At 37.1% G+C, this 57,671-nt stretch carries 64 protein-coding genes; 59 read left to right on the top strand and 5 right to left on the bottom strand.

Features of this window, described 5'->3' with window-relative positions; all coding sequences use genetic code 11:
- Nucleotides 1-44: 44 nt before the first annotated feature.
- The gene (locus tag CKK03_RS11385; RefSeq protein WP_099351709.1) at nucleotides 45-188 is read right to left on the bottom strand and encodes a YpzI family protein; all 144 of its coding nucleotides are present in this window, start codon (nucleotides 186-188) and stop codon (nucleotides 45-47) included.
- A gap of 171 nt (nucleotides 189-359) precedes the next feature.
- Here CKK03_RS11385 and CKK03_RS11390 point away from each other — a divergent pair, with 171 nt between their 5' ends.
- The 38 genes from CKK03_RS11390 to CKK03_RS11575 all read left to right on the top strand — a co-directional run bounded on the left by CKK03_RS11390 (nucleotide 360) and on the right by CKK03_RS11575 (nucleotide 34,600).
- The gene (locus CKK03_RS11390; protein WP_099362706.1) at nucleotides 360-959 is read left to right on the top strand and encodes a YphA family membrane protein; all 600 of its coding nucleotides are present in this window, start codon (nucleotides 360-362) and stop codon (nucleotides 957-959) included.
- A gap of 1 nt (nucleotide 960) precedes the next feature.
- On the top strand, nucleotides 961-1,857 hold the full coding sequence (locus CKK03_RS11395; protein WP_099362707.1) for a YIEGIA family protein: 897 nt from the start codon (nucleotides 961-963) through the stop codon (nucleotides 1,855-1,857).
- Nucleotides 1,854-2,045, top strand: a complete 192-nt coding sequence (locus CKK03_RS11400; protein WP_099362708.1) for a capping complex subunit for YIEGIA — start codon at nucleotides 1,854-1,856, stop codon at nucleotides 2,043-2,045. The genes CKK03_RS11395 and CKK03_RS11400 overlap by 4 nt, the downstream gene beginning before the upstream one ends.
- A 150-nt stretch (nucleotides 2,046-2,195) precedes the next feature.
- Nucleotides 2,196-3,506: a ribosome biogenesis GTPase Der gene (der, locus tag CKK03_RS11405; RefSeq protein ID WP_099362709.1), complete on the top strand. Its 1,311-nt coding sequence runs from the start codon at nucleotides 2,196-2,198 to the stop codon at nucleotides 3,504-3,506.
- Nucleotides 3,507-3,521: 15 nt separating this feature from the next.
- Nucleotides 3,522-4,562, top strand: a complete 1,041-nt coding sequence (locus CKK03_RS11410) for an NAD(P)H-dependent glycerol-3-phosphate dehydrogenase (protein WP_099362710.1) — start codon at nucleotides 3,522-3,524, stop codon at nucleotides 4,560-4,562.
- 398 nt (nucleotides 4,563-4,960) lie between these two features.
- Entirely contained in the window at nucleotides 4,961-5,161 is a 201-nt protein-coding gene (locus CKK03_RS11415; RefSeq protein WP_099351703.1) for a DUF2768 domain-containing protein, read from the top strand.
- A gap of 27 nt (nucleotides 5,162-5,188) precedes the next feature.
- Nucleotides 5,189-5,908, top strand: coding sequence for a YphF family lipoprotein (locus tag CKK03_RS11420; protein ID WP_099362711.1), 720 nt, complete (start codon nucleotides 5,189-5,191; stop codon nucleotides 5,906-5,908).
- Nucleotides 5,909-6,175: 267 nt separating this feature from the next.
- The gene (gene spoIVA / locus CKK03_RS11425; protein ID WP_099362712.1) at nucleotides 6,176-7,654 is read left to right on the top strand and encodes a stage IV sporulation protein A; all 1,479 of its coding nucleotides are present in this window, start codon (nucleotides 6,176-6,178) and stop codon (nucleotides 7,652-7,654) included.
- A 301-nt stretch (nucleotides 7,655-7,955) separates the two neighbouring features.
- Nucleotides 7,956-8,228: a non-specific DNA-binding protein Hbs gene (gene hbs / locus CKK03_RS11430; protein ID WP_077618610.1), complete on the top strand. Its 273-nt coding sequence runs from the start codon at nucleotides 7,956-7,958 to the stop codon at nucleotides 8,226-8,228.
- Nucleotides 8,229-8,356: 128 nt separating this feature from the next.
- On the top strand, nucleotides 8,357-8,923 hold the full coding sequence (gene folE, locus CKK03_RS11435; RefSeq protein ID WP_099362713.1) for a GTP cyclohydrolase I FolE: 567 nt from the start codon (nucleotides 8,357-8,359) through the stop codon (nucleotides 8,921-8,923).
- Nucleotides 8,924-9,035: 112 nt separating this feature from the next.
- On the top strand, nucleotides 9,036-9,266 hold the full coding sequence (gene mtrB / locus CKK03_RS11440) for a trp RNA-binding attenuation protein MtrB (protein WP_099362714.1): 231 nt from the start codon (nucleotides 9,036-9,038) through the stop codon (nucleotides 9,264-9,266).
- 146 nt (nucleotides 9,267-9,412) lie between these two features.
- Nucleotides 9,413-10,228, top strand: a complete 816-nt coding sequence (locus tag CKK03_RS11445) for a heptaprenyl diphosphate synthase component 1 (protein ID WP_099362715.1) — start codon at nucleotides 9,413-9,415, stop codon at nucleotides 10,226-10,228.
- A gap of 2 nt (nucleotides 10,229-10,230) precedes the next feature.
- On the top strand, nucleotides 10,231-10,935 hold the full coding sequence (locus CKK03_RS11450) for a demethylmenaquinone methyltransferase (protein ID WP_099362716.1): 705 nt from the start codon (nucleotides 10,231-10,233) through the stop codon (nucleotides 10,933-10,935).
- A 39-nt stretch (nucleotides 10,936-10,974) separates the two neighbouring features.
- Nucleotides 10,975-11,937 (top strand): heptaprenyl diphosphate synthase component II, encoded by a 963-nt coding sequence (hepT, locus tag CKK03_RS11455; RefSeq protein ID WP_099362717.1) that lies wholly within the window; start codon nucleotides 10,975-10,977, stop codon nucleotides 11,935-11,937.
- A gap of 171 nt (nucleotides 11,938-12,108) precedes the next feature.
- Nucleotides 12,109-12,555 (top strand): nucleoside-diphosphate kinase, encoded by a 447-nt coding sequence (ndk, locus tag CKK03_RS11460; RefSeq protein WP_099362718.1) that lies wholly within the window; start codon nucleotides 12,109-12,111, stop codon nucleotides 12,553-12,555.
- Nucleotides 12,556-12,647: 92 nt separating this feature from the next.
- Nucleotides 12,648-13,421: a CheR family methyltransferase gene (locus CKK03_RS11465; protein ID WP_099362719.1), complete on the top strand. Its 774-nt coding sequence runs from the start codon at nucleotides 12,648-12,650 to the stop codon at nucleotides 13,419-13,421.
- Nucleotides 13,422-13,653: 232 nt separating this feature from the next.
- The gene (gene aroC, locus CKK03_RS11470; RefSeq protein WP_099362720.1) at nucleotides 13,654-14,826 is read left to right on the top strand and encodes a chorismate synthase; all 1,173 of its coding nucleotides are present in this window, start codon (nucleotides 13,654-13,656) and stop codon (nucleotides 14,824-14,826) included.
- A complete protein-coding gene (aroB, locus tag CKK03_RS11475; RefSeq protein WP_099362721.1) occupies nucleotides 14,826-15,905 on the top strand; it encodes a 3-dehydroquinate synthase in 1,080 nt (359 codons plus the stop codon). The genes aroC and aroB overlap by 1 nt, the downstream gene beginning before the upstream one ends.
- Nucleotides 15,906-15,941: 36 nt before the next feature.
- Nucleotides 15,942-16,316 carry a chorismate mutase gene (gene aroH / locus CKK03_RS11480; RefSeq protein WP_099362722.1) on the top strand — a complete coding sequence of 125 codons (375 nt, stop codon included), beginning with the start codon at nucleotides 15,942-15,944 and terminating at the stop codon, nucleotides 16,314-16,316.
- Between the two features lie 285 nt (nucleotides 16,317-16,601).
- Nucleotides 16,602-18,119 (top strand): anthranilate synthase component I, encoded by a 1,518-nt coding sequence (gene trpE, locus CKK03_RS11485; protein WP_099362723.1) that lies wholly within the window; start codon nucleotides 16,602-16,604, stop codon nucleotides 18,117-18,119.
- Nucleotides 18,112-19,146 (top strand): anthranilate phosphoribosyltransferase, encoded by a 1,035-nt coding sequence (trpD, locus tag CKK03_RS11490; RefSeq protein ID WP_099362724.1) that lies wholly within the window; start codon nucleotides 18,112-18,114, stop codon nucleotides 19,144-19,146. The genes trpE and trpD overlap by 8 nt, the downstream gene beginning before the upstream one ends.
- Nucleotides 19,127-19,906 carry an indole-3-glycerol phosphate synthase TrpC gene (gene trpC / locus CKK03_RS11495; RefSeq protein WP_099362725.1) on the top strand — a complete coding sequence of 260 codons (780 nt, stop codon included), beginning with the start codon at nucleotides 19,127-19,129 and terminating at the stop codon, nucleotides 19,904-19,906. Before trpD ends, trpC begins: the two co-directional genes overlap by 20 nt.
- Nucleotides 19,887-20,543 carry a phosphoribosylanthranilate isomerase gene (locus CKK03_RS11500; protein ID WP_099362726.1) on the top strand — a complete coding sequence of 219 codons (657 nt, stop codon included), beginning with the start codon at nucleotides 19,887-19,889 and terminating at the stop codon, nucleotides 20,541-20,543. The genes trpC and CKK03_RS11500 overlap by 20 nt, the downstream gene beginning before the upstream one ends.
- Nucleotides 20,524-21,756, top strand: a complete 1,233-nt coding sequence (trpB, locus tag CKK03_RS11505; protein ID WP_099362727.1) for a tryptophan synthase subunit beta — start codon at nucleotides 20,524-20,526, stop codon at nucleotides 21,754-21,756. Before CKK03_RS11500 ends, trpB begins: the two co-directional genes overlap by 20 nt.
- The gene (gene trpA, locus CKK03_RS11510; protein ID WP_099362728.1) at nucleotides 21,719-22,528 is read left to right on the top strand and encodes a tryptophan synthase subunit alpha; all 810 of its coding nucleotides are present in this window, start codon (nucleotides 21,719-21,721) and stop codon (nucleotides 22,526-22,528) included. The genes trpB and trpA overlap by 38 nt, the downstream gene beginning before the upstream one ends.
- A 15-nt stretch (nucleotides 22,529-22,543) precedes the next feature.
- Nucleotides 22,544-23,641, top strand: a complete 1,098-nt coding sequence (gene hisC / locus CKK03_RS11515) for a histidinol-phosphate transaminase (RefSeq protein ID WP_099362729.1) — start codon at nucleotides 22,544-22,546, stop codon at nucleotides 23,639-23,641.
- Nucleotides 23,642-23,697: 56 nt separating this feature from the next.
- Nucleotides 23,698-24,810, top strand: a complete 1,113-nt coding sequence (locus CKK03_RS11520) for a prephenate dehydrogenase (protein ID WP_099362730.1) — start codon at nucleotides 23,698-23,700, stop codon at nucleotides 24,808-24,810.
- Between the two features lie 41 nt (nucleotides 24,811-24,851).
- Nucleotides 24,852-26,150 carry a 3-phosphoshikimate 1-carboxyvinyltransferase gene (aroA, locus tag CKK03_RS11525; protein WP_099362731.1) on the top strand — a complete coding sequence of 433 codons (1,299 nt, stop codon included), beginning with the start codon at nucleotides 24,852-24,854 and terminating at the stop codon, nucleotides 26,148-26,150.
- 127 nt (nucleotides 26,151-26,277) lie between these two features.
- Nucleotides 26,278-27,216 (top strand): hypothetical protein, encoded by a 939-nt coding sequence (locus CKK03_RS11530; RefSeq protein ID WP_099362732.1) that lies wholly within the window; start codon nucleotides 26,278-26,280, stop codon nucleotides 27,214-27,216.
- 21 nt (nucleotides 27,217-27,237) lie between these two features.
- A complete protein-coding gene (locus CKK03_RS11535; RefSeq protein ID WP_099362733.1) occupies nucleotides 27,238-28,491 on the top strand; it encodes a tetratricopeptide repeat protein in 1,254 nt (417 codons plus the stop codon).
- 105 nt (nucleotides 28,492-28,596) lie between these two features.
- Nucleotides 28,597-29,133, top strand: coding sequence for a ReoY family proteolytic degradation factor (locus CKK03_RS11540; protein WP_099351679.1), 537 nt, complete (start codon nucleotides 28,597-28,599; stop codon nucleotides 29,131-29,133).
- A gap of 123 nt (nucleotides 29,134-29,256) precedes the next feature.
- Nucleotides 29,257-29,715 (top strand): YpiF family protein, encoded by a 459-nt coding sequence (locus CKK03_RS11545; RefSeq protein WP_099362734.1) that lies wholly within the window; start codon nucleotides 29,257-29,259, stop codon nucleotides 29,713-29,715.
- A 190-nt stretch (nucleotides 29,716-29,905) separates the two neighbouring features.
- On the top strand, nucleotides 29,906-30,421 hold the full coding sequence (locus tag CKK03_RS11550; RefSeq protein ID WP_099362735.1) for a Rieske (2Fe-2S) protein: 516 nt from the start codon (nucleotides 29,906-29,908) through the stop codon (nucleotides 30,419-30,421).
- A gap of 3 nt (nucleotides 30,422-30,424) precedes the next feature.
- Nucleotides 30,425-31,099: a menaquinol-cytochrome c reductase cytochrome b subunit gene (gene qcrB, locus CKK03_RS11555; protein WP_099351676.1), complete on the top strand. Its 675-nt coding sequence runs from the start codon at nucleotides 30,425-30,427 to the stop codon at nucleotides 31,097-31,099.
- A gap of 160 nt (nucleotides 31,100-31,259) precedes the next feature.
- A complete protein-coding gene (locus CKK03_RS11560) occupies nucleotides 31,260-32,027 on the top strand; it encodes a menaquinol-cytochrome c reductase cytochrome b/c subunit (protein ID WP_099362736.1) in 768 nt (255 codons plus the stop codon).
- A 124-nt stretch (nucleotides 32,028-32,151) separates the two neighbouring features.
- Nucleotides 32,152-32,742: a lipoprotein heptaprenylglyceryl N-acetyltransferase LhaT gene (gene lhaT, locus CKK03_RS11565; RefSeq protein WP_099362737.1), complete on the top strand. Its 591-nt coding sequence runs from the start codon at nucleotides 32,152-32,154 to the stop codon at nucleotides 32,740-32,742.
- Between the two features lie 261 nt (nucleotides 32,743-33,003).
- Nucleotides 33,004-33,804, top strand: coding sequence for a sporulation protein YpjB (gene ypjB / locus CKK03_RS11570; RefSeq protein ID WP_099362738.1), 801 nt, complete (start codon nucleotides 33,004-33,006; stop codon nucleotides 33,802-33,804).
- A 118-nt stretch (nucleotides 33,805-33,922) separates the two neighbouring features.
- The gene (locus CKK03_RS11575) at nucleotides 33,923-34,600 is read left to right on the top strand and encodes a zinc metallopeptidase (RefSeq protein ID WP_099362739.1); all 678 of its coding nucleotides are present in this window, start codon (nucleotides 33,923-33,925) and stop codon (nucleotides 34,598-34,600) included.
- A gap of 45 nt (nucleotides 34,601-34,645) precedes the next feature.
- Here CKK03_RS11575 and CKK03_RS11580 read toward each other — a convergent pair whose 3' ends face one another.
- Nucleotides 34,646-35,512 (bottom strand): YitT family protein, encoded by an 867-nt coding sequence (locus CKK03_RS11580; protein ID WP_099362740.1) that lies wholly within the window; start codon nucleotides 35,510-35,512, stop codon nucleotides 34,646-34,648.
- Between the two features lie 149 nt (nucleotides 35,513-35,661).
- Here CKK03_RS11580 and CKK03_RS11585 point away from each other — a divergent pair, with 149 nt between their 5' ends.
- From CKK03_RS11585 to CKK03_RS11670, 18 genes are all read left to right on the top strand, one after another.
- Nucleotides 35,662-35,997 carry a nucleotide pyrophosphohydrolase gene (locus CKK03_RS11585; RefSeq protein WP_099362741.1) on the top strand — a complete coding sequence of 112 codons (336 nt, stop codon included), beginning with the start codon at nucleotides 35,662-35,664 and terminating at the stop codon, nucleotides 35,995-35,997.
- A gap of 13 nt (nucleotides 35,998-36,010) precedes the next feature.
- Entirely contained in the window at nucleotides 36,011-36,811 is an 801-nt protein-coding gene (gene dapB, locus CKK03_RS11590) for a 4-hydroxy-tetrahydrodipicolinate reductase (protein WP_099362742.1), read from the top strand.
- 14 nt (nucleotides 36,812-36,825) lie between these two features.
- Nucleotides 36,826-37,245 carry a methylglyoxal synthase gene (mgsA, locus tag CKK03_RS11595; protein ID WP_099362743.1) on the top strand — a complete coding sequence of 140 codons (420 nt, stop codon included), beginning with the start codon at nucleotides 36,826-36,828 and terminating at the stop codon, nucleotides 37,243-37,245.
- A 50-nt stretch (nucleotides 37,246-37,295) separates the two neighbouring features.
- Nucleotides 37,296-38,429 (top strand): N-acetyl-alpha-D-glucosaminyl L-malate synthase BshA, encoded by a 1,134-nt coding sequence (gene bshA / locus CKK03_RS11600; RefSeq protein ID WP_099362744.1) that lies wholly within the window; start codon nucleotides 37,296-37,298, stop codon nucleotides 38,427-38,429.
- Nucleotides 38,430-38,444: 15 nt separating this feature from the next.
- Nucleotides 38,445-39,629 carry a CCA tRNA nucleotidyltransferase gene (locus CKK03_RS11605; RefSeq protein WP_099362745.1) on the top strand — a complete coding sequence of 395 codons (1,185 nt, stop codon included), beginning with the start codon at nucleotides 38,445-38,447 and terminating at the stop codon, nucleotides 39,627-39,629.
- On the top strand, nucleotides 39,614-40,600 hold the full coding sequence (locus CKK03_RS11610; RefSeq protein WP_502306325.1) for a biotin--[acetyl-CoA-carboxylase] ligase: 987 nt from the start codon (nucleotides 39,614-39,616) through the stop codon (nucleotides 40,598-40,600). The genes CKK03_RS11605 and CKK03_RS11610 overlap by 16 nt, the downstream gene beginning before the upstream one ends.
- Before the next feature lie 311 nt (nucleotides 40,601-40,911).
- Nucleotides 40,912-41,745 (top strand): 3-methyl-2-oxobutanoate hydroxymethyltransferase, encoded by an 834-nt coding sequence (gene panB / locus CKK03_RS11615; protein WP_099362747.1) that lies wholly within the window; start codon nucleotides 40,912-40,914, stop codon nucleotides 41,743-41,745.
- Between the two features lie 2 nt (nucleotides 41,746-41,747).
- Nucleotides 41,748-42,605 (top strand): pantoate--beta-alanine ligase, encoded by an 858-nt coding sequence (panC, locus tag CKK03_RS11620; protein ID WP_099362748.1) that lies wholly within the window; start codon nucleotides 41,748-41,750, stop codon nucleotides 42,603-42,605.
- A gap of 16 nt (nucleotides 42,606-42,621) precedes the next feature.
- Entirely contained in the window at nucleotides 42,622-43,005 is a 384-nt protein-coding gene (panD, locus tag CKK03_RS11625; protein WP_099362749.1) for an aspartate 1-decarboxylase, read from the top strand.
- 62 nt (nucleotides 43,006-43,067) lie between these two features.
- Nucleotides 43,068-45,836: an ATP-dependent DNA helicase DinG gene (dinG, locus tag CKK03_RS11630; protein ID WP_099362750.1), complete on the top strand. Its 2,769-nt coding sequence runs from the start codon at nucleotides 43,068-43,070 to the stop codon at nucleotides 45,834-45,836.
- A gap of 25 nt (nucleotides 45,837-45,861) precedes the next feature.
- Nucleotides 45,862-46,716, top strand: coding sequence for a ComEC/Rec2 family competence protein (locus tag CKK03_RS11635; protein WP_099362751.1), 855 nt, complete (start codon nucleotides 45,862-45,864; stop codon nucleotides 46,714-46,716).
- 213 nt (nucleotides 46,717-46,929) lie between these two features.
- Complete coding sequence (locus CKK03_RS11640; protein ID WP_099362752.1) at nucleotides 46,930-47,100, top strand: YpmA family protein; 171 nt, start codon at nucleotides 46,930-46,932, stop codon at nucleotides 47,098-47,100.
- A gap of 14 nt (nucleotides 47,101-47,114) precedes the next feature.
- On the top strand, nucleotides 47,115-47,588 hold the full coding sequence (locus tag CKK03_RS11645; RefSeq protein ID WP_099362753.1) for a cell wall elongation regulator TseB-like domain-containing protein: 474 nt from the start codon (nucleotides 47,115-47,117) through the stop codon (nucleotides 47,586-47,588).
- Nucleotides 47,589-47,605: 17 nt separating this feature from the next.
- The gene (locus CKK03_RS11650) at nucleotides 47,606-48,787 is read left to right on the top strand and encodes a pyridoxal phosphate-dependent aminotransferase (protein ID WP_099362754.1); all 1,182 of its coding nucleotides are present in this window, start codon (nucleotides 47,606-47,608) and stop codon (nucleotides 48,785-48,787) included.
- A 169-nt stretch (nucleotides 48,788-48,956) separates the two neighbouring features.
- Nucleotides 48,957-50,249 carry an asparagine--tRNA ligase gene (gene asnS / locus CKK03_RS11655; RefSeq protein WP_099362755.1) on the top strand — a complete coding sequence of 431 codons (1,293 nt, stop codon included), beginning with the start codon at nucleotides 48,957-48,959 and terminating at the stop codon, nucleotides 50,247-50,249.
- A 129-nt stretch (nucleotides 50,250-50,378) separates the two neighbouring features.
- Nucleotides 50,379-51,089, top strand: a complete 711-nt coding sequence (locus CKK03_RS11660; RefSeq protein ID WP_099362756.1) for a DnaD domain-containing protein — start codon at nucleotides 50,379-50,381, stop codon at nucleotides 51,087-51,089.
- Between the two features lie 23 nt (nucleotides 51,090-51,112).
- Complete coding sequence (gene nth, locus CKK03_RS11665) at nucleotides 51,113-51,772, top strand: endonuclease III (protein WP_099362757.1); 660 nt, start codon at nucleotides 51,113-51,115, stop codon at nucleotides 51,770-51,772.
- Nucleotides 51,765-52,118: a YpoC family protein gene (locus CKK03_RS11670; protein WP_099362758.1), complete on the top strand. Its 354-nt coding sequence runs from the start codon at nucleotides 51,765-51,767 to the stop codon at nucleotides 52,116-52,118. Before nth ends, CKK03_RS11670 begins: the two co-directional genes overlap by 8 nt.
- Nucleotides 52,119-52,145: 27 nt before the next feature.
- Here CKK03_RS11670 and CKK03_RS11675 read toward each other — a convergent pair whose 3' ends face one another.
- On the bottom strand, nucleotides 52,146-54,686 hold the full coding sequence (locus CKK03_RS11675) for a PBP1A family penicillin-binding protein (protein ID WP_245864099.1): 2,541 nt from the start codon (nucleotides 54,684-54,686) through the stop codon (nucleotides 52,146-52,148).
- A gap of 74 nt (nucleotides 54,687-54,760) precedes the next feature.
- Nucleotides 54,761-55,366 (bottom strand): Holliday junction resolvase RecU, encoded by a 606-nt coding sequence (recU, locus tag CKK03_RS11680; RefSeq protein ID WP_099362759.1) that lies wholly within the window; start codon nucleotides 55,364-55,366, stop codon nucleotides 54,761-54,763.
- A gap of 189 nt (nucleotides 55,367-55,555) precedes the next feature.
- Between recU and CKK03_RS11685 the strand changes: the two genes are divergently transcribed.
- Nucleotides 55,556-56,587, top strand: coding sequence for a DUF2515 domain-containing protein (locus tag CKK03_RS11685; RefSeq protein WP_245864101.1), 1,032 nt, complete (start codon nucleotides 55,556-55,558; stop codon nucleotides 56,585-56,587).
- A 21-nt stretch (nucleotides 56,588-56,608) separates the two neighbouring features.
- Here CKK03_RS11685 and CKK03_RS24290 read toward each other — a convergent pair whose 3' ends face one another.
- Entirely contained in the window at nucleotides 56,609-56,713 is a 105-nt protein-coding gene (locus CKK03_RS24290; protein WP_502306326.1) for a hypothetical protein, read from the bottom strand.
- A 200-nt stretch (nucleotides 56,714-56,913) separates the two neighbouring features.
- On the opposite strand from CKK03_RS24290, the gene CKK03_RS11690 reads away from it, so the two are divergent.
- Together CKK03_RS11690 and CKK03_RS11695 are read left to right on the top strand one after the other, a co-directional pair.
- Nucleotides 56,914-57,174: a hypothetical protein gene (locus CKK03_RS11690; RefSeq protein WP_099362761.1), complete on the top strand. Its 261-nt coding sequence runs from the start codon at nucleotides 56,914-56,916 to the stop codon at nucleotides 57,172-57,174.
- Nucleotides 57,175-57,203: 29 nt separating this feature from the next.
- Nucleotides 57,204-57,572, top strand: a complete 369-nt coding sequence (locus tag CKK03_RS11695) for a YppE family protein (protein ID WP_099362762.1) — start codon at nucleotides 57,204-57,206, stop codon at nucleotides 57,570-57,572.
- Nucleotides 57,573-57,671 lie beyond the last annotated feature (99 nt).

Genomic DNA, 57,671 nt, shown 5'->3' on the forward strand with positions numbered 1-57,671 from the left:
ATGTGTCTACTCTATAGGGTACATTTTATAAGGGTGAGGGCTTTTTATTTTGGATTCATACGGTTCATTTCCCTAGCTTCATCAGGAGTATCTAATCTCGTTGCGCCAGGATAGTCAAGGGATTGATCACGGTCAGACTCCGTTAATCGCGCCTCTTTATGCTTTTTTTCCTGTCTATCTTTACCCACTTCATTTCCACCTCTTTCTTCCTACATAACTATCCTTTTTTGGGGGATTGTATATAGGGGTATTAGCAATTTCTGATTTCATTTTATTGTTTCATAAAAGGAATTTTAGTATTCAAATAAGGTTAAAATTCATAATTTCTAGCCATAATGGGAATAATGGGAGGTGGAGATATGGAAGGTGTCTTATTTTATTGGATTTCTTGGATGGCCTGGGTGTGTAGTACTTTTTTAATGAAGAAAAACAAAGAAAGACTTTTCCTATCTATTTTGTTTCTTGTAACTATCATATTATCACCGTACTACATTGGAGTGGGTGATATCAAAATAAATAACAGTATCTTTCCAATCTTGTTTTTTTGCGTAAAGGAAATTTCAAAACGACCGAAAAAACAAGTGTTTTATATGCTAATTTGTATTCTTACCATTTCATTAGCATATTGTAGTTTCTTAATGTTCGAATTATATGACCCGGTCTGGCTTTTTTTTAACCGTAATTTGATGCTTGGAGCTGCATTAATATACGTAACTTTAATGTTATTAAAGGATTTCCGTTTACGATTGGTTGGGCTTTTAGTTGGTGCCATACAAGGGGATATTCTTTATGGAATTATTATAAATAATGTTAATTTTTCTTATGAAATTGGTTCATTTGTCTTTTTAGATGTTATTGCAATTAGTTTTTGTTTTATTTTTGTTTGGTCATCCTTAGAACTTCTTCTACATCATGTGGATGTTCTGGTCCAAAAAAACACAAAGGAGAAACACGGTTAGCATGAATGAATATACATACCCTATTCTATTTGGGGTCATATTTGGAGTTGCAGTGCGCCTTTACATGCTGCGTACAGATTATCGTCAGTATCCAACCTATTTACATGGTAAAATCATTCATATTGCGTTAGGTTTTATTGCAGCAGGATTAGGAACTGTAGCAGTACCTTCCATTATGGAAGAGGATTTTACCGCAATCACCTTTTTAACGATTGCCGCTTCGCAATTTCGGGATGTCCGAAATATGGAGCGAAACACACTTACTGAACTTGATTCATACGAACTTGTTCCAAGAGGAAAGACATATATCGAAGGGATCGCGGTTGCCTTCGAAAGTCGAAATTACTTAGTTATTTTTACTTCCTTTTTATCCACCTTTGCCTATTTAGCAATCAATATGTGGGTTGGAATACTTGTGGGTATCATTTGTCTGTTAATTTGCAAAAAGTTAATGGCTGGCAGTAGACTAAAGGATATTGTTGATATCGAGTTTGTTAAGCCATATTTTAAGGATGCGGGCTTGTATGTTGATAATATTTATATCATGAATATTGGACTTCCTGCGAGACAAGAGGAAATATTAGAATATGGGATGGGGTTTATTTTAAAGCCGAAAACGTTTAATGCAAGAGCTACCATTGCAAATTTAGGACAAAGACAAGCCATCCTACATGATGTATCTACCGCTTTGGGGATATTCAGAGATTCGGGGACCCCTGCTCTCACGCCGTTGGCAAAACGAGACTTGAATGATGGACGAGTTGGAATTTTTGTTTTGCCACAAGAAAAGGATGTTGAGAAAGCAATTGAAATAATAGGTCGTGTACCAACATTAGAAAATGCAATCCGAATGCCTACAGAGAGGAACGCAAACGAAAAGGGGCGTCCACTTAAATGAATATCGAAAAATTTGTGTTAGCGGCGATTAAGATGGATACATCAAAGGTTAATGTTTCTGGGGGAACACCCGTGTTTTCATGTCCTACGAAGGAGGAAATGGAGACAGTAGCTGCAAATTTGGAGGCAATCTTAGATGGAATTGCTCACGAAATCAGTGAGAATTTGTACATTATCGTAAAACACTAAACAATTGATTGTTGTTACCATTTATTTTTGATAGAATGTAAAAGCATGACCCTTCTAACGTAGAAGGGTTTATTTTATACATAACGTTGATTTTAATCATATTTTATGTGATATATGTAGTATTAGATAGTTTAGAAGGGAAGAACGCATGTGGCAAAACCAGTAGTGGCTATTGTTGGTCGTCCGAACGTTGGGAAGTCAACAATTTTTAATCGTATAGTAGGAGAAAGAGTATCAATTGTAGAAGATGTACCTGGAGTGACAAGGGATCGAATCTATAGTTCAGGTGAATGGTTGAATCAAGAATTTAGCATTATTGATACAGGTGGTATTGATATCGGTGATGAACCTTTTCTTGCCCAAATTAGACATCAAGCTGAAATCGCAATCGATGAAGCAGATGTAATTATTTTTATGACAAGTGGTCGCGAAGGCGTGACAAGTGCGGACGAAGAGGTTGCTAAAATATTATATCGCTCCGAAACGCCAGTTGTTTTAGCTGTTAATAAAGTGGACAACCCCGAAATGAGAACAGATATTTATGACTTTTATGCATTGGGATTTGGTGAACCTGTGCCAATTTCAGGCTCCCACGGAATTGGCCTTGGAGATTTGCTAGATGAAGTTATAGGACATTTTCCAAAGGGTGGAGATGAAGAATATGATGAAGACGTCATTAAGTTCTCTCTAATTGGTCGTCCTAATGTAGGAAAGTCATCGCTTGTAAATTCTTTGTTAGGTGAAGAAAGAGTAATCGTAAGTGACATAGCGGGAACCACAAGGGACGCTATAGATACAAAATACACAGTTGATGATAAGGAATATGTCATCATCGATACAGCTGGTATGAGGAAAAAAGGAAAGGTCTATGAAAGCACTGAGAAGTACAGTGTGTTAAGAGCGCTGAAAGCTATTGAACGCTCTGACGTCGTCCTTGTTGTCTTAAATGCTGAGGAAGGTATTATTGAACAAGATAAAAAAATTGCCGGCTATGCTCATGAAGCGGGTAGAGCAGTGGTGATTGTTGTTAATAAATGGGATGCCATAGAAAAAGATGATAAAACCATGAAGGAATTTGAACAAAAAGTACGTGATCATTTCCTATTTCTTGATTACGCACCGATTGTATTTTTGTCTGCAAAAACAAAAAGACGGGTACATACGTTACTACCGATGATTGATATGGCCAGTGAAAACCATACAATGCGTGTTCAAACTAATGTGTTAAATGATGTCATCATGGATGCTGTTGCTATGAACCCGACACCAACAGACAAGGGAAAACGATTAAAAATTTTCTATGTATCACAGGTTGCTGTTAAGCCACCGACTTTCGTTGTATTTGTAAATGAACCTGAATTGATGCATTTTTCTTATGAACGTTTCTTACAGAATCGAATTAGAGATGCTTTTGGTTTTGAAGGTACGCCAATTAAGATAATCGCGAGAGCTCGAAAATAGAAAGGAGAGGAAGTAATGGAGAAGATAACGGTTGTTGGAGCTGGTAGTTGGGGTACTGCACTGGCGCTCGTTCTTGCGGACAATGATCATGAGGTGAGGCTTTGGTCACATCGTAAGGAACAGGTGGATGAGATCAATTCGAAACACACTAACTCAAAATACGTGCCTTCAATTGAGCTTCCAGAAACCATTATTGGGTATTCGGATTTAGACAAATCCTTAAAGGACGTCAAAACAATTGTACTTGCTGTTCCGACAAAAGCAATTCGTGAAGTACTTCAGAAAATAACTCAGGTCATTTCAATTCCTTTAACGATTATTCATGTTAGTAAAGGGATTGAACCGGATACATTAAAGCGGATATCTGAAATGATTGAGGACGAAATGCCGTTAAATTTACTCAAAGATGTTGTTGTTCTTTCTGGGCCTAGTCATGCCGAGGAAGTGGTACTTCGCCATCCAACAACTGTTACAGTGTCATCCAAAAATATGGAAAGTGCTGAATATGTGCAAGACTTATTTATTAATCAGCATTTCCGTGTCTACACAAACCCTGATATTGTGGGTGTAGAAATTGGTGGGGCGTTAAAAAATATTATTGCGTTGGCTGCAGGTATTACGGACGGACTTGGGTATGGTGATAATGCCAAGGCTGCGTTAATCACACGCGGTTTAGCCGAAATTTCTCGTTTGGGTAGCAAAATGGGGGCAAATCCCCTAACTTTCGCTGGATTAACTGGGATTGGAGATTTGATCGTAACCTGTACAAGTGTCCACTCACGGAACTGGCGTGCAGGAAATCTGCTTGGAAAAGGTCAAAGTCTGCAGGAAGTTCTAGATAATATGGGAATGGTTGTCGAAGGTGTTAGGACAACAAAAGCAGCCTATCAGTTAGCTAAAAAAATGGACGTTTCCATGCCCATAACATTTGCCCTATATGATGTTCTTTTCAACGGTCAGTCACCTAAAGAAGCTGTAGATAAACTCATGTCCAGAGGAAGGACAAACGAAATGGCTGATCTTTTCAACTATTTAGAAGAAAAAGGGTCAATGTAGCAAGATTTAGCACACCTACCAGTTTTAGCGTGCATATGATGGCAAGGAGAATACCATATTAGCGGGATTTATTATAATTTCGCATAGCAAGGATTTTCTACTGAGTAAAACGTTTGCACTTTTCTTGCTAAAAATAGGCATTAGACGATACAATTCATGCCTTTTTCGCATAAAATGCAACGTAGTATACTGTGTGGGTTGAGCGATTGGATTAAGGGAATATTTAGTTGTTCAAATTTTGCTGAGGTAAAGGTGCCCCTCTTTACTTCAGTTTTTTTGTTTATTTAGGAATAAAAAAGTCTACATGTTCACAGTTAACAACATTGCCTTAGTTTATAGATGCGTATTATGATATAATATTTGACGGAATGTTAGAGTTGGACAAGGGAGTGAAAAAGGTGACACCAGGATTACTAAAAATGTGGATATCATTTGCAGGCATTGCCTTTATGTTTATCGCTGTTATATCCATTTATCTTAGTCGTTTTAAACTGAAGGGCTTCTTAAAAGGATTAGTAGCCACGATTGCATATATTTTTATGATTCTAGCAGGAATCATTATCTTCTTCGTCGTGTTCAGCGGACCTGTTAGTGAATAAAGATACAAACATAAGGATGGTATTATTATGAGAGTTACGTTACAACTGATGGTAATTGTTTTTTCTTTATCATTACTTACAGGATGCTTGTATCCAAAAGAAAAGCTTACTCAAAACCAAATTCCATATGAAGACCAAATCGCAGATGTTCAGAGGGCGGTTGACCAATTTAAAGAGGATAATGGTGGGCTCTTGCCTATCAAAACAAGAGACATGGAGACTCCTCTATATCAAAAATATCCGATTGATTTTACTCGACTTTCACCCAAGTACATAGCCGAACCTCCTGGTAATGCATATGAAACTGGTGGAGTTTATTTATATGTTTTAGTTAATGTAGAGACAAATCCAACTGTTAAACTTTTAGATGTACGAATTTCAGAGGAAATTAGTGAATTAAATTTACGAGTAGAAATGTATCGGTCATCGAATGGATATGCACCATTTAAAGACCAACTACAAACAAATGTATTTACTTTGGATTATAGCAAGTTAGGTTTGAAAGAAGAACCTTTTGTGGTTAGTCCTTTTACGGGAAAAAATTTACCACTCTTGATAACGAACACAAATGAGATATTTGTAGACTATCGTATGGATTTATTTGAGTATTTAACAAAGTATGAGCATACCTATCAAACAGGTGATGATATTCGGGATATTTTAGTTGAACATTCAATGTTTGTTCCAATCAATTCCCTCCCCACTACGATTGATGATAAAAATGAACCAATATTTTTAAATAAATAAGTCATGAACCCTTCTTTTAGACATAAACTCTAAGAGAAGGGTTTTTAATTTGTAAATTATGTTCAAAAAGTGTAAGAAATATAGCTTGCTAGGGTAGTTTTCAGTCTTCTTTTTGAACTCAACTTTGCTGCTACATATTATGGGGGGAATTTTTTTCTAGAAATAGTCATATTTAATTAGGACAACGTCATACAAATATAATGTCCTAGAATATGTAGTAAACGGATAAAATTATCCCAAGAACTGTAAAATCGGGAGGGATCACACTTGGAAAAGGTAGATATTTTTAAAGATATCGCTGAGCGCACCGGTGGCGATATATATTTAGGAGTCGTTGGTGCAGTTAGAACTGGCAAATCTACTTTCATAAAGAAGTTCATGGAATTAGTAGTCTTACCGAATATTGGTAGTGAGGCAGATAAGGCACGCGCACAGGATGAGTTACCACAAAGTGCTGCAGGAAGAACAATTATGACAACAGAACCAAAGTTTGTTCCAAATCAAGCTGTTTCTGTACATGTTGAAGAGGGGCTTGATGTTAACATTCGCCTTGTGGATTGTGTGGGATACACGGTTCCAGGTGCAAAGGGCTATGAGGATGAAAATGGGCCCCGTATGATAAACACTCCTTGGTATGAAGAGCCTATTCCTTTTCATGAAGCAGCTGAAATTGGCACAAGAAAAGTAATTCAGGAGCATTCAACAATTGGGGTTGTGGTAACAACAGACGGCTCAATTGGGGAGATTCCAAGAAGAGATTATATTGAAGCAGAAGAGCGTGTGATTGAGGAACTTAAAGAGGTAGGAAAACCATTTATTATGGTTATAAACACTGTTCATCCTCATCACCCAGAGACAGATTCGCTTCGTAAAGAGTTAAATGAAAAATACGATATTCCGGTATTAGCAATGAGCGTTGAAAGCATGCGTGAAGCAGATGTATTCAATGTTCTTCGTGAAGCACTTTATGAGTTCCCAGTACTAGAGGTAAATGTAAATCTACCAAGCTGGGTAATGGTCTTGAGAGAGGATCATTGGTTAAGAGAAAGCTATCAAGATGCTGTGAAAGATACAGTCCAAGATATCAAGCGGTTACGAGATGTTGATCGCGTTGTTGGGCAATTTAGTGAATATGACTTTATTGACCAAGCAAGCTTGGCTGGTATCGAAATGGGGCAGGGTGTAGCTGAAATTGATTTATATGCTCCAGATGATTTATATGATCAAATCCTTAAGGAAGTAGTGGGTGTTGAAATCCGCGGAAAAGATCATCTCTTACAGTTAATGCAAGACTTTGCGCATGCAAAAGCAGAGTATGATCAAGTGGCAGATGCACTAAAAATGGTGAAACAAACGGGTTATGGAATTGCAGCACCAGCGTTATCTGACATGAGTCTTGATGAGCCTGAAATTATTCGCCAAGGTTCAAGATTTGGAGTTCGCTTAAAGGCTGTTGCGCCATCTATTCATATGATTAAGGTAGATGTAGAATCTGAATTTGCGCCGATTATTGGCACAGAAAAACAAAGTGAAGAATTGGTCCGATACTTGATGCAAGACTTTGAAGATGATCCACTTTCTATCTGGAATTCAGATATATTTGGCAGATCGTTAAGCTCCATTGTACGTGAAGGTATCCAGGCGAAATTATCTTTAATGCCTGAAAATGCGCGCTACAAGCTTAAAGAAACGCTTGAAAGAATCATTAACGAAGGTTCGGGCGGACTAATTGCTATCATATTATAGGATAAGGGCTCCTCACAAGGGAGTCTTTTTTTTTATGCAATAATTGCACAAAAAGAGGCGAATTTGCTTACGGAACACTAATGTGATAAGCTTTTTACAAAAAAACAGAGACGAATTGGTGAAATATACATAAAAAGGTAAAATTTCTGTTGAAATATATTGAATTATGTCTAATAATCGTTTATTATAAGGCATGTTAGTATCAGACTAACGTTGTAGACACTTGATGACACAAGACTCGCAGAGCAATGAATAATCACTCATATTGAATGAATAGCATATTTGGGAGGAGGTGAATGTCATGAACAAAACAGATTTAGTTAACGCGGTGGCTGAAAGTGCTGAACTATCTAAGAAGGATGCTACAAAAGCTGTTGATGCAGTTTTTGATTCAATTCTTGAAGCCCTTAAAGGTGGAGACAAAGTTCAGTTAATCGGATTTGGTAACTTTGAGGTCCGTGAGCGTGCTGCTCGTAAAGGTCGTAATCCTCAAACTGGTGAAGAAATCGAAATTGCTGCTAGCAAGGTTCCTGCATTTAAACCAGGAAAGGCGCTTAAGGATGCAGTAAAATAATTTTACATAGAAACTATGTGAAAGATAACAAAGAGGGTCGTTTTTAACGACTCTTTTTTGTTTTCTGTACATAATTATGCTAGAATCAATGGACTGGCAGTACGTAATAAGAAGAGGGGTTGGCTCAAATGACTTCCATAGATTATAAAAAAATAGAGCAGGCAGTAACCATGATTTTAGAAGCAATCGGCGAAGATCCACAGAGAGAAGGACTAGTCGATACGCCAAAAAGAGTCTCTAAAATGTATGCGGAAGTGTTCTCAGGTCTTCAAGATGACCCAAAAGAATATTTTCAAACGATTTTCGGTGAGGAACATGAGGAGTTAGTGCTTGTCAAAGACATCCCATTTTTCTCAATGTGTGAGCACCATCTTGTCCCATTTTTTGGTCACGCACACGTTGCTTATATTCCTAAAGGCGGTAAGGTAACTGGTTTAAGCAAGCTTGCACGCGCCGTAGAAGCAGTCGCTAAAAGACCTCAATTGCAAGAAAGAATTACCTCAACAATTGCTGATTCCATCGTTGAAACCCTACAACCTCATGGGGTAATGGTAGTAATTGAAGCAGAACATATGTGTATGACGATGCGGGGAGTGAAAAAACCAGGAGCAAAAACAGTTACTTCTGCTGTTCGTGGAATATTACAAAAAGACCCAGCTGCTCGCAGTGAGGTATTATCTTTAATTAAGAATTGACATACGTAATGAAGTACGAGATAGTAAAAAAGATGTGAGTTTCACTCATTTTCCATTAAGTGTTGAATGAGTTAAAATTTCCTTTACATAGCATTCATAGGAGTGAAGAAGGATGAGTAATAATTCAAACTCAGAGTTTATTGTAATTAAAGCAGTAGAAGATGGAGTGAATGTAATCGGTTTAACGAGAGGATCGGATACACGCTTTCATCATTCAGAGAAATTAGATAGAGGCGAAGTAATGATTGCTCAATTTACTGAACATACTTCAGCAATAAAAGTTCGTGGTCATGCAATTATTCAAACGAGTCATGGAGAAACTGAATCAGATTCCAAAAGATGAAGCAGGTAATTCCTGCTTTTTCTTTTGGAATGCATAAAACTAAGGGAAAAACTATGGGATATATGTTATAATTAACGTTGTTTTAAAGAGACTAATATAAAGACCTTCAAAATAGATAATTTTTTATTTAAATTGGGGAAACAAGGGTGATTGATTTGCATGACATCAAGGAAATAGTTGCCAATCTTAAGGAGCGTATTGAGGTTAAAACAAGACACTCATACCTTCAAAGATATATGGAAACACCTAGCATAGATGAAGATAAGATATTATTATTAAATTCGATATGCGAGGATTTACTTTTGCCAAAAGAGCAATTGGAAAACTATATAGTAACAACTATGCTTGTTCAACAGGCATTGGATACCCATGAATCAGTCCCCAATCGACTTTCCTATTCAGAAGAACGCATGCGCAGTCAGCAGTTGGCTGTATTGGCGGGAGATTATTTTAGCGGATTATATTATAAACTTCTGGCTCAGGTCTCTGATATCAACTTCATACGAGTACTTGCAGAAGGAATTAAAGAAGTTAATGAAGCGAAAATTTATTTGTATCAAATGGACAATGAAGATATAGACAGGCTTTTTGCTTGTGTGACTACAGTTGAATCGGCCATTTTTCAAAAAATCGTAAAAAGCTTTCAAATAAAAAAATGGGAAGAGCTCATTTTGAATTTTTTGTTATTAAAACGACTACTGCATGAAAGAGAACAGTATTTAGAGAATGGGAATTCAATTCTCTTCAAGACTCTAAAGAAAATAGTTTTTCATCAAGAAAAACAAGTTCAGGAAGCAGAAGTAATGATCGTTTTTAACAGGCAGCTTTCTTATGTAACAAATAAGTTGGAGCAGTTTTTAGCAACGAACCCGAAAATGAACAGTATGCTATTAAATCGAGTTAATGAGTTGCGATTTGAAGGTGCTTCAATTTCGATGAATAAGATTGTGGAAGAAGGGTAATTATGGAGCAATCTAAAGAACAGCGTGTACACCATGTGTTTGAAAAAATATATAAAAATTATGACCAAATGAATTCTGTGATTAGCTTCCAACAACATAAAGCTTGGCGTAAAGATACAATGAAACGAATGGATGTCCAAAAAGGTTCCTCCGCGTTAGATCTTTGTTGTGGAACTGCAGATTGGACGATTGCGCTCGCAGATGCAGTGGGTGCTACAGGGAAAGTGGTTGGTCTGGACTTTAGTAAAAATATGCTGAAAATTGGCCAAGAGAAGGTAGACAAGCTGCAATTAAATCAGGTTAAATTGGTACATGGAAACGCCATGGAATTGCCGTTTGAGGATAATTCCTTTGACTATGTAACAATTGGCTTTGGCTTGCGCAATGTTCCAGATTATATGACCGTTTTAAAAGAAATGCAAAGGGTAGTAAAACCTGGTGGCAAGGTTGTTTGTTTAGAAACTTCACAACCAACAATAATTGGATTTCGTCAATTATACTTTTTCTATTTTCGTTTTATAATGCCAGTTTTCGGAAAGCTTTTTGCAAAAAGTTATCAGGAATATTCATGGTTGCAAGAATCTGCCCGTGATTTTCCAGGCATGAAAGAATTAGCAAATATGTTTCGAGAAGCAGGCTTAAAAGACATTGAAGTTAAACCGTACACTTTAGGTGTAGCTGCTATGCATTTAGGGTATAAGAAATAATGTTTTCGCGTCATATTTTTGTAAACTAAGGTGAAACTCATGAAATTATCTTTGATGTATTCGTATTTGAATACAGATTTAGCCATTATAGAAAAGGAACTGGAGGCTTCCATTAAAGGGGAGCATCCTGTTCTTCAGCAAGCTGGATTGCATTTATTGCAATCAGGTGGAAAACGATTGCGACCTGTTTTTGTCCTATTAGGTGGCAAATTCGGTAAGTATGATATTAATGTGATTAAAAACGTAGCCGTAACACTTGAGCTTATTCATACAGCATCGCTTGTCCATGATGATGTGATTGATGACGCGGACCTACGTCGTGGCAAGCCTACCATTAAAGCTAAATGGGACAATAAGATTGCGATGTATGCGGGAGATTATATACTTGGAAGTTCATTAGAAATCATCACGAAGCTTGATAATCCTTTATTACATAAACTTCTTGCTCATACAATCGTCGAGGTATGTTTAGGTGAAATTGAGCAAATTAAGGATAAATATCGGTTTGATCAAGACCTACGGTGTTATTTGCGTCGTATTAAACGGAAAACGGCCCTATTAATCGCAAGTAGCTGCCAACTAGGTGCAATTGCTGCAGGTGTTCCTTCTGATGTCCATAAAAAACTGTATTTATTTGGTTATTATGTTGGAATGGCCTTCCAAATTACAGATGATATTCTAGATTTTACAGGAACTGATCAACAACTAGGAAAACCTGCTGGTAGTGACTTGATGCAAGGGAATATTACATTGCCTGTTCTATATGCAATGAAGGATGAGAAACTAAAAGCCCTTATTACTCAAGTTTCAGAACATACAACATCTGCTGAAATTAAACCTTTAATCACGTTGATTAAACAATCAGATGCAATCAAGCAGTCCGAGGCTATAAGTAACCGTTATTTAGATAAAGCGTATAAGGTATTAGAAGAATTACCTTCTGGTCGTGCTAGAAATACGCTTTATAATATTGCAAAATATATCGGAAAAAGAAAATTTTAACTTTAACTGACCCCTTTGTAACCTACCTCGTGTTGTCATTAAAAAACTGATCGCAAAAACGCTAAAGTGTATTTGATGAATAAAGTTGCAAACCAATCGAAATAGTGTTACTATTTTGATTGGTCGCTAAAAAATGACTATTATACATATTTTGGTGGGGTGGAGAGAATTATGGAAAAAACGTTTTTAATGGTTAAGCCTGATGGAGTTCAACGTCAATTAATCGGTGAGATTGTTTCACGCTTTGAAAGAAAGGGCTTTCAATTAGTCGGGGCCAAATTAATGGTAATTTCTGAAGAGCTTGCTGGAGAACATTATGGTGAGCATAAAGAGCGTCCATTCTTTGGAGAGCTTGTAGATTTCATCACTTCTGGTCCAGTATTTGCAATGGTTTGGCAAGGTGAGAATGTAATTGCAACTGCACGTCAAATGATGGGCGCAACAAATCCGAAGGATGCCCTTCCAGGAACAATTCGTGGTGATTTTGGATTAACCGTTGGAAAGAACGTTATTCACGGTTCTGATTCACCAGCAAGTGCTGAACGTGAAATTGCGCTTTTCTTCAAAGAAGAAGAAGTAGCGGCATACGAAAAGGTTATTAATAACTGGATTTATTAATCCATCAAAAACCAGCTCTATTAGGGCTGGTTTTTCTTAAGGAACCTTCCATTATCAGCACCAAAATTATGTTTAGTTTTTAGGAGATCGCTATGAACACAGATTACATAACTTTTACCCAACAAATAAAAAGGAAAACAGGTATTGATTTACGTTTATATAAGGAAGCTCAAATGCTAAGAAGGCTTACATCGTTATATGAAAAAAGGGGATACGTGAGTTTTGTTGATTACTATAAGGGCCTTGAAAAGGACAATGAACTATTTCACGAATTTTTGGATCGAATGACGATCAATGTTTCCGAATTTTATCGAAATGCGAAAAGGTGGGAAATACTAGAAAAAAAGATCCTCCCCAAACTTATAGAAAAGAATCGAAATCTAAAAGTATGGAGCGCTGCATGTTCTGCGGGTGAGGAACCTTATACTCTAGCAATGATTCTATCGAAATTTTTGCCTTTACAAAAAGTATCGATTTTAGCTACAGATATTGATGAAAATATACTAGCTAGAGCAAAGCTTGGTGTGTACTCTGAGCGCGCACTTCAAGAGCTCCCGAATGACATGAAGAATCATTTTTTTTCGCAAAAGGATACTTATTATCATATCAAACCTGAGATTAAAAAGACGGTGACCTTTAGAAAGCAAAATTTATTAGCAGACCCATTCGATGCTGATTTTGATCTAATCGTCTGTCGTAATGTCTTGATCTATTTTACAGAAGAGGCTAAAGATATGGTATACAAAAAGTTTAGTAATGCCTTAAAAAGTAAAGGAATTTTGTTTGTAGGTAGTACTGAACAAATTTTCAATCCTGGTTCATATCATTTAGAAACCGAAGATACATTTTTTTATCGAAAAAAATAAAGCATTCAAAATAAAACGTCAGAAAAATGACAAATCTAATAATGTTTGCTACGATATAGTAATCGAATTTGCCTATGGGTGAATTCTTTTTCTTTATCACAATGTATATAATCATAGAAATTTTTGAAAAAATCTATCCGGATTTACAGAGATTATGATATATTGGTACATAATCGCTTTAAATTACGAAAGTGAAATTTTTTTCACTATTGCATATAAGGGGGAAACATACATGAGATACTTAACAGCTGGTGAATCACACGGGCCACAGCTTACAACCATACTTGAAGGTGTACCTGCTGGTCTTGAAATTACTGCAGAAGATATAAACTTTGAACTTGCTAGACGTCAAAAAGGACATGGACGAGGCAGAAGAATGCAAATTGAAAAGGACCAAGTGCAAATTGCAAGTGGTGTTAGGCACGGTAAAACATTGGGGTCTCCAATTGCATTAGTCGTTGAAAACAATGACTGGAAACACTGGACGAAAATAATGGGTATCGATCCAATTACTGATGAAGAGGCAGAAGATATTAAGCGTAAAATTACACGTCCACGCCCTGGACATGCAGACCTTAATGGAGCTATCAAATACGGACATCGCGATATGAGAAATGTTCTTGAAAGATCTTCAGCACGTGAAACGACAGTACGAGTTGCAGCTGGAGCAGTAGCTAAAAAATTCTTGGCATCTCTAGGGATTCAGGTTGCTGGGCATGTATTAGAAATTGGTGGAGTACGTGCGAAGAACACTACATATTCAACCCTGGAAGAATTGAAAGTAAAAACCGAAGAATCTTCAGTCAGATGTTTGGATGAAGACGCGGGAATTCAAATGATGAATGCCATTGATGAAGCAAAGAAAAATGGTGATTCCATCGGCGGGATTGTAGAAGTCATCGTTGAAGGTGTACCTGCAGGTGTAGGAAGCTATGTTCATTATGACCGTAAACTAGATTCGAAAATTGCAGCAGCGATGGTAAGTATCAATGCCTTTAAAGGTGTTGAGTTTGGTATTGGATTTGATGCGGCAAGAATTCCTGGAAGTCAGGTTCATGACGAAATCATTTGGGATAAAGAAGATGGATATAAGCGTAGAACCAATAATTTAGGCGGCTTTGAAGGCGGTATGACAAACGGTATGCCTATTGTTGTTCGAGGTGTAATGAAGCCAATCCCAACTCTTTATAAACCATTAAAAAGCGTAGATATTGAAACAAAAGAAGTATTTGAAGCAAGTATAGAAAGATCTGATAGCTGTGCAGTACCTGCCGCATCAGTTGTAGCTGAGGCAGTCGTGGCTTGGGAAGTTGCAAACGCAATTGTTGAACAATTTGGACAAGACAGAATCGATTTAATTCAAGAAAATGTAGCGAAAATGCGTGAGTATACGAGGGAATTCTAATGGACCAGTTAACCATAGCAACAAAATCGAAAACCTACCCAATGTACATTGGAACTGAAATTATCGATCAATTGCCACGGGTTATTAAGGATACTTGTAAATCGGTATCAAAGGTACTTGTTATAAGTGATGAATCTGTTGCGTCACTTTATTTAGAGAAAGTAAAAGAAATCCTTAAGGCCCAATTTGATGAACCGTTATCATTCGTTATTCCTGCTGGAGAAAGTGCAAAATCTTTTGAAATGTATTATCAATGTCAGACCTTTGCGCTGGAAAAAGGGTTAGACCGTTCTTCGGTGATTCTTGCATTAGGTGGGGGTGTTGTTGGCGATTTAGCCGGTTTTGTCGCGGCAACATTCATGCGTGGCATCCCATTTATCCAAATTCCAACTACATTACTTGCTCATGACAGTGCAGTTGGAGGGAAGGTTGCCATTAATCATGAACTTGGAAAAAATATGATTGGTGCTTTTCATCAACCGAATGCGGTATTATATGATATTGATTTAATGAAGACATTGCCAAAAATCGAGCTTCGTTCGGGCTTTGCCGAGGTCATAAAGCATGGATTAATTTGGGATCCGGAGTTTTATGAGTGGCTAACTGAAAACATTACGTCTTTGAACGATTTAAAAGGTGAAAAGCTTCAATATGCTGTATTAAAAGGTGTGGCCGTAAAGGCAAAGGTTGTTTCCGAGGACGAACAAGAAAAAGGACTACGTGCTATCTTAAACTTTGGGCATACCTTAGGTCATGCTATTGAAGCTGAATCTGGTTATGGAAAGATTACCCATGGAGATGGCGTTGCGATTGGGATGATTTTTGCATTAAAGGTGAGTGAAAAAATCTTTAATCGTAATCTATCATCTGAAAATATTAAAGAATGGTTCAGCTTGTTTAGGTTCCCAACAAGTATTCCTGAACAATTAGAAGCTGAAAAATTACTTGAACGAATGAAGCATGATAAAAAAGCTACCTCTGGTAAAGTAAAAATGGTCTTGTTAAAAAATATTGGGGAAACTGTAATTCAAGATATAGAAGATGAGCATCTACTCCGTTTCTTAGAGGATTTTATTTAAGTTAAGATGTCTTCATGCAAAAAAGGAGGAGTGTAAATGATAAGGGGAATACGTGGCGCTACAACTATTAAAGAAAATAATAGACAAGAAATTTTAGCAGCTACTGAGCAGCTATTGCGTGACATGATCACTGAAAACCACATTGAAGCTGCAGATGTTGCACAAGTTGTATTTTCAGTTACCGATGATATTGATGCAGCTTTTCCTGCTGCAGCAGCAAGACAGATTGATGGGTGGACATTTGTTCCAGTAATAAGTATGAGAGAAATTCCTGTACCAGGTTCATTGCCAATGTGTATTCGTATATTGATGACTGTGAATACTATGGCAAAACAAGAAGAAATCAATCATGTTTATCAAAATGGAGCGATCGTACTAAGACCGGACCTTTCAACCGTACAAGGTAAATAAACTATACATTGACAAATGGAAGATGTATATGATAAATTTAGTTACAATATTTGATAAAGTTAGAGTTTAGTAAGTTTTCTGTGAAGTTTAGAGTTGAGTTTAGGGTAGATGAGAATGAGAGAGTTTAGCCGAGGTTAGCAGAGTTTAGTTATGTTACTTCTACCCAAAGATACGAATGTGTCTTTGGGTTGTTTATTTTTATCGTTTTTTAATTCAAAAAGCGATTCCTATCTTCAAATACCTCCTAAATCCTCATTCTCCATATTATATGGAGGAGTGAGCTAAATGAATACGTATGATTTTTCCTCGTTTGCGTCCGATGCAGAACAATATCGGACAATTCCGATTGTCAAACGTTTCTTAGTTGATACGTTGACACCCATTCAAATTTTTCAAAACCTAGAAAATGAAGCATCCTTTCTGCTTGAAAGTAAGGATCATGAATCCGAGTGGTCTCGGTATTCATTTATTGGCTTAAAGCCGTTCCTGTTTATGGATGAAAATAAAGGTCACTACTACGTGAAAAATGAAAACCAGCAAAGCTTGGTAAAAAAGCCAACAATGAAGGATGCATTTAACTGGATTAAGGATTACCTTGCCTTAAAACCGCTTGATATCGAAATCCCCTTTTATGGAGGGGCAGTTGGATATATTGGGTATGATGCAATCTCAACATTTGAAAAGGTAGATGAGCACTCAAACAATGATTTAAACATGGAACGCTATCAATTTTTCTTTTGTGAAACGATTTTAGCGTTAGACCATCATTCACGCGAGTTGATTGTCGTTCATTTTGTTCGATTAAACGGCGGTGAAGATGATCGGATTCAAAAGGCTGTTTTCGATCATGCCCACTCAAAAATCAATATGTATTTGTCCCGAATCATTCAAAACAAAGAGCAAAGTGAAATGTTACTACTTCCAAAATTACATGAAATACCGAATGTAAAAGATATAAAAACGAACTTCGAAAAACAGGATTTCTTAGATGCTGTTAGTAAAATAAAGAACTATATCACGGATGGCGATATTTTTCAGGCGGTCTTATCACAACGCTTTGAAATTCCGGTCTCAGTAAGTGGATTTCAGCTTTACCGTGTCTTACGGATGGTAAATCCTTCACCTTATTTGTTTTATATCAAGATTAATGATATCGAAATCGTAGGTAGCTCACCAGAGCGCTTAATCAAAGTTCATAACAAACATCTTGAGATTCACCCGATTGCAGGTACAAGACGGAGAGGGAAGACGAAAGAAGAAGATGAAGCACTTGCATCGGAATTGCTTCAGGATGAAAAAGAGATGGCGGAGCATTATATGCTAGTCGATTTAGCACGTAATGATATTGGAAGGGTATCTACATTTGGCTCTGTTAAAACGCCTGTATTAATGGAAATTGGTCGATTTTCACATGTGATGCACATTATCTCAAAGGTCACTGGTGAATTAGATGAGAAAATTGATCCATTAGATGCGTTACAAGCAGCTTTCCCAGCAGGAACTGTATCTGGAGCACCTAAAATTCGAGCAATGCAAATTATCTCAGAGCTGGAACCAACCGCTCGAAACTTATATGCCGGCACCATTGCTTATATTGGCTTTGATGGAAATATAGATTCCTGTATTACAATTCGGACGGCGATTATAAAAGATGGTGTTGCTTACGTCCAGGCGGGAGCAGGTATCGTTGCCGATTCAGTTCCTGAACATGAGTGGATGGAAACCGTAAATAAAGCAAGTGCCTTAATTCAAACAATCCAGTTAGCAGAAGAAGCATTCGATAAGGAGGATATTCATGTTTAAACAACTTTTAAATAAATGTATCACTGGTGAGGTACTAACTGAAGAAGAAAGCTATCGAGTGATGGACGTGATTATGTCTGGTGATGCAACGGCAAGCCAGATTGCAAGTTTACTTTCAATCCTTCGTTTTCGTGGGGAAACAGTCGATGAAATTACTGGCTTTGCAAGAGCGATGAGGGAGCATATGATGCAGCTAGATTATGAAAGTGATCACGTAATAGATACATGTGGAACTGGTGGGGATGGTGCTTCCACCTTTAATATTTCAACTGCAGCTGCAATTATTGTCTCTTCCTTAGGAATAAAAGTTGCAAAGCATGGGAATCGAGCAGTGTCATCAAAAAGTGGTAGTGCGGATGTTTTAGAATATTTAGGTGTTAAGATTCAATCAAGCAAAGAAGAAGCGAAAGAGGCATTAAATAAACGAAATATGAGCTTTTTATTTGCCCCAATCTACCATGCTGCGATGAAACATGCAGTCACACCGAGACAGGAAATTGGATTTCGAACCATTTTTAACCTACTAGGGCCAATGGCAAACCCAGCTAGATGTAAAAGGCAAGTATTAGGTGTGTACTCAACTGAGTACGCTGAAAAGATGGCATATGCCCTTCAAAAACTCGGTTCTGAGCATATTTTATTTGTTTCAGGACGTGATGGGCTAGATGAATGCAGTATCACAACTGAAACAGATATTGTGGAATTAAAAGATGGAAAGATTACAAGATTTGTCCTCTCACCTGAGGATGTCGACCTTCCCCGTGGAAATATGAAGGACATTCAAGTATCTTCCGTGGTTGAGAGCGCAAACCTGTTGCGGGATGTTTTATATGGAAGTGCCAATCAAAGTGCAACGAATATTGTACTATTCAATGCTGGTGCAGCTATTTACATCTCAGGAAAAGCGAACAGTATTCGTGAAGGTGTTGAAATGGCAAGAGAGGCACTTGTAATGGGAATAGCAAGAAACCAATTTGAACAGCTAAGAAATCGTGAGGTGGAGTATTTTGCTAAACAAAATTCTTGAACAGAAGAAAATTGAAGTTAAAAACATTAAGTATCCTGAGATTGACAGTGTTGTAAAGCGAATCTCTTTATATGAAGCGCTATCTAATCCTAATCGTTCCCTTGGTATCATTGCTGAGGTGAAAAAGGCATCGCCTTCTAAGGGTGTGATACGAGAGGATTTTCATCCAGTCGAGGTTGCAACAGAATATGAAGAAGCAAAAGCTGACGCTATTTCAGTATTAACGGATGAACCATTTTTTCAGGGGTCTATTGAATATTTAATGGATATTAAGAAAAATGTAAACATCCCTGTTCTTCGGAAGGATTTTATCGTTGATGCAAAGCAGATTAAACAAAGCGAAAAAATCGGTGCAGATGCGATTTTATTAATTGGAGAAGCACTGGAGCCAAACCAATTACATGAATATTATTGCGAGGCGTATGAAAAAGGCTTAGAGTGTCTTGTTGAAGTCCATTCTAGGGAAACCCTAGAACAGGTGTGTAGCATTTTTACACCTAAAATCCTTGGTATTAATAATCGGAATTTGAAAGTGTTTGAAACTTCGATTACACATACAGAAGAAATTGCAAAGGATGCTCCAGTAGATAGTCTTGTCGTGAGTGAAAGTGGAATCCACACTCCACAAGATATTAAGTCAATTATTGAATATGGGGCAAAGGCAGCACTTATCGGAGAAGCATTTATGCGAGCAGAGTCTCCAGGGATTGGGATTAAGCAAATGTTTGGAGAGGTCCCTCATGCAACGACCTCTCATTAAATATTGTGGAAATAAATCATATGAGGACTTACAAGTGGTTGCAAAAAGCAAAGCGGATTATATCGGATTTATTTTTGCAACCAGTAAGCGAAAAGTAAATCCTGTTGATGTGAAACAATGGTTACAAGAAATTGATCTGCACGATAAACAAACCGTTGGGATCTTTGTTAATGCAGACTTGGAAGAGATAGAAACTGTATTGGCAAATGTCCCTTTATCCGTTATCCAATGTCATGGCTCAGAGTCTGTTGATTTTATTAAACACTTAAAAAAGAAGACCGGGACTAATGTATGGAAGGTTATCCATCATGATGAACAAGCTCTAAGAACGATGGAGGAGTTTGCTGATGTAGCAGATGGTTATGTTGTTGATACAAAGGTAACAAATGTTTGGGGTGGCTCTGGTATCACATTTGATTGGAAGTCAATTCCGATCTATCAACAAGAAGCAAATCGACAAGGGGTTCCTTGTTTCATTGCAGGCGGAATAGGACCTGAAAATATTGAAAACCTACTAAGCTATAAGATCGACGGGTTTGATATCTCAAGCGGGATTGAATATGAAGGAAAGAAAGATCACAATATCATACAAACTATTGAGAAATGGGTGGATAAATTTGAAGAACGTACCAAATGAAAATGGTAGATTCGGAGATTTTGGTGGAAAATTTGTACCGGAAACACTGATGATGCCATTAGAAGAAATCGAAAAGGCATTAGACGAAGCATATCAAGATGAAGAATTCCGTAACGAATATACTCGTATTTTAAAAGAATATTCAGGTCGACCTACAGCACTTACATATGCTGATCAACTAACGAAAGTATTAGGTGGGGCGAAGATCTATTTAAAGCGTGAGGATTTAAATCATACTGGCGCGCACAAAATCAACAATGCGATTGGTCAAGCTCTCTTAGCAAAAAGAATGGGTAAGAAAAAAATAATTGCTGAAACAGGAGCGGGTCAACATGGTGTTGCAGCTGCTACAGTAGCAGCTAAATTTGGATTGGAATGTAAGGTTTTTATGGGTGTAGAGGATATTGAGAGGCAAAAGTTAAATGTGTTTCGAATGAGACTTTTAGGTGCTGAAGTAATTCCAGCTACCAGTGGAAATCAAACATTAAAGGATGCAACGAATGAAGCAATCCGTTACTGGGTACAAAATTGTGATGATCACTACTATATGATTGGCTCGGTAGTAGGTCCACATCCTTATCCGAAAATGGTCCGTGATTTCCAACGAATTATCGGTGATGAAGCAAGAGAGCAGTTTTTAAAACGCGAAAATCAATTGCCTTCTACAGTAGTTGCCTGTGTAGGTGGCGGAAGTAATGCGATTGGGATGTTCTATCCGTTTCTAAATGATGATGTGCGTTTGGTCGGTGCTGAAGCAGCGGGAAAAGGTGTCGATACATTGTTACACGCAGCAACAATTACGAAAGGTACAAAAGGTATTATTCACGGTTCGCTTACGTATCTTCTTCAAGACGAGCACGGCCAAATTACAGAGCCATATTCCATTTCTGCTGGATTGGATTACCCTGGTGTCGGCCCTGAACATGCATATCTTGCAAGCAGTGGAAGAGTGAAATATGAAAGTGTAACCGATCAGGAAGCTCTCGATGCATTGCAATTACTTACTCGTGTTGAAGGAATTATCCCAGCTATCGAATCCGCACATGCAATGGCTAAAGCAATCCAGTTGGCAAAAGAAATGTCACCAGAAGAATCAATCTTAGTTTGTTTATCCGGACGAGGAGACAAAGACGTTCACTCACTAATGACATATCTAGAAGAAGGGGGAGCTAAAAATGAACACAACCTTTACGAACCGATTACCCAAGGCTGAAAAATTATTTATCCCATTTATCGTGGCAGGGGATCCTCATCCTGATGTGACAGTTGAAATCGCACTAACATTACAGGAATCTGGTGCTTCAATCATAGAATTAGGGATTCCATATTCAGATCCATTAGCAGATGGTCCTACTATTCAAAGAGCTTCTGGGCGTGCACTTAAAAATGGGGTTACACTAGAAAACTCAATGAATCTTGTTTCGGTAATGAGAAAAAAAGGTCTAAAAATTCCAGTAATTATCTTTACCTATTACAATCCTGTGCTACAATTAGGAGAAGAAAACTTTTTCGCTTTAGCGCGACAAAATGGTATTGACGGACTACTTGTTCCCGACCTTCCTTTTGAAGAAAGTGAAGACCTCAGAAAAAAATGTGATAATGAGGGATTAAAATTTATCTCTCTAGTTGCACCAACTTCTTCAAATCGAATTGAAAAGATCGCTTCGAATGCACAAGGGTTTTTATATTGTGTTTCATCACTTGGTGTAACGGGTGTTCGAAATTCGCTTAATAATGAGGTATACTCATTTTTACAAGAGGTAAAACGCTATAGTACTATTCCTGTAGCAGTTGGGTTTGGTATTTCTAATTCTTCTCAAGTAGAAGCACTTAAAGACCATTGTGATGGGGTGATCATGGGAAGTGCCCTTATCCAAAAGATCGAAGAGTATCTACCAGAATTAGTTAATGAAGAAACAAGAGCTACCGCCTTATCCCATTTTAAAAATTTTGTAGATGATGTATTGCATCCAATTAACAGTTAAGAGGTGTAGCTTCAGATGAATATCAAGGAACAGTTATTAGATTTAAAACCATATCAACCAGGAAAACCAATTGAAGAGGTAAAAAGAGAATACGGTTTAGAAAAGATTGTGAAATTAGCTTCAAATGAAAATCCATATGGATGCTCAGAAAAAGTAAAAGAAGCAGTTAAAAACAGCTTGGACTCATTTGCGATTTACCCTGATGGCTATGCAACAGAGCTTAGAGAAAAGCTTGCAAAGCACTTAGGTGTAGATGGTTCACAACTTCTTTTTGGGAATGGGTCTGACGATGTCATTCACATTATTACGGCTGCATTGCTTGCACCCGGCAAAAATACAGTTATGGCCAATCCATCATTTTCGCAGTATAAGCATAATGCCATTATTGAAGGGGCAGAAGTACGTGAGGTTGAGCTAATTGATGGTCATCATGACCTTGATGGAATGCTCAAGCAAATCGACGAGAATACGGAAATTATTTGGGTTTGCTCTCCAAACAACCCATCAGGAGTGTATGTAAACTCCGAAAAACTTCATCATTTCTTGAAGCAAGTTCCAAAGCATGTCCTAATTGTAATGGATGAAGCTTATTATGAATTTGCGGCAAATGAAAAGGATTATCCAAATACAGTTGCACTTCTAAATGATTACCCTAACCTACTTGTATTAAGGACTTTTTCAAAGGCATATGGCCTAGGTGGGCTTCGCGTTGGCTATGCAATTGGAAATAGTGATTTCATTAATAAAATTGAACCTGTCCGTCAGCCGTTCAATTCAAATCGAGTGGGTCAAATAGCAGCAGCTGCTGCAATAGATGATCAAGAATTCATCGCCTCTTATGTTGAGAAAAACAAACAAGGCTTGCAGCAGTATTATAGTTTCTGTGAGGAAAATCAATTATCTTATTATCCATCGTTTGGAAATTTTATTTTGATTGATTTTAAACAACCAGGTGATAATGTGTTCCACTATTTATTGGAGCGTGGCTTCATTGTTCGCTCAGGAAATGCTCTAGGCTTTCCAACTAGCCTTCGAATTACTGTTGGCACAGAAGAACAAAATAGTGAACTTATAGCGATACTTTCAGAGATGCTAGAAAATCAACAGAAGTAAAACTGTGGGGGTTCAATGTAACCCCCATTAGTGTTTCTATTATCGGTGGTGATGAGATGGGAAAAAACATATTAGTAATTGGACTTGGTTTAATAGGGGGTTCAATTGCACTTGCGATAAAGAAGGAACATCCTCGTGCTACAATTTATGGTTTTGATAGCCATACAGAATCATCACTATTGGCAAAAACGTTACAAGTGATTGATGAAGTGGTATTTAAGCTAGAGGATGTCGTACATACTTGTGACTATATTTTTATATCGGTTCCAGTAAAGCAGACCATTGACATTATTCAGGAGCTCAGCTCATATGAGCTAAAAGAAGATGTCATCGTTTCTGATGTGGGGAGTACGAAACAGGAAATTGTTCATACAGCAAATTCGATTTTTGGGGAAATTGGTGTAACCTTTATCGGCGGCCATCCAATGGCTGGTTCTCATAAAAGTGGTGTTGTTGCTGCGAAGGAACATTTGTTTGAGAATGCTTTTTATATTTTTACACCCCATAATGAATCTCCTTCTAGTAAGCTTGGTGTAGAGCAACTTAAAACACTATTAAAGGGAACAAAAGCAAATTTTGTTATTATGACTCCTGAGGAGCATGACCGTGTTGCTGGTGTAATTAGTCATTTTCCACATATTGTTGCAGCTAGTCTTGTACATCAGGCGCTAAAATATGATCAGAAAAATGAACTGGTTCGTCCATTAGCAGCAGGAGGTTTTCGCGATATTACTAGAATCGCATCTAGTAATCCGTCTATGTGGCGTGATATATTATTACATAATCGAAATGTATTACTGGATCTTTTTGAAAATTGGATTGACGAAATGGAACAAATCCGAAACTTTGTAGCAAGTGGAAATGGCGATGATATTTATAATTATTTTATGGATGCCAAAAATTTTCGCGATGGACTTCCTACTCGTACAAAGGGTGCTATACCTTCATTCTATGATTTATATGTTGATATTCCGGATTACCCTGGTGTCGTTTCGGAAATCACTGGTCTTCTCGCCCAAGAAAGAATTAGTATTACGAATATCAGAATTATTGAGACAAGAGAAGAAATCTATGGTGCGTTACGTATCAGTTTCCAAAGTGACGAGGATCGCGCCAAGGCTAAGTTATGTATTGAAAGCAAGACGAGTTATGAAACATTTAATGGATAGCGTGTAAAATATACATGGGGTATTTGATTAGGAGTGGTAATATGGATTCAATAAAGTTACGTACAAATATTACAGGCCTCAATGGTTCGATTGATATTCCTGGTGATAAATCCATCTCCCATCGCTCTATTATGCTTGGGGCAATTGCAGAAGGGAAAACAGTTGTAGATAATTTTCTACCTGGAGATGACTGCTTAAGTACGATTAGCTGTTTTCAAAAACTTGGTGTGAAAATTACACAGGATAAGGACCATGTTGAAATTGAAGGAGTAGGTTTTGAAGGGCTACGTGAACCAGATGTAGTATTAGATACAGGTAATTCTGGCACAACCACAAGACTAATGGTCGGACTTCTTTCCGGTATTCCAATTCATACTTGCATGATTGGGGACGAGTCAATTGCAAAGAGGCCAATGAAGAGGGTAACAGCGCCATTGCGTCAAATGGGAGCAAAAATCGATGGAAGAGAAGATGGGAATTTTACTCCACTCTCAATTCGAGGTGGCGAATTACAGGGAATTGACTATGTTTCTCCTGTAGCAAGTGCACAAGTCAAATCGTCTATTCTTTTAGCAGGTTTAAATGCGAAAGGGGCAACATCTGTTACAGAGCCGCATAAATCAAGAGACCATACTGAACGCATGCTACGTGCCTATGGCTGCGATGTTGAAGAGGAAGGTCTGACTGTTAAAGTAAAAGGCGGACAGAAGCTCATAGGGACAAATATTCAGGTTCCTGGGGATATTTCGTCTGCAGCGTTTTTCCTTGTTGCAGGGGCGATTGTACCAAACAGTCGAATTACACTGAAAAACGTTGGAATGAATCCAACAAGGACAGGAATTATTGATGTGCTGGTCAATATGGGAGCACGTCTAGAAATCGAGAACGAGAGAGTGGAAAATAACGAACCTATTGCTGATTTAACAATCCAAACATCTGAATTAAGAGGGATTGAAATTGGTGGTGACCTCATTCCGCGGTTAATTGATGAGATTCCAGTCATCGCGCTTTTGGCAACACAGGCTGAAGGTAAAACAATTATTAAAGATGCCGAGGAGCTTAAGGTAAAGGAAACAAACCGAATTGACACAGTTGTCGGTGAACTATCTAAGCTTGGAGCTTCAATTGAACCGACAGAAGATGGAATGATTATAACAGGTGAGAAGAAACAATTAACGAGTGGACATGTTCATAGTCATGGAGACCACAGAATTGGCATGATGCTAGCTGTTGCAGCATGTATTGCGGGTGATGATGTTTCTCTTGAAGATTATGATTCCATTAAAGTTTCGTACCCAAGCTTTTTTGAACATCTTGATTTATTAATAAAGGAAGATTAAGAATGAAAACCCGTGGAAAACTAAATTTCCATGGGTTTTCTGTTTTATAAAGAACAAAAACTAACATACATCCACCACTTTTTGCATAGCTTGTCTTAAGACTAAGATTTGCGAAAGGGGAGGTTTGATGCCATATATATTAGAAAAAGCGAATGTGTTAAAGGATAATAGGGTCATAACATGCTCAATTCTTATAAAAAATCAACGCGTGGATTATATGAAAGAAAACCTCAAAAGACTCTCTTTTATGAAGACAAACCTATCACAATACTTATTAACACCTGGTCATGTTATGATTAACTACTCCTTTTCGAAAGGGCATTCATTTCAATCCTTTAAAATGGAAGTGACAGAAAAATACTTAAGAAAAGGCTGTACAACCTTACTAGTCATTAGCGACGTAAAGAGCGAACGCGAACTGGCCAATACTCTAAAGAATACAAGGCATTACCTATTAAATAGTCCAATTGATTATTATTTAGGCGTTCGTATTCCCCTTGAAGCCTTAACACCATCTATCATTGTAGCCTGCAGGAGAAAAAAAATCCCGGTCATTATTGTCACAATTGAAAAAGTGGACGATCTATACAAGGTGCCATGGGGTTGGATTAGGGAATCCTACCATTCTTTCCAAATTCCAATCATCCCTGAGTGGAAAGTGAAGGAGAAGGCGATATTTAATAGTAATCGAAAAGACGAGATGTGGAGAGTGATGACTGAAGAGAATCGAATCCCAACGATACCGGTTTGTCCGACTGAGAATGAACCATTGTCCTTTGATATGTTAAAAAAGATTGGGATTTATCCTGACAAAGGGGATATACGCGTAGGTGGAGAACTAGATTATAATTTATATGAGCATGATTCTATAGGCTATTCAGTTGATGAAAAGCCAACTCTCGATTATCATAATCTTATACCCACAATCACCATGCATAAAGGTAATTTTACAAAAGTAGATGCTAATGTATACTTTCGTTCCGGCTATGGTAATGAATGTATAGTAAAAAAACCTGGCTTTTTTGCATCTTCGTATGATACGGACGGATTGGTGAAAGAGAGATAGGTAAGAGGAGTTAATGATTTCATGAATAGATTAGAGAATGCAATTCAATTAGTTGAAGATGGTAATGTTGAAGAAGGCCTCAAAGCTTTAAAGAAGCTAAGAGAATACTCCAATGATGATGAAAAATACACCATTGCAGAAAGTTACTATAAATGGGGCTTTGTCGAAGAAGCCAAAGAAATCGTTGAGGAATTAATCGCAAGATACCCTGATGAAGGTGAACTCTTTGTATTTCTGGCAGAAATCATGATTGATCTAGATATGGAAGAGGAATCAATTGATATTCTCGAGCAAATTTCAGATGATGACCCAGTCTATTTGGAATCCCTTGTTTTACAAGCTGACTTGTTTCAGATGCAGGGTTTACACGAAGTCAGTGAGCAAAAGCTTCTGTTAGCTAAGGAAAAATCAGGGGATGAGCCAATCATTGATTTTGCTTTAGCCGAATTGTATTCAACTCACGGCGAATACAGCAAAAGTATTCCTTATTATGTGAAGGTTTTACAGGATAATGACGAAATTGCAGGAGTAAATGTTAATGCCAGAATCGCGGAAAGCTTTAGTACAACTGGTAAATTTGAAGAGGCTCTTCCCTATTATGAAGAAGCAATCAAAAAACAAGAAGATAGTAATACATTGTTTGGTTTCGGCGTTACTGCTTTTCAGGCAAAATACTATAAAAAGGCAATCCAGATTCTTTCTAGACTAAAAGAGCTAGACCCGGATTATGGTTCACTTTATTTATACCTTGCTAAAGCATATGAAGAAGAAGGAAGTCTCACGGAAAGCTTTCAGGTTCTCTTAGAGGGCCTTGAAGTGGAGTCATTAAATAAAGAACTCACATTTTATGCAGGCAAAATATCATTGCTGCTTGGAGATAAGGAAAATGCTGAGAAGTACCTTCGGGCTGCAGTTGGAATTGATCCAGGATATGTGGAAGCAACTTTACAACTTTCAAAGTTTCTATTGCGCGAAGAAAGATTCGAGGATGTTGTGGAATGCCTCGATAATGTCATGAGTTATGGCGAATATGATGGACAATTTGAGTGGGACCTGGGGTTTGCAAAAAATAAACTAGAACAATATTCGGATGCATTAAACCATTACCGTCATGCATATACTTCTTTTAAAGAAACTCCAGAGTTTTTAGAAGAGTTTGGATATTTCCTATTGGAGGACGGTAAGCGGGAAGAGGCAATCGAAGTATTTAAGGAACTTCTTAAGCTTAACCCCATGAAGTACGAGATTGAAGAATTAATATCCGAACTGGAATAAGCTTAAAGTTCTGTTGTTTTTAACATCCTTTTGAAGGATATTTTGATGTCAATGTTGAAGTATAACATTAAATTACTCCATACTAGCAGAGGAGGGAAGCATGCGATGACTACCCCTGTATCTGTCAACGAGAAAAAAGACTTCATTCGCTGGTTTCTGAATAATTATCAGCTAAAGAGAAGAGAGTGTGTTTGGATTTTAAACTACTTAATGAGCCATGACCAACTCATGAAAAATGTCCACTTTGTCGAGCAAGCCCAATACTGCCCTCGAGGAATCATTATGTCGACTCATTGTGTTGATGATGTACCCTTCCGTTTTTATAAGGAAAATGTCATGACCACTGATGCTGAAAAGTCATTTCATGATATTCGACTAAATAGGGAAGAAGAAATTTATATTCAACTAAATTTCAGATCCTCCTTCCATTCTCCGAATTATGTGGCTGTACTTGAAGAGAATCCATATATGCCTAAACATCTTCAAGTGAACGAACAGGATAAAGAGCTGGCGAAAAAGTTTCTTGAGGAATCCATTCATATGTTTCAAAAAGAACATCTGTTGAAGAGGATTGATGAGGCGCTTGACAAACAGGATGAAACAGCGTTTAAAAGACTAACTGAACAACTTAAACAATTATAGAGGGTTGTGCAAACATTGGGGCTGACAAAGTGTGTCAGTCTTTTTTATTTGTCCAGAATATGGTATGGTAGTTTAGGAGTTTACCATTACTACATAACGCGATTGAGAAAGGAAGCATACATAATGAAATGGGTAACCAAGGATATGGATGTGTATATTCAAGCTAAGGAATATGTTGATACAGCTGTTATTCCACTCATTCCAGTTTCGCTTGAAGGAAACTTAAAAAACACGGTTTCGATGGGGGAGTTCATTGCCATTCTTTCAAATGAAGTGGAACGTCAATTTAAAGGAAGAATTATCTTATTTCCTGCGTTCACGTATTCAAATGGTGAAGAACTTGAAATGGCGAAAGTTCGATTAAATCAGTGGACAAGCGATCTAAATAGTGGTGGTATGAAACATACGATATTTATCACGTCTGATAGCAGCTGGAAACAGGTGGAATCCGATTTAAATGGATCCCTAATTTGGCTTCCTACTTTACCACTTGAATATGTTGAGGAAAAATACAAGCAAACGATGCTTCAAGATCAAATGAAACAACTTGTCACATTATTTACGAACATCTGGCAAAGATAATTCATCATTATTTAGCAATAATATTGAAAAATTCCTTACTTTTCCTAAGAAAGTCACATAGTTGCCATTGTTTCGGTAAATCCTATTATTGACCTGTACCAAATATTGATATATCATGAGAATGTCCTAGTTTTAAATGTGTACAATTATGTCCGGAGTGGACTTAGCTTAGCATAGAGGGGGGAAAAAAATGAGCGAGAATAAACAACGGGTTTCAAGACGTCAATTTTTAAACTATACTCTAACAGGTGTAGGTGGATTCATGGCAGCTGGTATGTTAATGCCAATGGTTCGCTTTGCAATTGACCCATTACTTCAGCACGATGCTGAACAAGACATGGTACAAGTGGTAAGTGTTGATAAGATTTCAAATGATCCTCAAAAATTTGATTTTAAAATAAATCAAGTTGATGGATGGTATGAATCAGAGGTTCCGAATTCAGCATGGGTTTATAAAAAAGATAACGGCGACATCATTGCATTGTCACCGGTATGTAAGCACCTTGGCTGTGCAGTTTCTTGGGGTGAAGATCCAGCTAACCCAGATCGTTTCTTCTGTCCTTGTCATTATGGTTTATATGAAAAGGATGGTATGAACGTGCCAGGCACACCACCAATGGGCCCATTAGATGTATTTGAAAGTGAAGTAAAAGATGGTTATTTATATTTAGGAAAAGCAAAACCAAATCCTAGAGGAGGCAAGTAATCAATGTTAAATAAGATTTTTGATTGGGTTGACGAACGTCTTGATATTACTCCTCTCTGGGCAGATATTGCAGACCATGAAGTTCCTGAGCATGTAAACCCAGCGCATCATTTTAGTGCGTTTGTTTATTGCTTTGGAGGACTAACATTCTTTATCGTCGTCATCCAAGTACTATCTGGTATGTTTTTAACAATGTATTATGTACCAGATATCATTAATGCATGGAATTCTGTTTATTACTTACAAAATGAAGTAGCATTTGGACAGATCGTTCGCGGAATGCATCACTGGGGAGCTAGTTTGGTAATCGTCATGATGTTCCTACATACCCTACGTGTTTTCTTCCAAGGTGCTTATAAAAAACCTCGAGAGCTTAACTGGATAGTGGGAGTTTTAATTTTCTTTGTTATGTTAGCGCTTGGTTTAACAGGTTACCTATTACCTTGGGATATGAAAGCGTTATTCGCAACAAAAGTTACAATCCAAATTGTTGAATCTGTTCCACTCATAGGGCCTTACTTAAAGACTCTAATTGCGGGGCACCCTGAAATTGTTGGGGCACAGACTTTGACACGTTTCTTTGCTATTCATGTATTCTTCTTACCAGCAGCCTTATTTGGATTACTAGCTGCTCACTTTATCATGATTCGTCGTCAAGGTATTTCTGGTCCATTGTAGGATGGAATTCACCTTCATTTTATGAAGTGTAAAGTGTGCACTATACACAATGGATTAATATGGACTAATAATTTTCGAGCTTGCTCGATTGTATAATGAAAAATATGTACAAACTCTTTTGAGTGTAATGTAAATTCTCTAAAAAGGAGGGGGACTGATTATGCATCGCGGAAAAGGAATGAAATTTGTTGGGGACTCACGTGTTCCTGTAAGTAATAAAAAGCATATTCCTAAGGATTACTCCGAGTATCCTGGGAAAACAGAAGCATTCTGGCCAAACTTCCTCTTAAAAGAATGGTTAGTTGGTTCTGTTTTCTTAGTAGCATTTTTATGCTTAACAGCAGCACATCCATCACCATTGGAAAAAGTAGCTGATCCAACTGCGGCAGGATATATTCCACTGCCAGACTGGTATTTCTTATTCATGTATCAATTGATTAAGTACACGTATGCATCAGGTGATTATAACATAATCGGTACACTTGTTATTCCGGGACTTGCGTTTGGAGCACTTTTACTAGCACCATTCTTAGATCGTGGTCCTGAACGTAGACCTTCTAAACGCCCAATTGCTACAGGTATGATGCTTTTAGCATTTGCTGCTACTGCTTACTTAACATGGGAATCAGCTTCTCAAGTAGACTGGGAAGCAAGAGCGGAATCTGCGAAAATCGTAGCAGAAGTTGAGGTAGATAAAGAATCTGAAGGATACTTACTATACCAAGACAAGGGTTGTATCGGATGTCACGGTGGTAACCTTGAAGGGGGACCAGCAGGGAAGGCGTTAGTTGATAACGGATTATCTCCTGAAGAAATCTCAAACATTGCGAAAAATGGTCAAGGTGCAATGCCTCCAGGTATGTTCGAGGGAACTGATGAAGAATTGCAGAAGCTAGCTGAATTTATTTCAGGTGTAACTTCTAAATAATCAAACAAAAAGCTGACTTTTACAGTCAGCTTTTTTTTATTAGGAATATACCCTTTTTTAACTTGACAAAGAGACTATTTTTAAGAGAATCTTGAGGTAAGAAAAAAGGAAAGTTGGTACATAGATGAAGTGGATTACATATTTAATGGGGCAACGCTGGGTGCTTTGGATTCTGTTACTCATTAACATACCTGGTACGATATATGGGTATATTTGGTATGAGAGTCAACTAAACATCACACCTCCAAAATTTTTAATTTTTGTTCCAGATAGCCCAACGGCAAGTTTATTTTTTTGTTTTGTGTTAATCGCGTTTTTACTGAGAAAGAATTGGCCGCTTATTGAAGCGCTGGCGATTGTTACCCTATTTAAATACGGGATCTGGGCAGTAGTTATGAATATTCTTACCTATTTTGTGGACGGCCTTAATATATATGGGTATATGCTTATTTTTTCTCATCTAGGAATGGCAATTCAAGGGCTATTATATGCTCCGTATTATCGAATAAAGCCGATCCATTTAGTAATTGCAGCTGTTTGGACCTTACATAATGATGTAATTGATTACGTTTTCTTTATGATGCCAAGGTATAGTGTGTTGGATCAATATATCCCTCAGATCGGCTACTTCACATTTTGGTTAAGTATGGTGTCAATTTTAATTACCTATCTTCTTTGTATAAAAAAAGATCGATATAAATTAGAGTTAATCTAATCAAATACACCTTCGTGTATTTGCCGTCCGATTTTTAGGCCCACAGGAAGTGGGTCATAAAGACGTTGCCACATGAAGTGGCGTTTTTAGTCTTTAATCTTACTGGTCGAAAAATTTCCTTTGAAAAATCGTGACATCCGCCGGAGGCTTTTTACTTTATTCAACAGAAGTTCGTAACTTCTGTTGAATAAAGTAAAATTAGTGGTCTACTCTTGTCCAATCTATCATACATTTTTACTAGATGTTTGAGGAGGGACAAGTATGAAAATTTCTAGAATTATATGTATTATTTGCTTTATAGTTATGATTCATCCTATATCCATAAACGCCACCTCCAACGAAGAAAATTGGGAAAAGCTCGATCAAATCTCTGATCAGGCACTACAAATGGTGAGGCAAGAAAGATACAAGGATGCCAAGCAATTATTAACACATTTTTCAAATGAATTTTTACGAATGAATCAACGAGAACAATCATTTTCAATGGATGACCTTCGAATTATTACAATGACCCATAATTCAGCATTTGAAGCTGTAAATTCCACTTCATTCAGTTTTGAAGAAAGGATCAATCGTGTTACACAATTCCGTTTGGTGATTGATGCAATGAGATCAGAGCACCAGCCGATGTGGACTGAAATGGAAGATTCCATTATGACGACATTTGGCCAAATGAAAGATACTGTTGAAGAGGGAGATACTGAAAGCTTTAATCATCAACTAACAGTCTTTCTATCAAAATATGATTTGATCCATCCGAGTATTGAGGTTGATATTACACCAGAGGATGTTCAAAAAATTGATTCTCATATCGCATTTTTAGATACGTACCGAAATGAAGACCTAAAGTCGACTACAAGAATCCAGCAACTTGAACAAATGGAAATGGATCTGAAGAACTTATTTGAAAGAATGAAAGAGGATGAAGCCGATCCATCACTTATTTGGGTGATGATATCAACAGGTGGTGCCATTATTCTCACATTAATTTATGTCGGATGGAGAAAATATAAAGGTGATAAACAAAAGCGACAAAAACAAAGAGATTATGATCATCGATAACAGTGGGACATAACCCACTGTTTGTTTTTTAGGCGATTAAATTTTGTAAGCAAGTCAATTGACTTTGTGTCCTACTCAAATTAAAATTAAACTATACTATAAGTATGGAGGAAAAAAAATGATTTTTGTTTATTTTGCTTTAATCATTATCATTCCAATTTATGCGCAAATTAAAGTAAAGAGCGCATATAAGAAGTATTCACAAATTCCCTCTTCATCTGGTATGACAGGTGCGGACGTAGCTCGAAGAATACTCGATCAAAATGGACTATATGATGTGAGAATCGAAGAAACACCTGGTGTACTATCAGACCATTATGACCCAAGATCAAAAGTCGTTCGACTATCAACAAACAATTACTACGGGAATTCAATCGCAGGTGCTGCAGTTGCAGCCCATGAGGTTGGACACGCGATTCAAGACCAACAAAATTATGCTTTCCTTCGCTTCCGCCATGCATTAGTACCGGTAGCGAACATTGGCTCAAACTTTTCATGGATTTTAATTATTGCAGGTATGATTTTTACAATACCAAGCTTAATGCTATACGGAATTATCTTTATGGCAGCAGCAGTATTATTCCAGCTGGTAACTCTACCAGTCGAATTCAATGCTTCATCAAGGGCAATGAATGAAATCGTATCAGCAGGCGTAATCCGAAATGATGAAGAGCGTGAAACTAAAAAGGTTCTGAATGCAGCGGCATTAACATACGTTGCAGCAGCTGCAGTAGCAGTTCTAGAACTAGTGAGATTGATCCTAATGTACACAGGAATGACTCGTTCAGAAGAATAATAAAAGGTAAAAGCCAGTTATCAATGTGATAACTGGCTTTTGTATTCATCGCTCTATTGGCTTTTTATTCTCATCGAGTGTAAAACCTTCACCGAGTACATCATGAACATCACTAACGGAAACAAAAGCATGTGGATCAACAGAGATAATGACCTGCTTTAAGCGACCAACCTCACTTCTACCCACAACACAATATAAGATATGTTTCTCTTGTTTCGTATAGGACCCAATTCCCTTCAAAATCGTAACACCACGTTCCATCTCATTTAAAATCTTTTCTGCAATTTTATCGTTCTGTTCTGAAATAATCATCGCACCTCTAGCGGCATACGCACCTTCCTGCATAAAATCAATCACTCTTGCCCCAATAAACACAGCTAGTAACGTATACATTGCCTCACGAGGAGATAGATAGAAAATAAGCGAAATCGTGATAACAACAGCATCAAATAAAAACATTGTCCGTCCCATGGGCCAACCTACGTATTTGCGAACAAGCCTTGCAATAATATCTACCCCGCCAGTGGTTCCTCCATAGCGGAATATAATCCCGAGTCCAACCCCAATAAAAACACCCGCAAATAGGGCTGCAAGCATTAAATCCCCATCAAGTGGAATATCAAGCTGATAGCGTTGAAATAACCACAAAAATATTGAAACACTAATAGTACCGATCATTGTATAGTAAAATGCAACACGGCCTAGCAACTTCCACCCGAGTATAAACAGCGGAATATTTAATATTAGATTCGTATAAGATGGGTCGAATTCAAATAGAAAATAGAGCAAAAGTGTGATTCCAGTAAAACCACCTTCCGCAAGATTATTTTGCATATTGAAATGTACAATTCCAAACGAAAAGATGGCAGAGCCTAATAATATAAAAAAGATACTTTTGAACGATAACTTCAAAATGATTTACCCCCGAGATAGTAATATTTTGCCACTTTATTATAAAGTATGGGTAAATATCTGACAAATCATGTTATATAAAAGAAAAGTTTGTCAAAACTCTATATTTTAAGCTAACATAAGAAGAGAAACTTCATGAGGTGATAGAGATGGCAGATAAAACAATGAAACAGCTACAAGAAGAAGTAGATGAGTACATAAGCCAATTTAAAGAAGGATATTTCAGCCCTCTTGCATTACTAGCAAGATTGACAGAGGAATTAGGTGAACTTGCTAGAGAAGTTAATCACTATTACGGTGAAAAACCTAAAAAGGATACAGAAACTGAAAAAAGCATGGCAGAAGAAACGGGCGACATGTTGTTTGTTTTGATTTGTCTTGCAAATTCCTTGAACATTGACCTTGAAGACGCACATAATACTGTTATGAATAAATTTAATTCAAGAGATAAAGATAGATGGACTCGTATTGACACTAACGAATAAGGGAGATAAAAGAATGGAAACAATTAAAATCGTAATTGCTGGACCTAGAGGCAGAATGGGAAAAGAAGCGGTAGCATTAGTACAGGACACTGAAAATTTTTCTCTAGTCGGGGTAATCGATCATAAAAACAACGGGCTGTCCTTAAGTGAGATTGATGGATTTTCAAATGTTAACGTACCTATCTTTACTGATATTAAAGAAGCGTTTAAAGAAACAAACCCCGATGTGTTGATTGATTTAACAACACCTGAAACGGGTAAATATCACACAGAGATTGCTATTGAACATGGTGTACGACCAGTCGTTGGAACTACAGGGTTCACAAAAGATGAACTAGAAAGATTGTCAGTGCTAGCAGAGGAACGTAAAGTAGGTGCAATTATTGCTCCAAATTTTGCGGTTGGTGCGGTTTTAATGATGAAATTTTCACAAATGGCAGCCAAGTATTTTCAGGATGTGGAAATTATCGAGCTTCACCATGACCAAAAACTCGATGCTCCATCTGGAACAGCTGCGAAAACGGCAGAACTACTAACAACTGTTAGAGAATCAAAGGAACAAGGACACCCTGATGAAAAAGAAACCATTCAAGGTGCTCGAGGTGCTGACTATGACGGAATTCGTATACATAGTGTCCGCTTACCTGGACTTGTCGCACATCAAGAGGTACTGTTCGGCGGAAATGGACAAATGCTTTCCATTCGCCATGATTCTTTCAACCGGGCTTCTTTCATGTCAGGTGTTAAATTATCGGTTGACACAGTAATGAACCTCGATGTACTGGTTTATGGATTGGAAAATATTATCGAATAAGGGGATACATAACTATGAAAATTGCATTAATTGCTCACGATAAAAAGAAAAATGATCTCGTTCAATTTTCTACAGCTTATAAATCTATTTTAGAGGATCATGAATTGTTTGCCACAGGTACAACAGGTTCACGTGTTTCTGAAGCTACAGGGTTAAAAATCCACAGATTCCAATCCGGACCATTAGGTGGCGATCAGGAGATTGGTGCGATGATCGCAAACAATCAAATGGACATGGTGATCTTTTTTAGAGACCCACTTACTGCACAGCCACATGAGCCAGATGTAACAGCACTTATAAGATTATGCGATGTATATTCTGTACCTTTAGCGACAAACATGGGAACGGCTGAGGTGCTTATTCATGGCCTTGAACAAGGATTTTTCTCATGGCGTGAAATAATCCGTGATAGACAAGAAGGAAATAATTTGTAAGTTATTAGATACACATACGTGTATTTAATGAAGAAGTGGGAGATTCGTAAATGAAACTGAAAATTGGGATTACCTGTTACCCATCTGTTGGCGGTTCAGGTATTGTAGCAACAGAGTTAGGGAAGCTACTTGCAGAAAAAGGACATGAAATTCATTTTATTTCTTCAAGTCTTCCATTTCGTCTCAACAAAATTTATACAAATATTTACTTTCATGAGGTGGAAGTCAATCAATATTCAGTTTTTAAATATCCGCCTTATGACCTTGCATTAGCTAGTAAAATGGCAGAAGTGACAAAGAGGGAAAATCTAGACCTTCTTCATGTGCACTATGCGATTCCACATGCAGCATGTGCATTTTTAGCTAAGCAAATGGTGGGCGGTGATGTGAAGATCGTAACGACCCTTCATGGTACAGATATTACAGTTCTCGGGTATGATCCATCTTTAACAGAACTTATACGCTTTGGAATTGAACAATCTGATGCGGTGACGGCTGTTTCACAATCACTTGTGGAACAAACGTATGAGTTAATCGAGCCCAAAAAAGAGATTAAGACGATTTATAATTTTGTAGACGAGAAAATTTATTACAAACGAAATGTAAATGATTTGCGAAGTCAATATGGGATTGAAGAGGATGAGCGAGTGATCATCCACGTTTCCAACTTCCGTAAGGTAAAACGTGTACTCGATGTTATCCGCGCATTTGACCTAATTCAAAAAGAAGTGAAATCAAAGCTGTTATTAGTTGGCGATGGGCCAGAGCTAACAACTGCCTGTAAATTAATGAATGAATTAGGCTTAGATGATAAAGTCCTTCTTTTAGGCAAACAAGAGAACCTTGCTGAACTATATTCGATCAGTGGCTTAAAACTACTATTATCTGAAAAAGAAAGCTTTGGTCTCGTTCTAATTGAAGCTATGGCATGTGGAGTTCCGACAATCGGTACAAATGTTGGTGGAATTCCAGAAGTCATTGAAGATGGTGTAGATGGCTATATTTGTGAACTAGGTGATATTAAAGATATTGCAAATAAGGCAATTAACCTGCTATCTGATATTGAGTTACATCAAAAGATGTCAAATCAGGCAATTAAATCCGTCCAACAAAAATTTAATTCTGAACGAATTGTCAATAACTATGAGGATTTATATTATTCAATACTTTCGAAAAAACGTTGATAGGGGATCACGACGATGGATGAATCTTTTGTAAAAGCAAAAGCAATTCTTACAACATTACATAATAATGGCTACGAAGCTTATTTTGTTGGTGGTTCTGTTCGTGATTATCTCCTTCATCGTTCAATCGGTGATATCGATATTGCTACCTCGGCATTACCAAAGGAGATCATCGATTTATTTGCTAAAACGATTGATGTCGGAGCCGTTCATGGAACCGTAATCGTTTTACATGAGGGTGAACAATTTGAGGTGACAACCTTTAGAACGGAAGAAGGGTATGAGGATTACCGTCGACCTTCACATGTGGAGTTTGTTACTTCACTTCATGAGGATTTAAAAAGAAGAGACTTTACGATGAACGCGATTGCGATGACGATTAATGGAGATATTATCGATCCATTTGATGGAAGGAAAGCGATTGAAAAGAAAGTCATTCAAACAGTTGGTAATCCAACTGAACGTTTTCGTGAAGATGCCCTTAGGATGATGAGGGCTGTCCGATTTTTAAGTCAATTGTCCTTTTTACTTTGTGAAAAAACGCAATCTGCTATCATGGAAAATGCATACTTATTAAAAAAGATTTCAGTTGAACGGATTACAATCGAATTTGAAAAATTACTTTCGGGACCGAGTTGTCAGGCTGCTTTTCCAGTCCTAATTGAGACAAAATTATTTCAATACATACCCGGATTAGAAGATGAAATAAAAGGGTTGGAAAACTTCCCTACATACAATTGGAATCAATTGCAAGACAGAGCTGAATATTGGACACTTGTTTGTTATTTGTTGTCTAAAGAGGATTGCAAGTCTTTTTTAAGGCAATGGAAGCTCCCGAATAAAGTTGTAGAACAAGTTGTAAAAAATGTAGCGTGTATACAAAATGTCATTCAAAGTGGTTGGAACAATCGGCTGTTATATGATTGTGGAGCTAATTGTGTCCAACAGGTTGAAAGAATTTTAAGTGTGCTCGGATTTGAACAAGAAATATCACCATATGAAGAATATGATAAATTGCCCATTAAGCATCGATCAGATGTAGATATTACGGGTGAGGATTTATTAAATTGGTTTAATCAAAAACCAGGAAAATGGGTTTCAGATCTCTATTATAAAGTTGAAGATGGAATACTTGAAAACGAAGTGGAAAATAACAAGGGAAAAATAAAGGAGTGGCTTCTATCGTGCAATCAGAAATAAGAAAAAGATTATTAGAGGTCTTCTCTAATGCTAACGGAGAATTTATTTCTGGTCAAAAAATTAGTGAGCAACTTGGGTGCTCACGTACTGCCGTTTGGAAGCATATTGAAGATTTGCGAAACGAAGGGTATGAGTTGGAGGCGGTTAGAAAGCTTGGTTATCGAATAATCACGAAGCCAGATAAAATTAGCGGCAACGAAATTCAATTGGGTCTTGAAACCGAATTTCTCGGAAGAAATATTCATTTTGAAGAATCACTCACCTCAACCCAAAAAATTGCACACCGTCTATCGTACGATGGTGTTGTTGAGGGCACACTTGTTGTGGCTGAAGAACAAACAACAGGTCGTGGAAGACTAGACAGGGCCTGGTATTCACCCAAGCATACAGGAATCTGGATGAGCATGATATTAAGACCACAAATTCCACCTTCACAAGCTCCACAATTAACACTTTTGGCGGCAGTAGGTGTAGTCCAAGCTATACAAGAAGTGACAGGGTTAGAGCCTGATATAAAATGGCCAAATGACATTTTAATCAATCAAAAAAAGATTGTTGGTATTCTAACAGAACTTCAGGCAGAAACTGATCGAATTAATTCAGTTATCATTGGAATTGGTATTAATGTGAATCAAGAATTGAACCATTTCCCTGCAAGCTTACATTCAATTGCAAGCTCACTTGCAATCGAAAAAGGAGAAAAAATTGATCGCGCGAAGCTTGTACAGGTAATTTTATTAAAAATTGAAAAACTGTACAAGGAATATTTACAACATGGCTTCAAGGTTGTGAAGTTATTATGGGAGAGCTATGCAACAAGTATCGGCAAGAGAATCGTTGCAAGAACACTTTCAGGTTCAATTGAAGGTAAAGCAATTGGAATCAATGACGAAGGTGTATTACTTCTTGAGGATGCATCTGGAAAATTGCACCATATCTATTCAGCAGATATTGAGTTTCCTGATAAATAAAGTGTAGAAATAATATTGAATCTTTTATATAATTCAAAGTAATGGGTGGTATCCTTTCGGAACTACACCAGTCACTTATGTTTTACCAATGTCATTTACAATTATATTCTGCCTTGATCCATTGGACTGGGACAGAGGGATGAAATTTACCGAACACATTAATGTTTAATCCTTCTTTCTCTTTTTAGAAAGAAGGATTTTTTACTGAATTTACAAAAAACGTCCACGAATCGGTTTTTCATCTCCTCTTTTAAGGACTCGAGGACAGCCTTAAACAAGGCGAGCTTTAAAAGCCAAAAGGAGGAAAAATGATGAAACAAACAACAGAGTTTTTGAAAATGAAGCAGAAGAAAGAGCCAATTGTCATGTTAACAGCTTATGATTATCCATCTGCAAAGCTTGCAGAAGAAGCAGGGGTCGATATGATCCTTGTCGGTGATTCATTGGGTATGGTTGTATTAGGTTATGATTCTACTATTCCGGTAACAGTAGATGATATGATTCATCATACGAAGGCCGTAAAACGTGGTGCAAAGGATACGTATATTGTAACGGATATGCCATTCATGTCCTATCATGTTTCACGATCTGATGCCTTGAAAAATGCCGCGCGAATTATTCAAGAATCGGGTGCACATGCAGTTAAAATCGAAGGGTCAAAGGATGTCATTTATACGATTTCGGCTTTAACTGAAGCAGGAATTCCTGTAGTTGCGCATTTAGGATTAACCCCACAGGCAGTGGGTGTATTAGGTGGATATAAGGTCCAAGGAAAAGATGCAGAAAGTGCTAGGCAGCTCATTGAGGATGCCAAAAAAGTAGAAAAAGCAGGTGCGATCGCTTTAGTATTAGAATGCGTTCCGAAACAATTAGGGGAAGAAATTACAAATAGCATTTCAATTCCTACTATTGGGATTGGGGCTGGAAACGGTACAGATGGTCAAGTTCTTGTTTTCCATGATGTGGTTTCATATGGAGTCGATCGTGTTCCGAAATTCGTGAAACAATATGCTTCTATAAATGAACCGATTAAACAAGGAATTCAAGATTACATTACTGAGGTTAAAGCAAAGTCATTCCCTAATGAAAAACATTCGTACACAATGAAAGAAGAAGAGCTTGCAAGCCTTTATGGGGGAAAATGAACATGAAAGTTGTAACATCAATCAAGGAAATGCAGCAACATATTAAGACTTTAAAGCTAGGAGGAAAAACGGTTGGGTTTGTACCAACAATGGGGTATCTTCATGAAGGTCATTTAACATTAATGAATAAGGCAAGAAGCGAAAATGATGTATTAGCTGTAAGTATATTTGTAAATCCGCTTCAATTTGGTCCAAATGAAGATTTTGATTCCTATCCACGTGATTTTGAAAGAGATAGCAAACTCGCAGAAAAAAATGGTGTTGATATTTTATTTTACCCAAGTACAGAAGACATGTACCCGTCCAAAATGTCACTGACTGCAAATGTTCAATCAAGAATAGATGTGTTATGTGGAAGACAACGAAATGGACATTTCGACGGAGTGGCTACAGTATTAATCAAATTATTTAATATTGTACAGCCAGACCGGGCGTATTTTGGGTTAAAGGATGCACAACAGGTAGCTGTGGTGGATGGTTTAATTACTGATTTTAATTTCCCAATCACGCTTGTTCCGGTGGAAATTGTCCGAGAAGAGGATGGGCTAGCGAAAAGCTCGCGTAATGTAAATTTAACTGACAAAGAGAGAGCAGAAGCTCCAAGATTATATGAAAGCCTGCAAATGGCTAAAACGGCCATTGAGGATGGACAACGAAACCCAAGAGTGGTTGAAGAACTGATCATGAACCATATTACAAAACATACATCTGGTGCAATCGATTATGTAGAAATATACAGTTACCCTGCGCTTGACGAGCTTTCTGAGCTAACTGGTAAAATCATTATTGCGATCGCTGTCAAGTTTACAAAAGTCAGACTTATTGATAATATAACTTTTGATGTGAAAGAAATTTTTTGATTCAAGGGGGAGCATCATGTTCCGTACAATGATGAACGCAAAAATACACAGAGCACGTGTCACAGAAGCAAACTTAAACTATGTAGGTAGTATTACTATTGATGAAGATATATTAGACGCAGTCGGAATGGTTGCTAATGAAAAAGTTCAAATTGTAAATAATAACAATGGGGCTCGACTTGAAACATATATTATCCCTGGTGAAAGAGGAAGCGGAGTTTTTTGTTTGAATGGAGCTGCTGCTCGTCTTGTACAAGAGGGAGATGTCATTATTGTGATTTCATATGCGATTGTACCTGAAGAAAAACTGGCTGAACATAAGCCTAGGGTAGCGATCATGAACGAAGACAATCAAATTAAAGAATTACTTTTTCAAGAACCAGCTGCAACTGTTTTATAAGAAAAATTTAATAAGAACAACGCCCCCACATTGGGGGCGTTTGTGTTAGGAGGTGGCAATAAATGAATAAACGCTTTGTCGTTGTTGACTTGGAAACAACAGGGAATTCTCCTAAGAAGGGTGATAAGATTATTCAGTTTGCAGCTGTAGTCATTGAAGATGGAGAAATCATTGAAAGATTTGCAACTTTTGTAAATCCGAAACAAGACATTCCTGTTTTTATCGAGCAATTTACGGGTATTTCAAATGAAGTCGTTGCGAATGCTCCTGATTTTTCAATTGTGGCTCCCGAGATTATTTCAATGTTTAAGGATTCCTATTTTGTTGCTCATAATGTTCCTTTTGACTATTCCTTTCTACAGGAGGAGCTAGCACAGTGCGGTTTTGCGAATTTTCAATGTCTTACTATTGATACGGTTGAACTTTCAAGAGTGATGCTTCCATTGGCAGATAGCTATAAACTTGGACAACTTGCTGAATCTCTATCATTAACACATGAAAATCCACATCAAGCTGATAGTGATGCTGAAGTAACAGCAGAAATACTCTTAAAAATAGTACGTAAAATAGAGAAACTGCCGTTAGTAACGATTCAAAAGCTATACACCCTTTCAAATCATTTTAAAAGCGATATCCGTGAAATTTTGCGAGAGATTATTGATGATAAATCTAATCATGCTCAACGCGAATCGAAATTTGATATCTATCGTGGACTCGCTCTGCGTAACAAGAAGAGGCGAAAAGGTAAACCAACCCCAAAAAGTAATACATATACTGAGGTTTTTCACTCAGTGATTCACGATTTTCCTTTTCGACAGGGACAGTTAGAAATGGTGCAAACAATTCACCATGCTCTTGAAACAAACCAACATGCAATCGTAGAAGCGGGTACAGGTATTGGGAAATCATTAGCTTACTTGCTTCCAGCAATCTATATCTCAAAAAAGAAGGGACGTTGTATGATCAGTACAAATACCCTTCAACTCCAGCAACAATTAGTAGAGCGGGATATCGCGAAATTGCGAGAAATCCTTTCGTTTGATTTTGACGTTGCTCTTTTAAAAGGAAGAGGAAATTATCTCTCTTTAAGAAGGTTTGAACAGATTCTTTATGAGGACAGTGACAACTATGATGAGGTTTTAGCGAAGGCTCAAATACTAGTATGGTTAACTGAGACAGAAACAGGAGACATTGACGAAATTAATTTACCTTCAGGTGGTAAGCTTTTATGGGATCGTGTGAAAAGCACATATAAAAATCCCGGATTTGAAGATACGATCTGGGAGTCAAGAAGTTTTTATAAAAAAGCAAGGGAAGCAGCAGAAAAAGCGGATATATTAATAACAAATCATTCTTTGTTATTACAGGATTTGAGCCATGATTTTGAAATTCTCCCTTCATACGACTATTTAATTATGGATGAAGCACATCATCTTGAAGCACTTGCGAAGCGTCAGGTAGGATTACATATTCATTACTTAATGATTCACTCTGTTCTAACGAGGATTGGTCTACTCGAAACAAACGATTTACTTAGGAAATCATCAAAAATAATGGAGCGGATTGGATACAATTCAGATTCATTTGAACGTGTGAATCAACTCTTAAAGGATATGAGGGCATCTGTTAATGAATTTTTCCGGATGATACGTAGTCATGCATTATCAAAACAATCATACGAAAACCAAACTAATCGGATTCAATATGTAGTTGATCGAAAAAATGAATCAGGTGAGCATTGGCAAGAAGCGATTGAACAAATGACAAAGCTTAGTATTTCAAAAAAAGAGCTTTCTATCATGGTTCAATACCAGAACGAGCTTATTATACAAAATAAATCATTACTAACACCTTTGCAATTAGGCTTTTTTAATGATTATGTATTAAGTTTCAATTTGTTATTTGAAAAATGTGCTATTATTGAAAGTTTTTATGGTGTGTCGGAAAATCAAATGGTTTGGATTGAAATCGATCCAAAAGGGCCTGTAAATTCAGCAACTTTATTTGTGGAGCCCACAGATGTTTCTGATTATTTAGCTGACCACTTTTTTACATTTAAGAAAAGTGTGATTATGACTTCAGCAACTTTAACAGTGGATGATTCATTTTCCTATATGATTAAGAAGCTCGGCTTGACAGATTTTCAACCAATTACATTGTCAATACCGTCACCGTTTGATTATGAACGTCAAGCAGCGATGATGGTACCATCAACTGTTCCACTCATCAATTCTGTATCACACGAAGAATTTGTTGATTCGATTTCAGTTCATATTGCTGAAATTGCAAAAAAAACGAATGGACGCATGCTTGTTCTTTTCACTTCTTATGATATGCTGCAGAAAACTTATATGAATTTAAAAAATAAGCAGCAACTAGAAGAATTTGTGTTAATTGCTCAGAGTATAAGTGGTGGTAGTCGGGCAAAATTAACAAAGAATTTTCAGGCGTTTGATAAATCAATTCTTTTGGGTACGAGCAGCTTTTGGGAGGGTGTAGATATCCCAGGCGAAGATTTAACCGCACTTGTTATTGTCAGGTTGCCGTTTACTCCTCCAAATGATCCAATTTTCGCTGTACGTTCGAAGGAAATTGAAGGAAAGGGCGGAGATTCCTTTAAGGACCTTTCTTTACCTGAAGCAATCCTTCGATTTAAACAAGGCGTTGGAAGGTTAATTCGATCAGAAAAAGATAAAGGGGTAATCTTTATTTTAGACCGTCGAATTATAACAACATGGTATGGAAAGAAGTTCATTGCATCAATTCCTCAAATGAAATTTATTCAAAAACCTCTTAATGAGCTATTGGAACACGTTGAAGAATGGCTATAGATTTTTAAATTCTGGAGGCTGATTTGTGAAGCATTTTAATCTGATCTTATTAATTTTTTTAACATTACTTAATTCAGACTGGACAAGTGAAAATGTGCGGACTAATATAGAGAAAATAAATGTTAAATTATCCGAGGATGAGATTGCGATTACATTTTTGGACCTCTCAAACGGTGAAGCAAGTTTGATTCATTTACCAAATGGAGAGTTTTACCTTGTGAATACCGGTGGGAACGGAACCCAAAAGGAGCTAAAAGAGTACCTTGAAGTCTATGAAGTGAAAAAATTAAAAGGCATTATTATTACAAAACAAGATACATTATATACTTCAAATATAGACTGGTTAAAACAGCAATTCTCTGATGTGCAAATTATCCAAGGAGCGCAAAATAAGCAGGAATATTCCAATATCAATATCGTTAAGTGGGAACACCAAAAGACCTATCAATTAAGCTCTTTACTAGCTGCAGAAGTCATTCATGAAGAACATGATAACGAGAAGTCTCTCGGCATGGATATATTATTGCGATTTGGTAATCAGCAGGTTCTTTTTATGACCAGTGCTAATTCAGAATTAGAGCACCAAATGCTTTCAAATAAAGAGCTACCCATAACAAATATATTAAAGGTCGCAGAGTTTGGCCATGAGAAGGGTTCAGGAGAAAAATTTGTGAATCATGTAAATCCCCAGATTGCGATTATTTTTCATAAAAAAGGATCACTTCCTAGTTCAGATGTGTTAGAAAGACTAAATAGTAGTTGGATTGACATTTATTATACGAAACAGTTTGGCAGTGTCACCATCAAATGTTCACAGACAGATTATGAAGTCTTTCCGATTTCGTTAAAAAGTGACCAACCAAAGGGTGACCAAGAATAAAAAAGACCTGTCTAAAGACAGGTAAAGGCATGGGATTAGGAGTTGATTTTTTATTCAAAAGTATATTGTGAATGTTAATACACCTGTTATAATGATGTAAGGCAACTTAGTGAAGACAACTTCAACTGTAATGTTGTAGTACTTCTATTGTTGCCGTTAGTAAGATATCGTATGAGTAGTAAAATTTGTGATGAATGAAGGGAGAGCTCTTGCTTGGAAAGTAAGATAGAAGTTCTATCGACTGTTAAGATTCAAAATACTCCTGATTTATATAAAATTGTTGATTTGTTAAATCGAAGTTTAAAGCATGAGGATCTTATGTTTGGATTGGCACTCGATAAAGATGATCAAAATAATGCAGTTTTTACAATTTATCGTACGTAAAGAAGTTGATTAAAATGAAAAAATGGATCATATGGATACTCGTCCTTCTCCTTATTATTATCATTTGGACAGGAATCAGCATTTATCAATCGGCATTAAAGCCATTTAATAATGCTCAATCAAAAGGAAATGAAATTGCGCTCGAGAAGACAGCAATTGAAACAATTGAAGAAAGTTATACATATTTTGGAACAAAAACATATCAAGTCGTCATCGGTAAAAATGATAAGGGTGAAAAAATGATGGCTTGGATTCCAGAAAAAGATGGTGAAATAGTAACGCGCATTGAACGTGATGGAATCACAGAAAAAGAAGCAATTTCTATACTAAAGAGGGAACGGGATCCACAAGAAATTCGTTCCGTCAAACTTGGGATTGAAGATAATATCCCCATTTGGGAAATTATTTATATAGGTAGTGATAATCGATTAACCTACCATAAATTGTATTTTGAAACTGGCAAATACCGCAATTCAATCAAACCATAATACGTGGGGGGAAAACCATGAAATTAGCAAACAGAGTAGCAGCATTAACACCTTCATCTACACTTGCTATTACCGCAAAAGCAAAAGAATTGAAGGCAGCGGGTCATGATGTAATTGGACTTGGTGCAGGTGAACCGGATTTTAATACACCTGATCACATAATCGAGGCCGCAATAAAAGCAATGAAAGAGGGACATACAAAATATACACCTTCTGCTGGATTACCTTCGTTAAAACAAGCGATTTGTAATAAGCTTTTAAAAGACCAACAATTAGAATATAAGCCAAATGAAGTGATTGTTGGAACTGGCGCAAAATTTGTATTGTATGCTTTATTCCAAGTACTCTTAAATAAAGATGATGAAGTTATTATTCCTACTCCTTACTGGGTTAGCTATCCTGAGCAAGTAAAGCTTGCAGAAGGTGTACCAGTGTATGTTGAAGGAAAAGAAGAAAATAATTTTAAAGTTACAGTAGAACAGTTGGAAGCAGCCATTACAAATAAAACAGTTGCTTTAGTATTAAATTCACCAAGCAACCCAACTGGTATGCTTTATTCACAAGAAGAATTAAAAGCAATTGGTGAATTATGTGTGAAGCATGATATTTTGATTGTTTCTGATGAAATTTATGAAAAACTTGTGTATTTTGGTGCTGCTCACTATTCAATTGCTCAAGTAAGTGAAGAAGTGAAAGCAAAAACTGTTCTTATCAATGGACTTTCTAAATCACATTCAATGACAGGTTGGAGAATTGGTTATGCGGCTGGTCCTGTTGATATCATTAAAAGCATGACAGACCTCTCAAGTCATAGTGTATCTAACCCAACATCGATTGCACAATATGCATCGATTGCTGCTTATGAAGGGTCACAAGAACCTGTAGAAACAATGAGACAGGCCTTTGAACATAGATTAGATGTTATTTATGACAAATTAGTAAGCATTCCCGGAATTTCATGCAAAAAGCCACAAGGGGCTTTCTATCTATTTCCGAATGCTAAGAAGTGTGCGGAATTGACAGGATTTGATAATGTAGATGATTTTGCTAAAGCTCTATTAGAAGAAGCACTTGTTGCTGTTGTACCTGGGTCGGGCTTTGGTGCACCAAACAACATTCGTCTATCTTATGCTACATCATTAGAACAGCTTGAAATTGCGATTGATCGTATTCGTAAATTTGTCGAGGAAAAGATGTAATTAATGGATTCATATGGGGATGGTTCATTTGGGTTTTATTCACTCATGAACCATCCCCATGGTATTTCTTGCTTCATTATGACAAGATATGTATAATAAAGTAGGAATTTATACATAAGTGGCGCAAATAACGCCAATGCGCATTTGATTGATTTTTGGAGGGACAATTGTGAAAACAACTATTTCAGAAGTTAATAAATTTGTTGGAGAAGAGGTAACAATCGGTGCTTGGTTAGCGAATAAACGCTCAAGTGGAAAGATTGCTTTTTTACAACTTCGTGATGGGACAGGCTTTATACAAGGTGTCGTTGTGAAGGCGGAAGTGGATGAGGACGTTTTTAAAACGGCGAAATCAATTACACAAGAAACTTCTTTATATGTAACCGGTGTTGTTAGGGAAGATGAAAGATCACCTTTTGGTTATGAACTTACGGTTACAAATATTCAAGTTATACATGAAGCAGTCGATTACCCAATTACACCAAAGGAACATGGAACAGAATTCTTAATGGATAATCGTCACTTGTGGCTTCGTTCAAAGAGACAGCATGCTGTCATGAAAATCCGTAATGAAATTATTCGTGCAACTTATGAATTTTTCAATGACAATGGATTCTCAAAGGTTGATCCACCGATACTAACTGGAAGTGCACCTGAAGGTACAACTGAACTCTTCCAAACAAAATACTTTGATGAAGATGCATATTTATCACAAAGTGGACAATTATATATGGAAGCTGCAGCGATGGCTTTAGGAAAAGTATTCTCCTTCGGCCCGACATTCCGAGCGGAAAAATCGAAGACACGACGCCATTTGATCGAATTTTGGATGATTGAGCCAGAAATGGCCTTCTATGAACATGAAGATAGTTTAAAAGTACAAGAAGAATATGTTGCGCATATTGTTCAGTCTGTCTTGAAAAACTGTCAATTAGAGCTGAAAACATTAGGTCGTGATGTATCGAAGCTTGAAAAAATACAAGCACCATTCCCACGTATATCTTATGATGAGGCGATTGAGTTTTTACATGAAAAAGGTTTTAATGACATACAGTGGGGCGATGACTTTGGTGCTCCACATGAAACAGCAATCGCTGAAAGTTATGAAAAACCAGTATTTATTACAAATTATCCAAAGGGAATTAAACCTTTTTACATGCAGCCAGCACCTGATCGTGATGATGTGGTGTTATGTGCGGACTTAATTGCTCCTGAAGGCTATGGTGAAATCATTGGTGGATCAGAGAGAATTCACGATTATGACCTTATGAAACAACAGCTTGAAAAACATGGATTAACAAGTGATGCGTACCAATGGTATCTTGAATTACGTAAATATGGTTCAGTACCACACTCAGGCTTCGGATTAGGCTTAGAGCGAACTGTAGCATGGATTAGTGGCGTTGAACATGTACGTGAAACAATACCATTCCCACGCTTATTAAACCGTCTATATCCATAAATAACAATAGTAGAGACCTTCTTTAAGGAGAAGGTTTCTTTTTTTTTTAACAATTTTGAAGCCAAATATTTCTTTCTTATTGCTAACCGTAATCTCATGTTATACTAGGGTATGAAGAGGTGTTTATACATGAAAATGGATAAATTAGTTGATTTATTCGAACAAGGCAGTATTTCAATTCCGAAAATGTTAATGTCCTCGTATCGACATCTACAGCTTAATGAAGAGGAAATGATGGTCCTATTCCATATCTTAACTTTTATGGATGGTGGAAATTTCTTTCCTACACCAATTGAAATCTCAAATCGCATGACAATTACAGAAGAAAAATGTATGGAAATTCTACGTCAGCTTATTCAACGTGGTTATTTAGAAATAAATGAAGGAAATGATGAAAATCGTATCATCTACGAAAAATACTCTTTACGACCATTATGGGAGAAAATGCTCCAATATCTTGTTAAACAAAATATACATGAAGAGAAAGAAATCGAACAACAACACGAAAAGGATTTATATAGTATTTTTGAACAAGAATTCGGACGACCTCTCTCACCATTTGAGTGTGAATCGTTAGCAATGTGGCTAGATCAAGACCATCATGATCCATCCATTATAAAAGCAGCATTACGAGAAGCAGTTATGTCAGGAAAGCTCAATTTCCGATATATTGATCGAATCCTCTTTGAATGGAAAAAGAACGGTATCCGTACGATTGCACAGGCTCAGAACCATTCTCAAAAGTTCCGGCAACACCAACATAAACAAAAACAATCTGAGCAACCTCAGCAGGGAAATTACAAACGAACCATCCCTTTTTATAATTGGTTAGAGAGCTAAAGATAAAAAATAGGTGATAAAAAATGTTAAACAAACAACAAATTCAATTTTGTCTAGACACAATGGGAGAGATGTTCCCGGAGGCTCATTGTGAGCTGAATCATAAGAATCCATTTGAACTGGTGATTGCTGTTTCATTATCTGCTCAATGTACAGATGCATTAGTGAATAAAGTAACAGCTTCTCTTTTTGAAAAATATAAAACTCCAGAGGATTATTTAGCTGTTTCTCTTGAAGAGCTTCAAAATGATATTCGTTCCATTGGTCTTTTTCGAAACAAGGCAAAAAACATTCGTAAATTATGCCAGATGTTAATTGAAGAATATGGGGGCATCCTTCCACAAGACCGGGATGAATTAACAAAATTACCTGGGGTAGGTAGAAAAACGGCTAATGTTGTTGTGTCTGTAGCCTTTGGTATTCCAGCAATTGCGGTTGATACTCATGTAGAAAGAGTAAGTAAGCGACTAGGATTTTGCAGATGGAAAGACTCTGTATTAGAAGTTGAAAAAACATTAATGAAAAAGGTTCCTAAAGAAGAATGGTCTGTGACCCATCATCGGATGATTTTTTTCGGAAGATACCATTGCAAGGCTCAAAATCCTCAATGTGAAATATGTCCGCTTTTAGAGGTTTGCAGGGAAGGGAAAAAGCGAATGAAGGGGAAAGAAAAGGTTGGATAATGAAAAGGGTATATCTGATATTATGGAAAAATGGGATACTAGAAAAGAACATCTAACTCGCTGCTATCGAAATAGAGAAAAAGTAGCAGTTGTTGAGCCGATGAAAGAAGCAATAGATGATTTTTTAACCTTTTTATGTTTAATAAATGAAAAGCAATTTTCGAGTGCAGAACCCATACTTGAAAACACTCAGGAATTCGATTATAAGCCGATTAATTTTGAGGAGCGGATTTCTTTTATTTTGAAAAAGCCTCATCAATACCATTCATTTGTACAATTAAACGAACTTTATTATGAACTTCTAAAGCTTCATGCAATCATGAAAATTAGAACTCAAAAAAAATAACGCACAATTTGTGCGTTATTTTTTTACTTATTCACGGTCTTCGTTACCAGGTGGGAGAGGAGGGAAGATCGCTCCTTCACCAGGACCTTCGCCTTCACCGTTGCCTTCTCCATTGCCACCGCCATCGCCACCACCATTGTCACCATCGTTTCCACCATTTCCATTACCTGGTGGAGTTACAGGTGGGAGTGGAATTTCAATTTCTTCTTCCTGTGGTTCCGGAACATTGATTGTGTTTGACGCAGAATCACTGCGTTTTTCAGGATTATCATCATTTACAACTGTAACTGTAAATTTGTAGATAGCTCCAGGAATAGCATCAGGAATTGTATAGGTTAATTCCTTCGTTGTTGTAAGAACCTTAGCAGGTCCTTCATCAATTGATACACCTATCTCAAAGCTATTACCCTCAAGCTCGCCTTCAGTATATGCCCAAGATAGATTGATTTGATTTGTCACTTGGTCATACTGCACATCAAGGTTTGATGGTGGAGTAAGTTTGTCATATTTATCAGACACTTGCGTTGGTTCTGTACCTTTTATGAAATATTCATAAACAATTTGGTCTTTTGGCGTATAATCACTTGGAAGTTTTGCAGGATTTGATCCTTTTTCTACACCGACTTTAACGACTGTCTTAGGCATAACGAAATCCTCTGATTCTTTTCCTTCAGAAAGATTCGTAATGATGTTTCTAAACAATTTTAATGCTAGGTTCTGTTCAGCAGGCTTAATAGGTTCACGATTATTTTTATATCCCGTCCAAATTGCGACAGTATGGCTAGGTGTGTAGCCGCTGAACCAAACATCCGGTACACCAGAAGAAATATTATATTTCTTTATATCCTCTGCGGAATAGTTTGTTGTTCCTGTTTTTCCAGCAATTTGTAAACCAGAAACATCATATTTTCTCCCAGAACCAAAATCCATTACGGATTTTAGCATGTCTGTAATCATAAAAGCTGTTGCTTCCGACATTGCTTCTTCAGGCTCTGGAGCAAGAGTTACTTCTCTTCCATCTGGAAAAACAATCTTGTCAACCGCATGTGGTTTAATAAAGTTTCCTTGGTTTCCGAATGCTGCATAGGCACCGGCCATTTCAAGAGGAGAGATACCGCCTGACATTCCACCGATTGAATATGCCTCATTAATTCTTTCATCAAATGTAATTCCGAGACGTTCAGCAAATTCCGTTACTTTGGTTACGCCAACTTCCTGGAATGCCTTAAGTGCTGGGATGTTTCTTGAGTGAGCTAATGCAACTCTTGCAGTTATTTGCCCCATATGCTTTCGGTCAAAGTTATTAATGGGCACACCATTTGAATAGGTGTATGGTTCATCTTTAATTTGATGGTAGGTTGACCATTTTAAATATTCAATAGCAGGGCCATAGTCTAAAATAGGTTTAATCGTTGAACCAGGTTGGTTTTCGGATTCAAGCGCAAAGTTTCTGCGGTTATTTTGGGCCTGGTTTCTTCCGCCACCTAAAGCTCTAATTTCACCTGTTTTCGTATCCACTACTGCGATACCAGCTTGGAACTCGTCATTTGGGAATTGAACATCTGGATTTTCATTTGTTAATAATGAATCGACGTGTGCTTGTGCTTTAGGGTCAAAGGTTGTATAAATTTTCACACCTGCATTATATACATCGATATCATCATATTCTTTAAGCTCGAGTTTTACTTGGTCCATGAAAGAATCTATTGGTGATGATTGTTCTTTTGATTCTACAATAGACGATTCAATCGGAATCTTTTTAGCAGCTTCTGCTTCTTCTTTTGAAATAAATTCATGCCTAACCATTAGGTTTAGTACAATATTACGACGCTTTTCTGCTGCTTCTGGATGAACAAAAGGGTTATAAATCCCTGGATTTTGCCCTAATCCAGCAATAAAAGCAGATTCATGAAGCTCTAGTTCGTCAAGTGACTTATTAAAATATATTTCGGCAGCCTTGGATACACCATATGTGTTACCGACCCCGTAGTAGATTTTGTTAAGGTACATTTCAAGTATTTCGTCCTTTGAGTACTTACGTTCTAATTGAAATGCTAACCATAATTCCTGTGATTTTCTCGTAAGCTTTTTTTGTCCTTCTTCGAAGAAGGAATTCTTTATTACCTGTTGTGAAATGGTACTCGCTCCTTCAGAACCAAATCCATCAGTAATATTTGCGACAACGGCGCCACCAAGACGAATAACATCTAATCCATGGTGCTCATAGAAACGAGCATCTTCGACTGCTATTACCGCATTCTTTAAATCCTCAGGTATTTGATCCAGAGGGACGTAGGTCCGTTTTTCTGCGCCAAATTCATAAATTTTGTTGCCATCCATATCATAAACTTTTGACGAAAGAGGATCCTTTAGTAAGGATTCATCTAATGGTGGAGCTCCACTTGCCATTACGAAGAATGTGGTAGCCCCAGCTACCATTCCTATTATTCCTATTAGTAGGATAATGAGTATGATTCGTTTAAATAACGAACCCTTCGCTTTTTTTGGTTTCTTATTCTTTTGATTCGCATGTCGACGTTCTTCACGAGTTTTATATTTTTCAGACATACTGTTTCCTGCCTTTCAATTGCATTCATACCTATAGACGTTTTTGAATAACAAAATGTTTCATTTCTAGCTTTTTACGATTCAAAGTAGAGTTGATTAATAACTTTAATATAATCAATTCTTGGCCTAAATCCAATAGATAATGGATGTCCGTATGTTTCTACTTCTTTTTTTGTAATTGATTTTCTTCCATCAGCCATTTTTCGATTCCAGAAGGTTAATAAGTGCTTTGCCTCAAGTAAAAACATTTCATCTAATGTTGTAAAACGAAGGATTACAAAGCAAATCCCATTTTGCTTCACACAATCAGACATATGCTTTATTTGGTGCTCATGAAAGTTTTGAAGCGGAAAAGAGGTTTTATTTTTCGTTTCCTTCGCTTCAAAGTCAATATAACGGCCTTTGTAAATGCCATTATAGTCCGTGGTTGATGCTTGCTTAAAATAGGCTTCTTTTATGACTGCTGCACTTCTTTTCGGATAATCGACATTTACGATTTGTACAGGTGTTGGTTTTTTATGAATAACTGCAATTTCCTGTTCCAAATAAAATTGATTTGTTTCGTTGAGATCTTCTTCAAGTGTCATCCCACGATTCCCATATATTCTTTGCTTGAGATGTGGTTTATTTTTTACCTGTTGGGGCTTATATACTTTCCCATTTGGATAACGAAACTCCATACTCCCATCCCCCTTAAGACACCTATTATACCAAAAAATTCTCAGAATTAGTTTGAAGAAATTGTAACAATTAAGGTCTGGCCTAGAAGGATTACTTTTCACTATACCATACTATTCGGCTGAAAATATACTTTTGGGGGCGTGTTGCTCTAAAGGATGGATACACTATGGATAAGAGGTGTGCTAAGAATGAGTAAAAAACAAACCGATATTTTACAAATAGAGACGATGGTAGATATTCGTAGAAACCAGGAACTGCATCTAACAATAGAAGAAAGAGAATTTCTTTTGGATATTCAATCAAAAACAGCAAAAGGAAATAAAGATAATATTTCGAGGACGAAGCGTTATACAACTTACTATAAAAGAAATAATGAGATACGATGGTCATTTTTAGCAAGTCAAGTTTCACGGAATGCAGGTTGGAATATGACCGATTTAGAAGGAGAATGGTTCCCGAAAATTTTAACTAAAAAAGATAGAAAAATTTTATTCGACACCTATGAACGGGCAAACTGGCTCATCTTTTCAGATGCATTTCCACAACTCTTGATTTACGAGTATTCGAAAAAAATAGGGAAGCCTTTGTTTCACATGCTAAAAATGTTTTCGGTATCCCAATTTATCGAGGCAGAATGGGAGCTTTTTTGGCGATATGGTAATGGGGGCCGTTTGGTAACAGCCCAAATCATCAATGAACAGAATCTCATTCAAATGCCTGTAATCGAACATCCGTTATTAAATAGGAAGGTTTTTCAAAGTTTCTTCTATAATCTTCAGGACATTCTGCACTTTAGTTCAGTCATTTTTCCAACATTGGATGGCAGATTATTTGGATTTTCCGTTCATAAATTTACAAAACTAGATAATAGAATTGAACTTGGTAAAAAGCTTGCATCCCTTTTATTTCATAAGGACTATTATAAATTTTTTATTCAATTTTCCAACGTCGTAGAGCATACTGGCTCAAGATATGATTATGAAAGGTATATAGATGAACGAAGATTTCGCAATACACCATTTTTACGAACTACCTATCCGATTATCCAACACCATAAAGGCAAGACATTAGATTGGTACAAAGGGGAGAGAAAAGATAAATGGTTTGAAGAAGTGGAGCTGGGAGACCAATTTGATCTTACAAAATGGTTCCTGAAAAAACAAAAGCAAGTACAAGCAGGCATCCTACTAGAAGAACTACTATTAAAAAACAAAGGCTGAGGGTCAGCCTTTGTATGTATATTATGTTGATGGTCTATCTGGTCCTTCAAGTTTTTTGTCTCCATAACCAGGTGCTTTCTCTTCATTACGTTCTTGCTTATTTTTCTTCTTATTTTGCTTTGCCATGGAATCTTCACCTCCTACCAGTAGTGTGAGCATCTTTCCTAGATAACATTCTTAAAATGCAGGAAACCATTGTCGAAAATAGCGAAAGTTGCTGGAGGAATACCACTTTCTTTGACGAATAAAAACTAGTTTTGTCAAGCGTGCAGGAGGAAAAATTTCGGCATCGAATTAACTAAAAAAGACCGAATAGGAGGATGGATATGTTGAAGGGTGAACTTACGACTAAAGCACATGTTCTTGGGGATATTGATCAATTGCTTAATTCATTAAACACGATTGATAGGCAAATCCAGACCGAAGTAGATTTGTGTATTAATGAAGGGGAAGAAAAGAAAATGATTCATATTAAGAAGCTTGAAAATGATCTCATTTCTTTACAGAAAACATATCATAGTCAAAAACCTGGACAATCATCGCAAACCGAAAAGGAGCATTCTTATCACTTAACATTAAGCTATTAAAGCGGTAAGATAGATGTTGAGGTGAGAAAATGTATACCGAACTATTGGCAAAGACGAATATTTTAAAGGGTCTCTGTGACCAATCCCTTAAACGATTAGAGGATGTTAAAACGAGTGAATCCTATGAAGTGGATTTTTATAAAGAAGTAAAACCTTTTGTAGATTCTACAATGGAAATAGCAGATAGTTGGAGAGATTTGGCGATTGATTGGATTAAAAAAGAGTTTCCTAAAAATCTTCATCCTAATCAGATTGATGCTACACATGAAAATATCCAACACATCTCCATCCAAGGTTTTTATCAAGATACAAAAGTCAAACGTTTTAAAAATATGTATGAATCTGTTCAATATGTACTTGATAACATTCTTGAAAGGGCTACAAAACCAACACAATAAACCCTCCGTAAAAGATACCTTGATAGAAGGGTATCTTTTTTTGAACACCTAACCCAACTTTTACATAATCTATAGTAAAAGAACATCACGGGAGGTTTG

It is taken from the genome of Fredinandcohnia onubensis (genome assembly GCF_002734215.1).
Taxonomy (GTDB): Bacteria; Bacillota; Bacilli; order Bacillales; family Bacillaceae_L; genus Ferdinandcohnia; species Ferdinandcohnia onubensis.

Bases quoted from the DNA above. Each gene is read 5' to 3' on its own strand.
- CKK03_RS11390 (WP_099362706.1), top strand. From the start codon at position 360: ATGGAAGGTGTCTTATTTTATTGGATTTCTTGGATGGCCTGGGTGTGT.
- CKK03_RS11395 (WP_099362707.1), top strand. From the start codon at position 961: ATGAATGAATATACATACCCTATTCTATTTGGGGTCATATTTGGAGTT.
- CKK03_RS11400 (WP_099362708.1), top strand. From the start codon at position 1,854: ATGAATATCGAAAAATTTGTGTTAGCGGCGATTAAGATGGATACATCA.
- CKK03_RS11410 (WP_099362710.1), top strand. From the start codon at position 3,522: ATGGAGAAGATAACGGTTGTTGGAGCTGGTAGTTGGGGTACTGCACTG.
- CKK03_RS11420 (WP_099362711.1), top strand. From the start codon at position 5,189: ATGAGAGTTACGTTACAACTGATGGTAATTGTTTTTTCTTTATCATTA.
- hbs (WP_077618610.1), top strand. From the start codon at position 7,956: ATGAACAAAACAGATTTAGTTAACGCGGTGGCTGAAAGTGCTGAACTA.
- folE (WP_099362713.1), top strand. From the start codon at position 8,357: ATGACTTCCATAGATTATAAAAAAATAGAGCAGGCAGTAACCATGATT.
- mtrB (WP_099362714.1), top strand. From the start codon at position 9,036: ATGAGTAATAATTCAAACTCAGAGTTTATTGTAATTAAAGCAGTAGAA.
- CKK03_RS11450 (WP_099362716.1), top strand. From the start codon at position 10,231: ATGGAGCAATCTAAAGAACAGCGTGTACACCATGTGTTTGAAAAAATA.
- hepT (WP_099362717.1), top strand. From the start codon at position 10,975: ATGAAATTATCTTTGATGTATTCGTATTTGAATACAGATTTAGCCATT.
- ndk (WP_099362718.1), top strand. From the start codon at position 12,109: ATGGAAAAAACGTTTTTAATGGTTAAGCCTGATGGAGTTCAACGTCAA.
- CKK03_RS11465 (WP_099362719.1), top strand. From the start codon at position 12,648: ATGAACACAGATTACATAACTTTTACCCAACAAATAAAAAGGAAAACA.
- aroC (WP_099362720.1), top strand. From the start codon at position 13,654: ATGAGATACTTAACAGCTGGTGAATCACACGGGCCACAGCTTACAACC.
- aroB (WP_099362721.1), top strand. From the start codon at position 14,826: ATGGACCAGTTAACCATAGCAACAAAATCGAAAACCTACCCAATGTAC.
- aroH (WP_099362722.1), top strand. From the start codon at position 15,942: ATGATAAGGGGAATACGTGGCGCTACAACTATTAAAGAAAATAATAGA.
- trpE (WP_099362723.1), top strand. From the start codon at position 16,602: ATGAATACGTATGATTTTTCCTCGTTTGCGTCCGATGCAGAACAATAT.
- trpD (WP_099362724.1), top strand. From the start codon at position 18,112: ATGTTTAAACAACTTTTAAATAAATGTATCACTGGTGAGGTACTAACT.
- CKK03_RS11500 (WP_099362726.1), top strand. From the start codon at position 19,887: ATGCAACGACCTCTCATTAAATATTGTGGAAATAAATCATATGAGGAC.
- trpA (WP_099362728.1), top strand. From the start codon at position 21,719: ATGAACACAACCTTTACGAACCGATTACCCAAGGCTGAAAAATTATTT.
- hisC (WP_099362729.1), top strand. From the start codon at position 22,544: ATGAATATCAAGGAACAGTTATTAGATTTAAAACCATATCAACCAGGA.
- CKK03_RS11520 (WP_099362730.1), top strand. From the start codon at position 23,698: ATGGGAAAAAACATATTAGTAATTGGACTTGGTTTAATAGGGGGTTCA.
- aroA (WP_099362731.1), top strand. From the start codon at position 24,852: ATGGATTCAATAAAGTTACGTACAAATATTACAGGCCTCAATGGTTCG.
- CKK03_RS11530 (WP_099362732.1), top strand. From the start codon at position 26,278: ATGCCATATATATTAGAAAAAGCGAATGTGTTAAAGGATAATAGGGTC.
- CKK03_RS11535 (WP_099362733.1), top strand. From the start codon at position 27,238: ATGAATAGATTAGAGAATGCAATTCAATTAGTTGAAGATGGTAATGTT.
- CKK03_RS11540 (WP_099351679.1), top strand. From the start codon at position 28,597: ATGACTACCCCTGTATCTGTCAACGAGAAAAAAGACTTCATTCGCTGG.
- CKK03_RS11545 (WP_099362734.1), top strand. From the start codon at position 29,257: ATGAAATGGGTAACCAAGGATATGGATGTGTATATTCAAGCTAAGGAA.
- CKK03_RS11550 (WP_099362735.1), top strand. From the start codon at position 29,906: ATGAGCGAGAATAAACAACGGGTTTCAAGACGTCAATTTTTAAACTAT.
- qcrB (WP_099351676.1), top strand. From the start codon at position 30,425: ATGTTAAATAAGATTTTTGATTGGGTTGACGAACGTCTTGATATTACT.
- CKK03_RS11560 (WP_099362736.1), top strand. From the start codon at position 31,260: ATGCATCGCGGAAAAGGAATGAAATTTGTTGGGGACTCACGTGTTCCT.
- lhaT (WP_099362737.1), top strand. From the start codon at position 32,152: ATGAAGTGGATTACATATTTAATGGGGCAACGCTGGGTGCTTTGGATT.
- ypjB (WP_099362738.1), top strand. From the start codon at position 33,004: ATGAAAATTTCTAGAATTATATGTATTATTTGCTTTATAGTTATGATT.
- CKK03_RS11575 (WP_099362739.1), top strand. From the start codon at position 33,923: ATGATTTTTGTTTATTTTGCTTTAATCATTATCATTCCAATTTATGCG.
- CKK03_RS11585 (WP_099362741.1), top strand. From the start codon at position 35,662: ATGGCAGATAAAACAATGAAACAGCTACAAGAAGAAGTAGATGAGTAC.
- dapB (WP_099362742.1), top strand. From the start codon at position 36,011: ATGGAAACAATTAAAATCGTAATTGCTGGACCTAGAGGCAGAATGGGA.
- mgsA (WP_099362743.1), top strand. From the start codon at position 36,826: ATGAAAATTGCATTAATTGCTCACGATAAAAAGAAAAATGATCTCGTT.
- bshA (WP_099362744.1), top strand. From the start codon at position 37,296: ATGAAACTGAAAATTGGGATTACCTGTTACCCATCTGTTGGCGGTTCA.
- CKK03_RS11605 (WP_099362745.1), top strand. From the start codon at position 38,445: ATGGATGAATCTTTTGTAAAAGCAAAAGCAATTCTTACAACATTACAT.
- panB (WP_099362747.1), top strand. From the start codon at position 40,912: ATGAAACAAACAACAGAGTTTTTGAAAATGAAGCAGAAGAAAGAGCCA.
- panC (WP_099362748.1), top strand. From the start codon at position 41,748: ATGAAAGTTGTAACATCAATCAAGGAAATGCAGCAACATATTAAGACT.
- panD (WP_099362749.1), top strand. From the start codon at position 42,622: ATGTTCCGTACAATGATGAACGCAAAAATACACAGAGCACGTGTCACA.
- dinG (WP_099362750.1), top strand. From the start codon at position 43,068: ATGAATAAACGCTTTGTCGTTGTTGACTTGGAAACAACAGGGAATTCT.
- CKK03_RS11645 (WP_099362753.1), top strand. From the start codon at position 47,115: ATGAAAAAATGGATCATATGGATACTCGTCCTTCTCCTTATTATTATC.
- CKK03_RS11650 (WP_099362754.1), top strand. From the start codon at position 47,606: ATGAAATTAGCAAACAGAGTAGCAGCATTAACACCTTCATCTACACTT.
- CKK03_RS11660 (WP_099362756.1), top strand. From the start codon at position 50,379: ATGAAAATGGATAAATTAGTTGATTTATTCGAACAAGGCAGTATTTCA.
- nth (WP_099362757.1), top strand. From the start codon at position 51,113: ATGTTAAACAAACAACAAATTCAATTTTGTCTAGACACAATGGGAGAG.
- CKK03_RS11675 (WP_245864099.1), bottom strand. From the start codon at position 54,686: ATGTCTGAAAAATATAAAACTCGTGAAGAACGTCGACATGCGAATCAA.
- recU (WP_099362759.1), bottom strand. From the start codon at position 55,366: ATGGAGTTTCGTTATCCAAATGGGAAAGTATATAAGCCCCAACAGGTA.
- CKK03_RS11685 (WP_245864101.1), top strand. From the start codon at position 55,556: ATGAGTAAAAAACAAACCGATATTTTACAAATAGAGACGATGGTAGAT.
- CKK03_RS24290 (WP_502306326.1), bottom strand. From the start codon at position 56,713: ATGGCAAAGCAAAATAAGAAGAAAAATAAGCAAGAACGTAATGAAGAG.
- CKK03_RS11690 (WP_099362761.1), top strand. From the start codon at position 56,914: ATGTTGAAGGGTGAACTTACGACTAAAGCACATGTTCTTGGGGATATT.
- CKK03_RS11695 (WP_099362762.1), top strand. From the start codon at position 57,204: ATGTATACCGAACTATTGGCAAAGACGAATATTTTAAAGGGTCTCTGT.